The sequence below is a fragment of the Pedobacter sp. KBS0701 genome, assembly GCF_005938645.2.
GTDB lineage: Bacteria > Bacteroidota > Bacteroidia > Sphingobacteriales > Sphingobacteriaceae > Pedobacter.
In genome coordinates this window covers 3979329-4036999 of the sequence record NZ_CP042171.1, presented here as the reverse complement: position 1 = coordinate 4036999, position 57671 = coordinate 3979329, and the positions used below count along the sequence as shown (strand labels likewise).

Here is a 57671-nt window from a genome sequence, read left to right as displayed (position 1 = left end):
AATTTGCACGATTTTTCGATATTGATTTGCAAAAGGGCGATGGACGTTTAATGGTACCTTTTTTAGGTGAGGACCTTGAAGAGGCGATTGCAGGGCAGAAATTAAAATTGCAGGCCATTAAAGGCGAATACTACCTCAATTATGGTGATTCGAACTGGCCGGTAAATGCAGAAACCGCCAGGACTCTTTCCACACAAGACCTTAAGGAAATAAATAGGGATACTGCTGTCTTAACCAGGATTGTCAAAAATCAGCATTATCGATTGTGCAACTGGCAGGAAACCAACTATAACATTAACTATCGCAGGTTTTTTACCGTTAATGCCCTGATCTGCCTCAATATGCAACATCAGAAAACATTCGATCTTTACCACCGCTACATTTTTGAATTGATTGATAAAGGAGTTTTTCAGGGTTTGCGGATTGATCATGTTGATGGCCTATATGATCCTAAGGAATATTTGGAACGGCTTAGAAACGCTGTAGGCAAAGACATTTATATCGTTGTAGAAAAAATTCTCGAAAATGGTGAAGAATTACCTAAAGACTGGAAAGTGCAGGGAAGTACAGGCTACGATTTTTTAGCAATGGTAAATAATCTTTTTACAAACAAAGAAGCAGAAAAGCCCTTTAATAAACTTTATCAGGAAGTAACAGGTAAAAAACTCGATCCATCCACGCTGATTTACGAAAAGAAAAGCAACATCTTGTTTAAGCACATGCAGGGAGAACTGGATAATTTATTCGAACTCTTTTTGGAACTTAAACTGCCCGATTTTTCGATCATTAAGCAAGCTGATCTTAAAAAGGCACTTGCCGAAATGCTTATCGCTATGCCTGTATACCGATATTACAACTATCGCTTTCCACTGGCAGAGGCTGAATCACTTCATATTCAAAATTTGCTTGCACCCATTCTCCGTGATAAAAAGCTGGCTAAAGCAGGAGAGTTGTTGAACAAAATCCTCTTAGAAACCCCAAAAAAGAAAAACAGGGCCTACAACAAAAAGTTGAGTCATTTTTTTCAGCGCTGTATGCAGTTTACAGGTCCGCTAATGGCCAAAGGCGTAGAGGATACCGCCATGTTCACCTATAACCGGTTTATAGGCCATGCAGAAGTGGGTGATGCGCCAGATGCTTTTGGAATGGCAGTGCATGAGTTTCATAATGAAATGTATAAACGCCAACACGACTGGCCATTTAGCATCAATGGAAGTTCCACTCACGACACCAAAAAAGGGGAAGATGTTAGAGCAAGATTAAATGTACTTAGCGATCTTCCGGATGAGTGGTCTCAATTGGTGCAGCAACTAAAAAGAACTTTCGTATCCCTACAAAAACAGAATACGTCTTTTAAGCTATTACATGATAATGATGTTTATTTAGTCCTGCAGACCATTATCGGCGCTTTGCCCTTTCATAAAGATGATGATCATGAAATCGAAAGCCGTTTGGCGCAGTTTATTGTAAAAGCATTAAGAGAATCGAAAAAACGATCAGACTGGGCAAATCCTGATGAAGACTATGAGGATAAACTCACTGAATTTTCGCAGGCTCTTTTAACTGAAAAGCAGGAAAGTAATAGTTTAATCAGAAATTTTTTAAAACGCATCTCCGATTTTGCAGTCATCAACAGTTTAGCCCAGCTCGCCCTGAAATTCACCTCTCCGGGCATCCCGGATATTTACCAGGGAACCGAATTATGGGATTTAAGTCTTGTTGATCCAGATAACAGAAGACCGGTCAATTATGCCGATAGGACGGATCTGATCGCAGCATTTGATGCGCCTGTTAATTTTAAAAGGCTTTGGGAAGACAGGTTTTCGGGAAAAATTAAAATGTGGCTAACTAAAACTTTGCTAAAGATAAGAAAGTCTGAGTCAGAAGTTTTTGAACGTGGAGCATACATTCCTTTACAGGTTCAAGGTAAGTATAGCCAGCATATTTGTGCTTTTGCAAGGCAATATAAACAGCAATGGTTAATCACTGTGGTTCCTTTGGGGTTTGCTAAATGCTGTAAAAATCAAAATGTAGCAGCCGATAATTTTGATTGGGAAGATACCCAGGTGTTGTTGCCAAATGAGGCACCTCTTAGCTGGCAAAACCTGCTGACCGAAAAAAAGGAGTATAAAGATCCCTTAAATGAAGGTATCCTGATCAGCCAGTTGTTTAACCACATGCAGTTGGCGGTAATTAAGTTAATGCCTAAAAATAATCCGCGTTCTGCAGGTGTGCTTATGCACATTAGTGCTTTGCCGTCTCGTTTTGGTATTGGCGATTTAGGCCCTGGCGCCTATAAATTTGTAGATTTCCTTGCCAAATCACGGCAACGCTACTGGCAGGTTTTACCGCTTAATCCAACCAAAAAAGAAACTGGGTATTCGCCCTATTCCAGCAACTCTTCCATGGCCGGAAATATGATGCTGATCAGTCCTGAATGCTTATTTGAACAAGCGCTTTTAAGCGAAAGCGATCTGGATGACTGTATGTTACCAGAAACAGGGCCGGTAGATTTTGAAAAAACAGAAGTAATGAAGCAGCAGATATTAAATAAGGCTTATCAACTGTTTAAAGCTAAAGGGAATGAAAAACTGGTAGATGAATTTAACCTGTTTTGTAGAACCGAACAAGATTGGCTAGCTGATTTTTCTGTTTATACCTGCATAAAGCAATATTTTAAGGGTAAAGAATGGTTTAACTGGCCAGAAAAATTTAAATTAAAGGATGTCCAAACTATCGTTAAATTTGAAAAAGGCAATCAGGCCGAAATTGAAGAAATAAAATGGAACCAGTTTATTTTTTATCACCAGTGGTATAGGTTAAAAGAATACGCAAATGCGAAAGACATAGAACTGATTGGCGATCTCCCGTTTTACCTTGATTATGATGCTGTTGAAGTATGGGCACAGCGTGAAAATTTTTTACTTGATAAAAACGGAAACAGAATAGAGGTTGCTGCCGTTCCTCCTGATTATTTTAACGAAAAGGGCCAACTCTGGGGTATGCCGGTATACAACTGGGAAAAGATGAAAGAGGATGATTTTAAATGGTGGGAAAACCGGTTAAAGAAAAACCAACAGCTATATAACCTTCTTCGTTTAGATCATTTTAGGGCTTTTTCTAATTATTGGCAGGTTGCGGCCAGTAAAGAAGATGCCGTAGATGGTACATGGAAGCCTGGAGCTGGTGCTGCATTTTTTAAAACGATGGAAAAGAAATTGGGCAAACTCCCCTTTATTGCTGAAGATCTAGGTGAAATTTCAGCGGATGTTGAGCAGTTGAGAAAACAATTTCGGTTGCCGGGCATGAAAGTACTTCAATTTGCTTTTGGTGAAGATTTAGCAGGATCCGTGCATATCCCACATCAATTCGGCTCGTCAAATTTTATTGTTTACACAGGCACACATGATAACAATACAACCCTGGGCTGGTTTAAAAATGAAACCGATGCAAACGTTAAAAAGCGACTTTCAAAATATGTTGGCGCCGAGGTTAATGAAAAGAATATCAATACCATCCTGATCGGGCTCTGCTATGCTTCCATTGCTAAAATTGCCATTATCCCCATGCAGGATATTCTGCATTTAGATGAAACTGCCCGGATGAACATCCCGGGCAAGGCCACAGGGAATTGGGCATGGAGAGCCGATAAACAATTTATAGATGAGAAAACAATAAACGGGCTGAAAGCAGAAACCGAACTTTATGGGCGCTGAAAATTCTGAAAAGTTGATCCTATTCAGCTTGTGTAATCAATTTTAGTGCATAAAAAGCATTCTTATTAACAGCTATTTAACTTGTTGTTTACTGAATGTTTTAAAAATGAAAATTACCTAAACTATAGCTGATTTTTCATTGTTGATTCTTTAACACCACAGGTGATTTATGAAGGGTTAAACATCAATATCTTAAAATCAATACTATGAAAGCAGCAGTATTTCACAAACCTGGCGATATCCGGGTAGACAATGTTCCCGATCCGGAAATTCTGGATCCAAGGGATGTAATTCTGAAAGTTACCTCAACTGCCATTTGCGGTTCCGATCTCCATATCTTAAGCGGTGCAGTTCCACAAAAAGAACCATTGGTTATGGGGCATGAATTTATGGGGATCGTTGAAGAAGTCGGTGCTTCCATCACCAATCTTAAGCGTGGCGACCGTGTGGTGGTTCCTTTTCCAATTTCATGCGGTAAATGTTTTTTTTGTACGCATGAGGCATCCCCTGCATGCGAAAATTCGAATTTTAAAAACTATGGTCCTAATGGTGATATGATGAGCCAAAAAGGTGGCGCATTATTTGGTTACACCGATCTGTACGGTGGATATTCGGGCGGGCAGGCACAGTATGTAAGGGTACCTTATGCGGATATCAGTCCTCGGATTGTTCCGGAGCATTTAAGTGATGAGCAGGCACTTTTTCTGACCGATATTTTTCCTACAGGCTGGTCGGCTATTGACTGGGCACAACTCAAGGGAGGTGAGGTGGTGGCCATTTTTGGTTCAGGTCCGGTGGGTTTAATGGCCCAGAAAGCAGCTTGGATTAATGGAGCGAGCCGGGTAATTGCGATTGATCCCCTTGATTACAGGTTGGAAAAAGCAAAAGCAGTAAACAATGTCGACATCCTCAATCCACATAAAGTTGATGTTGTAGCAGCCATCAGGGAAATGACCGGTGGACGGGGAGCCGATGTATGTGTAGATGCTGTTGGTTTTGAACCTGAGCGTAGCTTTATGGATAAGGTTAAGGCAACGATAAATTTTGAAAAAGGATCAATCAAAGTCCTTGAAATGTGTTTTGAAGCTGTCCGCAGGATGGGAACGGTATCTATTATGGGCGTTTACGGATCTCCTTATGATAATTTTCCGCTGTTTAGGATATTCGACAAAGGTATTACCATTAAGCAGGGGCAGGCTCCGGTACTCAACTATATTGATAAACTGATCGGGCTTGTAGATGAGGGTAAAGTAGTGCTGGATGATATTATAACCCATACAATTCCGCTTGAAGATGCCGCACGTGGCTATAAAATTTTTGATGAAAAGGAAGACGATTGTGTTAAGGTTGTTTTGAAGCCTTAGCCTCTAATAAATGTTAGCCTGGTAGCATACCAGGCTAACATTTACCTTGTTTTAAAATTTGCTTTTTTATGCTGCTTTATGTTATAAGTGCTCTCCGCAGTACCTGTCAATCCGATAAAAGGCTTTTCGAAATAAAACGAAAAACCATGGATATACGATGTGCTATCAATCTTTTTTTTTCGCTACACTTTAAGCTGCTACTATATGGTTTGGTATGTTGCTGGTTGCTGTGTACATCCTGCCATAAGGAAGATACTGGGGCCTATATGATCACATCTGAAAATTTCTATGATATGACCGTGCCTGAGCATAACTATCAACAACTTCTGAATGAAGAGCTTTTCAAAATCAATGCTGATCCGCGTTTTCCTATACTTGCAAAAAAGCGTGTAGAGTTTTCAAAAAAATACATTTTGGAGTTGAATACGCTGTTAGGAATAAGCGGACCTGCCTCTTCCATTGCTATCAGTGATGAAAACCATGAAAGGCTTGTTGAATTAAAAAAGCTCACAGGAGATAGCTTTAAGAAGGAGCTGGTCAGGTTAACTGTTGAATCGGATCAGCAATTTGTCGGATTTCATGTTAATGCGATTTCTTCAGAAGGGGCTAAAGATCTTGCATTAAGGGAATGGGCCCGACAAAAACTTCCGATGCTAACCGAGAATCTTTCAGAGATTCAGACACTTCATTAGATTGGATAATTACTCATTGAATTGTAATAGGCCAGGATTCATCAAAAATTGAATTTATGACCAATAATGTAAATGAAATCGGTTAAACCATTAGGCTGTGTTGCAGGCAACATGCGTAGAATAGATTGATTTCATTTCATGAATGTATAGAATGGGGCCTATATATTGACTAAAAAATTATCTTAATGATACATTAGCTATTTGGTTTAGAGTCTGCAGTATTAAAATAATTAGCAATGGAATATTATTAACCAATACGTTCTGTAAGTTCACTTAAATTCAGGATTCATTGATTTGGATTGTTTTTTTATATGGATAGGTTCATATAATTAGAAAATTGTTTCAAACATCTAAATTCTTTGTGAAAATTGATCAAAATTTAAAAAGAATCTTTTGTTTATGTGACTTAGTATTTGATGAAAATTCTGTCAAATATAAAAATGGCACAAGATTCTTTTTAGAAAAAGATAAATGTCATTAAAATAGACCTTTTCTAAATAAATTGCCAATTTTAAATGGCATCTAAATTAATAATTATATATTTGCAGCCTTGAAACTAAGCAATGTCTAATGCTATTAATCAGTGATTTGGATATTACTTGTAACAGAGCCATAGGAATAAGGCTTTTTTAATTTTTTGAAGACAACCTAAACAACTTGAATGCTTAATTTAGTTCTCTTTGGCCCTCCAGGGGCGGGTAAAGGCACCCAATCTGAAAAGCTGATTGCAAAATATCAGTTGGTACACGTTTCAACAGGCGATCTTTTTAGAGCACACGTTAAAGGAGAAACAGAATTAGGAAAAAAAGTAAGTCAATTGTTAGCTGATGGAGAATTGGTTCCCGATGCCATTACGATTGCCATGCTTGAGGAAGAGGTGGATAAAAATCCTGATGCTAAAGGATTTGTGTTTGATGGATTTCCGCGTACCGTTCCGCAAGCAATTGAGCTTGATTTATTTTTAGAGCGTAAAGGCAGTAAAATTGCTGGTGTTATTGCTTTAGATGTTGATCAGGACGAGCTTACAAAACGTATTGCCGAACGTCATAAAACCAGTGGCCGTCCAGATGATGATGCTGAAAAACTGAAAAAACGGATTTCAGAATACTTTGATAAAACGATCCATGTATTGCCTTATTATGAAGAGCAGGGGAAGTTGAATAAAGTAAACGGGATTGGTGAAATAGAAACAGTATATCATGATCTTTGCGCCGTAATTGATCAGTATAAAGTGTAAAGTATCGGGTTCAGGAAGCAAATATAGTATCAGGGAAACGGTTTTAATTAATTCCTGATCCGTTATAAAAAACATAAAAGGAGTTATAATGTTAAAACGTTATAACTCTTTAATTTTAATGGAGTTGTCATTTCAACGTTCCAATAGTAAAACATTTCAATATTAAAATATGTCACAGGGTTCGAATTTCGTAGATTATGTAAAAATTTGTTGCCGTTCTGGTAAGGGTGGGGCAGGTTCAGCACATTTACATCGTGATATTTTAACGTCAATGGGTGGTCCTGATGGTGGTGATGGCGGTCGTGGTGGCCACATTATCGTTAAAGGCAGTATTCATATCTGGACATTATTACACCTTAAATACCGTAAACATATCATCGCAGAAGATGGTGGGGCAGGTGGAAGTTCCCATAAATTCGGTAAACAAGGTAAGGATGAAATCTTAGAAGTTCCGCTTGGCACCATTGCTAAAGATGCTGAAACGGGAGAAATCCTTTTTGAAATTACAAAAGATGGCGAAACTAAAATTTTAACGGCTGGTGGCCGTGGTGGTCTGGGTAATGCGCATTTTAAAAATTCTGTTCAACAAACACCACGTTTCGCACAACCAGGCGAGCAGGGACAGGAAGTTTGGAATATTTTAGAATTAAAAGTTTTAGCCGATGTTGGTCTCGTAGGTTTCCCAAATGCAGGAAAATCAACTTTACTTTCTGTAGTTTCGGCGGCTAAACCAGAAATTGCCGATTATCCTTTTACTACCATTGTTCCTAATCTGGGTATTGTAAGTTACCGGGGTGGAAAATCTTTTGTAATGGCAGATATCCCTGGAATTATTGAAGGTGCATCAAAGGGTAAAGGTTTAGGATACCGTTTCCTTCGTCATATCGAGCGTAATTCGGTGCTGTTATTCATGGTTCCGGCTGATACAAGTCGCTCAATTAAAGAAGAATACGAAATTCTTAAAAGTGAACTGGAGTCTTACAATCCTGAATTAATGCAAAAGCCACACGTTTTAGCCATTACCAAATCAGATATGTTAGATGAAGAACTGATGGAAGAAATGAAGCAGGATCTGCCAAATATCCCATCGATATTTATCTCATCAGTAGCCGAAAAAAATATTTTAGAACTGAAAGATATGCTTTGGAAGGCAATTGAAGGATAAAGTAATCCATTAGTTCAATGGTCAGTTGTTCATTAGTTTCTACTCTCAACTAATGACTAATGAACGTTACCAAACCAGGCGCTCAAACACTTAATTGAAATTCCCTGTTTTTGATAAAATTGGCTGGATATCAGTTTAATAAGGAAAGGCAAAATTTTCGAGAGGATAAAATGAGAAAATGTGCTAACCTCCAATACTAAGAAATTATTTAAAGGCTAAAGGTTTGCATGGATCATTAATCCATGCAAATGACTCATTAAATTTTTTGTATTTTTTATCCTTGTCCTTCCTGTACCTGACCATTTTCGTGGGCATTTTCAAGAATCTCTTTCACATCTGATTTGCGCTTTTTAGCAACTGTGTGTTTAAAATGAGGCACTTCATGTTCAACAATATCTTCTTCAATTGCTTCTACGCCAAAAACTTTCTCTTTTAACAGGTTATATTTGTCTTGAAAGCCATAACGCAGGTTTTTGGCTCCACCAACAATTTTTCCCCGGGTGCCTGCACCGCTATCTGGAGCAAATAAAATACTAATTACTGCACCAGCTGCTAAACCAGCCACCAAGGCAAGGGCTATTTTTGCACTGTTATCCGATTCGTGCTTTAAATATTTTCCGATTAACTTTCTGTATTTCATGATCATGTGGTTTTATAAATGAACAATTCGGCTGATATAATGTTTGATGTTTTTTAATTTGGAAAGCAAGTACAGTAGTTTTTTTGGAAAAGCAGTCCTGCTTCCGCTCCTATGAAACCTGTGAAACAAGCAAGCACACTATAAAACAACAAAATAAGTGCTTAAGTCGGAAGTACCCGCTGAAATCGCGTTTAGATGGCAATGTAGCTGTGGTATACCTTTGTGAATTAATGTTTACAATTTTATATCTGTATTTAGGTGATCAATGAGGTTAGTAGTGAACCGTTAAGGCTGCAGCAATCATGAAATTACGATATCGATCTTAAAAAAGACCAGACTTTTACCTAAGTTTAAAGTTAAAGCACAATATTTGGGTTACTAAACGAATTAAAATGGTAAAAGCAACAATAAATAAAGAACATTATGCATGTTCGGTAACCAATGGTTCACATGATATTATCGTAGACGAACCTTTAGAGTTAGGAGGAACACATAAAGGTTTTGCACCAAAAGGATTATTAATGGCTTCTTTGGCATCGTGTGTAGCCATTACTTTAAGAATGTATGCCGATAGGAAGGAATGGCCCATTGATAAAATTGAGGTGGAAGTAAACATTGATACCGAAAACGGTGAAACAATCTTTTTGGAAGAAATTACCTGTACTGGCGTGCTTACCGAAGAACAAAAAATCAGACTGGAAGAAATTGCAACAAAATGCCCGGTCAGTAAAATCCTTGCCGCTGGTCATGAAATCAGATCGAAAGTGCTTTAGGGTATGATGGTGCAAAACTCCTTTGCACATTCATAAAAAGCTTTAATATCTTTGTAATCCACAGTATTTACTGCGGTAAAAAATAATTTATGCCTACCGAAATAAAATGCCCCAATTGTGCCCATATTTTTCCGATGGAAGAAGCTATGGCCGAAGATTATAAGAAAGAGTTACGTGAGAAAGCGGCTGCTTATGCAAGGCAGAAAGATGAAGAATATCAACGTAAGCTACAGGTTTTCGAGTCAGAAAAACAGCAACAGCTGAAAGCTTTTGAGGCTAAACTTAACGAAGAGAAGACCAAACTTAAGGATAGCTTGGAGGAGAACCTTCGTAAAAGTATTTCGGCCGATTTTGAAACCAAACTGCAAATGCTGGAAGGTAATGCGAAAGATAATGCTGAAAAATTAAAGCTGGCCCGTGAAAAAGAACTCGAATTTTTACGTCGCGAGGAAAGCCTTAAAGTAAAGGAAGAAGAAATGGAACTTGCTTTTCAACGTAAAATGCAGGAACAGCGTAACGAGTTGGTAGAACAGATTCGTAAACAAGAGGCAGAAAAGAATAGTATTAAAGATACTGAACATCAATTGCGTTTAAAGGAATTGGAAAAACAGCTCGACGATCAGAAAAAACTGGCTGAAGAGATGAAACGCAAAGCCGAGCAGGGTAGTATGCAATTACAGGGCGAAGTACAGGAATTGATCCTGGAAGAACTGCTCCGTGTTAATTACCCTTTCGATTTAATTGAAGAAGTTGGCAAAGGTGTACGTGGGGCAGATTGCGTACAGGTGGTGCGTAATCAATTTGGACAGGAATGCGGTAAAATTATTTACGAAAGCAAACGTACCAAAGACTTTGGTGGCGACTGGATCGAAAAACTGAAGAAAGATATGCGCAGTATGGGCATTGATGTAGCGGTGATTGTAAGTCAGTGTTACCCAAAAGGCATGGATTGTTTCGGACAGCGTGATGGAGTTTGGATCTGTTCTTTCGAAGAAGTAAATGCCGTAGCTTATGTGTTGCGGGAAGGTATTTTGCGTTTGGCAGGCGCAGTAAAATCGCAGGAAAACCGTGGCGAAAAAATGCACATGTTATACGATTACCTAATGGGGGCAGAGTTTTCTGAACAATGGAAAGCCATCAGAGAGGGTTTTATGAGTATGAAACTATCCATACAGCGTGAGCGCGATGCGATGGAACGTTTATGGAAAGCACGTGAAAAACAATTGGAGAAAGTATTGTTAAATGCGACCCATATCCGTGGTTCTATAGAGGGAATTGCAGGTAGCGATAGTGTGCAGCTGAGTTTAACAGATGAAGATGATGATACCTTGCTTTTAGAGTAAAGCACAGCATCGTCTCCTGTCCCGATTTTTATATCGTAACGTCATCCTGAACTTGTTTCAGGATCTATTTGAATAGATCGGGGTTGGCCCATCAACAGGTGTGAATTGCCAACTGATTTGGGCGTTACCCAATCCCGTGGAAAACGGGATTGGTTTAGGCTTTTCAGGGCTACACTACGCTTCGGTACCAATGAAAACCTGTGAAACAAGCAAGCATACCGTAATTAAATAAAAACAGATGCTTAATCGGTGCTGAACCCTTACAATCCTTAACGCGGAGGTACTGCGTGACCACCTCGCCGATTTTAAACGATGTAGCGCTCAATGAGGCCATTAAAAAAGTATTAACTTCTGCCGCGGTTCGTGGAGCCATGAATCGAAATATAGTAAAGAGGAAATACTTTTTGTAACAGGTTATACCGGATTAGTATCTACCTTAGATACAAATTGTATTTAATTACATGCTTTTTTGTATCAGAAACCAAAACCTGCAAGTTCTGATGTGATATAAATAATAACAATAAATAAATAATAACATGAACAAGAAATCTAACCAATCTTTTAACCGCTTTAAAATCCTTACTTTAATATGCACTTTGCTATTTTTTGGGGATGTCTTCGGGAACGTTCCCGGAAAGAGTTTGAAGTCGCCGGATGGCAACCTGGTGACCAGTTTTGCTTTGGCTGAAGGAGGAGTACCCACCTATACTTTAAAATACAAAGGAAAAGACGTTATTAAAACCAGTAAACTGGGTCTCGAGCTTAACGACGGTAAATCTTTAATGAACGGTTTTACCATAAGCGATACCGAAACGAGCACTTTTAATGAAACCTGGAAACCCGTTTGGGGCGAGGTAAAAGAAATTGTAAATCATTACAATGAACTGGCGGTAACTTTAACCCAAAAGGAGAGCAACCGTTTTATTATTTTACGTTTCCGCCTGTTTAATGACGGTTTGGGTTTTAGATATGAATTTCCGGAGCAAAAAAACTTAGATTATTTCGTAATTAAGGAAGAGAAAACCCAGTTCGCTTTAGCCGGCGATCATAAAGCATTCTGGCTTCCTGGTGATTATGATACACAGGAATATAGTACCGTAACCTCAAACTTATCAGAAGTTCGCGGTAAAATGAAAGCTGCGGTAACACCAAACGCTTCGCAAACTACTTTCTCGCCAACAGGATTACAGACGCCGTTAATGATGAAGAGTAAAGATGGTTTGTATATCAATATCCATGAAGCAGCACTGATCAACTATTCTTTAATGTCGTTAAATCTTGATGATAAAAACATGGTTTTAGAATCCTGGTTAACACCTGATGCAATTGGCGATAAAGGTTATATGCAGGCGCCTTGTTTATCACCCTGGAGAACCATTATAGTAAGTGATAAAGCAGGTGATATTTTGACTTCAAAATTAACCTATAACTTAAACGAACCAACAAAATTTAAAGATGTATCGTGGATTAAGCCAACAAAATATGTTGGGGTTTGGTGGGAAATGATTACTGGTAAAAGTACCTGGGCATATAACGATTTAACCAGTGTGCAATTAGGAGTAACCGATTACGCCAAAACGAAGCCTAATGGTAAACACGCTGCAAATACTGCACATGTAAAGGAATATATCGATTTCGCTGCCAAAAATGGTTTAGATGCTGTTTTGGTTGAAGGCTGGAACGTAGGCTGGGAAGACTGGTTTGGCAAAACAAAAGATTATGTATTTGATTTTGTAACCCCTTATCCCGATTTTGATGTAAAAGAACTGCACCGTTACGCCGCCAGTAAAGGCATTAAAATGATTATGCACCACGAAACTTCCTCGTCGGTACGTAATTATGAGCGTCATTTAGATACTGCTTACAAATTTATGAAAGCCAATGGTTACGATGCTGTGAAAAGCGGTTATGTAGGCAACATGATCCCAAGAGGTGAGCACCATTATGGGCAGTGGTTAAACAATCATTACCTGTATGCCATCCAAAAAGCTGCTGAATATAAAATTATGGTGAATGCGCACGAGGCTGTTCGGCCTACTGGCTTAGCGCGCACTTACCCGAACTTAATTGGAAACGAATCAGCAAGGGGAACTGAATATGAAGCTTTTGGCGGCAACAATGCCGATCATACTACGATTTTGCCCTTTACACGTTTAATCGGCGGACCAATGGATTATACACCAGGTATTTTCGAAACCAAGGTAAGTGTTTACAATCCAGAAAATACTTCATTTGTACACAGTACATTAGCCCGCCAGCTTGCGCTTTATGTGACCATGTATAGCCCGTTGCAAATGGCTGCTGATTTACCAGAGACTTATAATAAATACATGGATGCTTTTCAGTTTATTAAAGATGTGGCTGTAGATTGGGATGATACCAAAGTTTTGGAGGCGGAGCCAGGCGATTATATCACTTTTGCGCGTAAAGCAAAAGGTAAGAACAACTGGTTTGTTGGCCGTACCAATGATGAGGTGGCCAGAACATCTAAAATCGATTTTAGCTTTTTGGATCCTGGTAAAAAATATACCGCAACCATTTATGCTGATGCAAAGGATGCCCATTATGAAAAAAATCCTAAAGCGTATACTATCCGCAAAATGGAAGTAACCAACAAAACTAAATTAACGCAGTACTGTGCGCCTGGCGGAGGATATGCGATTAGCATTATAGCGAAATAATTGGATTAGGTGGTGTCAGTTGTTGCCAACTGACACTCTTCTCTTCTAGTCGCAGTGTCTCGCTACGACTTTTTTGTTTTTATGTGGCTGATTTTCCTACAGATTTCACAGATTAGCGCAGAAAAAACAATCAATTTGTGGTAATCATTTTATGTCCGCGCGACTCTTTTTTTGTATTTGGCAGTTTAGTGTGCTGAGTCTCCTTAACAGATCATAACAGCTAACTACATACAGGAAAATACCTTATTTTATAATATCTTAGCGAAACCGTTAAACCAAGCAGTATCACCATGCCCAGAACTAAAAATCATATTGAACTTCAATTTTTAAGCGAACCCTCTGATGTTAACTATGGGGGTAAGGTGCATGGTGGGATGATGATGAAGTGGATTGATCAGGCTGCTTTTGCCTGCGCCTTGCAGTGGAGCCAAACCTATTGTGTAACGGTTTATGTGGGCGGAATCAGGTTTTTCCACCCGGTTCATATTGGGCATTTGGTTAAAATGGAAGCACGCATTATTTACACGGGTAAAACCAGTATGCATATTGCCGTTGATGCTTTTTCTAAACCCGTAGGTCAAACCGATTTTGTGAAGAATACACACTGTATTATTGTGTTTGTTGCCGTTGATGACAATGGACAGCCGAAAGCAATTCCGGCTTTTAAACCCAAAACCGAAAAAGAAATCGCCATGCATGGTTATGCCATTAAATTAATGGAATTGCGTAAAAGCATTGATAAGGAAATGGAACCGTATATTGTTTAGCGCCAGGCGGGTTGCGTTCAGCGATGCCGTTTTCCACTATCCATTTTTTATCTTATTTCTTCCATTTTGCCTCTGCCACACTTTGCGTCCTTTGCGGTTAAAAAGAGCATGAATCTATTCTACAACTGGTAAACTGAAACAAAACTTGCTGCCCTCACCGATGGCACTTATTACCCATATTTTTCCGTTTTCGGCTTCGATAAAATCTTTAGAAATGGCAAGGCCCAATCCAGAACCCGATTTATTCTGACCATCGGTTGGTACCTGGAAATACCTGTCGAATAATTTTTTCTGGTATTTTTCGTCAATGCCTTTTCCAAAATCGCGGACAGAGAATTCAATAAAATTGTCTTTTTGGAAAACATCAATGATTACCTTCGATTTTTCTGAACTGTACCGCAATGCATTAGATAAAAAGTTAACCATTACCCAGGCCGTTTTCTGAATATCGGCAGTTACATTTGGTAAGTTGTGGTCGCAGTTAAGCACCAGCTGGATCGATTTCTGTTCAGCCTGGAATTTAACAGCATCAACCGCATAACTCACAATTTCTTCAGGTTTAGTGATGGCTAAAGTGAGTTTTAAATTGCCGGTTTCTACCTGCGATAGATCAAGCAGTTCGCTGGTAATTTTTAACAATCTGTCGCTATCCTCTTTAATGTGGTTAAGTAACTCGTGCTGCTCTTCATTCATCATACCCACACGCTCATCGTTAAGCAATTTCAGGCTCATTTTGATCGACGAAAGCGGTGTTTTTAACTCGTGCGAAACGGTTGCAATAAAATTTGTTTTGGCTTCATCAAGCTCTTTAAACTGCGTAATATTTTTTAACGTGTAAACGCTTCCGGCAGATTTAGAGGAGGCAATTAATGTGCTATCATCCTGTTCTTCATAATTCGGGATGATGATTTCGCGATTTTCCAACAGGAAATATGATTCTTTATCATCAGTATAAATTTTTAAGGTGTTATCATTGGTTTCAGGTTTAATAATCCTTTTGAGCAACTCATTTTTTTGTGTCAGTTCGGCTACATTCTGACCAATAACCTTGTCTTCATCCAGACTCATCAGTTTCACCGCCAGATGATTTAGAAAGAGCACTTCTCCTTTCTCATTTAAGCCGATAATGGCATCCTGCATTTGTGCAATAATGGCTTCAATGCGCGACTTTTCGGATTTGATTTTAGATAAGTTGCTATTTTCCCATTCATTTAATTTAATCACCATGCCATTAAAGGAGTTTGCCAGTTCTGTAAACTCATCCTCGTTTTCGAAATGTAAATGCTGTTTATAATTTTTACGACTGATCTGCTTAATCGCCGCACTAAACTCGGCAAGGGGGTTGGCTACAAAACCCGGAAAATTAACAATAAATGTAAAAAGGATGATAAAACTCAGCGTCGCGGCAATCATAATATAAACGTTTGCTCTTGATGAGGTTTCGTTAGCCAACTCGTTTTTATCATAAATGGCCTTCATGTTTACCTGTTCTATATTTTGCAGTGCCACACGCAAATTTTTAATACTACTTTCTGTAGTGGTCGACAGTTGTGGACCGTTCAGCGCATTAAAAGCTGTTTCCAATTTCCTGAAGGCTGCTTTTTCGCCAGGTTCGGTAATATTTAATCCCTCATTTTTGAGGTTTTCAGTAAATATAGTCAGCTGTGTGCGGCTTAATGGAAAAGGATGCTGGTCGATTACATTGCGCATGGCAGCAACATATTTCAAAGATTTATAGTTGTCTTTAAGAATTACCTTCGATTTATCAGAAAGCTCGTTTAAGAAAAAGAGCGCAATCAATCCGAAGGATAAAACGATTATAAAGAGAAACCCGAATCCGAGGCGGAGCTTGGTTTTAATTTTCATGGTGTTTTGGTTTAACCGCAAAGAGCGGAAAGTTTTTCGCGAAGAAACGCAAAGTAATTTCTCTCTTTTCGTGGTAAAAATAGCTTATAATTAAATCTGTTTCCTGATGAACTAAATTACATAACTGCTGGTTAAATAAATAGCATCTGTTTAGCCTGTAGTCAATAGCTATGCCAGTAGATATGGGGATTGCTTAAGTTGTTGTTTTTTAGGTTGATAAGCTGTTTTGTGATTATATTAAGCAAAAAAACCTTTTCATTTTGGAAGGGTTTTTATCATTATGAACTATTACTTCGGAGGCTTTAATACACAGTTTTATGTTGCTAAACCTGATTGCAATGGAAAGCCTGTAAGCGAGGTACGAGTGCGGACTTGGAATGAAAAGCAGGACTGATACTCCTATGAAATGCAGGCTGAGCTTTTCAAAATAAGAATAAATTTCTGTCTTTTTTTGGAAAGCAGGTTAAGTGGCATTTAGGTTAATGTACTCCCGCTGTCCGCTTTACTGCGTGCCGCTTCCATCGGGTTTAGGTGGCGCGGGCAGTAATAATATTTGGGTTGCAGGGCGCTGAAAATAAATCTGATCTTACCCGAAAAGTTTTTAAGTCATGGTAATTCCTTTGTTCCTAAACCTGATTGACGTGGAAAGCCCACAGCGCTGCGAGGACTTGTAACAGAAAGCAGGACTGACGTTCCTATGAAATGCAGGCTGGGCTTTACAAAAGTAGATTAGACTATTATTTTTTGGAAAGCAGCTTAAGTAGCCTTTAGGTTGGTGTAGTTCCCGCTGTCCGCTTTGCTGCGTGCCGCTTCCATCGGGTTTAGGTGGCGCGTGCGGTAATAATATTTGGGGTTGCTAAGTGCGGAAATAATGCGCCTTTAATTTATTTTTTGAGTCTTACAGCACTGTTCTTTGTTTCTAAACCTGATCGTCGCGAACACGGAGTGCAACGGAATAAAGCGAAGAGAGAAATATTCCTATGAAATACAGATTTGGCTTTCCAAAAAAAAACAGTAAACATGAATTTTGTTTTTAGGAAAGCAAATTTAGAAGCATTTAGAATGATGATTAGAATTTAATAAACTTTTCTATCTGCTCGTTGATAAACTTTATCGTATCAGGATGATTGAAATTGCCTTCAGCATCTAATTCGGACTTAATATTTGGAATATGCAGGCGTAAGGGTAAAATATTGAGATGGATGTAATGACAAACGCCTGTAAAATGATCTACACCACGGATATTGCCATATTTACCAGATGAAATGCCCACTAATGCCGCTTTTTTATCGTAAAAACTATCCGGGAAATTACAGGCATCGATTAACACTTTTAGCACACCAGGATAACTGCCGTTATACTCAGGCATAATGAATAAAAACTTTTCGGTTTGGTAAATCATATTCTGGATTTTCTGAAAAGCTTCCGAACGTTTGCCATACATATCCGTATTCAAAACATCTACAGGCAGGTGCTCCAGACTGAACAAACTGGCATCAGTTCCATTTTCTTTTAGTTGCCTTTGGTAATATTTAGCAACTTTTAGCGTATTGCTATTGGGCCTGTTGGTTGCAGCTATAATTGTGATCATGGATAATTGTTAATAAGATGTGTAAAACCCAAAGACGCTTCTTGCTAAAATTGCCATATAGTTTGTATCTTAGCTGATTGTGAAAAAGGCCGTAAACAACGCAAAAATAGAACTTTTTTGCCAATTTAAACGCATAAATAACACAGCCCAAATAAACGTTAAGTAAATTTCGGATACATAGATGAGCAAAATTATTGCATTAGCAAATCAAAAAGGTGGTGTTGGTAAAACAACTTCATCTATAAACCTGGCTGCGAGTTTGGCCGTACTAGAATACAAAACTTTACTGGTTGATGCTGATCCTCAGGCAAATTCGACTTCAGGTATCGGTTTCGATCCCCGGAATATTAAAGACAGTATTTATGAGTGTATCATTAATGATATCGATCCTTTACAGGCCATTCAAAAAACAGATACACCGAACTTAGATTTACTACCTGCCCACATCGATCTGGTTGGTGCGGAAATCGAGATGATTAACCTGAATAACCGTGAGTATAAAATGAAAGCGGTTTTGGAGAAAATCAAAGATCAATACGATTTCATTATCATCGATTGTTCGCCATCCTTAGGTTTAATTACCATCAATGCCTTAACAGCGGCCGATTCAGTTATTATTCCTGTGCAGTGCGAGTATTTCGCGCTGGAAGGTTTGGGTAAGTTATTAAATACCATTAAAATTGTTCAGAACCGTTTAAACCCTGATCTGGAGATTGAAGGTATTTTATTAACCATGTACGATGTACGTTTGCGTTTATCTAACCAGGTGGTAGAGGAGGTGAAAACGCATTTCCATGAATTGGTTTTTGATACCATTATTCAGCGCAATACACGCTTAAGTGAAGCACCTAGTTATGGCGTTTCGGTCATTATGCACGACGCGAATTGCAAAGGTGCCATTAATTACCTAAACCTTGCACGCGAAATTGTGAAGAAAAACGGCCTTTTAAAGGAAGAAGAAAACATTGGAACAGCAACTTTATAAATTATAGATGACATCTTTTCAGCGAAAAACAGGTTTAGGAAGAGGGTTAAGTGCGCTTTTAGATGATAGCGAATCTACTCATCCACCCAAACAGCAGGTAAATGCTGTTAGCGAAACCGAGCAGATTGGCAATATCAGTCACGTAAGTTTAACTGAAGTTGAAACCAATCCATACCAGCCACGTACCGAATTTGACCAGGTAGCTTTAAACGAGCTTGCCGATTCGATAAAAGTACAAGGTTTAATACAACCGATTACGGTTAGAAAACTGGCTGCAAATAAATACCAGCTCATTTCGGGTGAGCGTAGGTTCAGGGCTTCGAAATTAGCTGGTTTAACACAGATTCCTGCTTACATCCGCAGTGCCAATGATCAACAGATGTTGGAAATGGCCCTGATCGAAAATATACAGCGCGAAAATTTAAATGCCATTGAAGTAGCATTGAGTTTCCAGCGGATGATTGATGAGGTGGGTTTAAAACAGGAACAATTAGGCGAGCGTGTTGGTAAAAACCGTACCACTGTAACCAATTACCTGCGTTTGCTAAAACTTCCTCCTGCTATTCAGGCTTCCATCCGCGATCAGAAAATTAGCATGGGGCATGCAAGAGCCTTAATTAATGTTGATGGTGTTGACAAACAATTGTTTATTCATCAGGAAATTTTAGAAAAAGGCTTATCCGTACGTAAAGTGGAAGAGCTCGTACGTAATTTGCAGCATATACCTTTAAAAGGTAGTGAAAAATCGAAAGAAAAAGCTGTTTCCTTTCAATATCAAAAATTACAGGATGATCTGGCTTCTAAATTTGCTACCCGTGTAAAGTTAAAAGTGAGTCAGAACGGTAAAGGGGCGATAGAAATTCCTTTTATGAGCGATGACGACTTGAACCGGATTCTAGAGTTATTAGACTGGTAATGCAAAAGACTAAGCTTTTTATACTGGTTGCTGCATTTACATTTTTTCTTGTAAACTTAGCCTCGGCGCAGGTTAAGGATACCTTATTAAAACCTGCTGATACCTCGAAAATTAAATTATCCAAATCACTAGATACTGCGGCTAGAAAACCGATGACGAGAAAGGATTCGATGAAAGCCAAATATGTTAATCCGGGTAAGGTTGCCGGTAGAAAAGCTGTTTTCAGATCGATGATTATACCCGGTTGGGGGCAATTGTATAATATGCAACTGTTAAACGATGGTTATGGGACAAGAGCAGGAAAAAGCCAGTTTTTTCAAAAGCTGTATACCGGGGGCAAAATTGCGGCTATTTACGGTGGGATAACCGTGCTTACCATGTCGTACATAGAAAGTAGCAAACAATATAATTTATCATTAACGGAATTACAATATCGCGATTCGCATAACGGTCAGCCTGATCCTAACGGTCCTTTTGGTAGCCGTTATTCAACAACAGGTATCACCCAGCGTAAAGATACTTATAGAAGGAATAAACAAATTGTCTTGTTCTCTTACGGTTTGGTTTATTTTGCCAATATAGTAGATGCTTACGTTGCTGCCCGTTTGCATTTCTTCAATATTGATGATAACCTTTCTTTTAAGGTAATGCCATCCATGATTAATGCCAATTCGATGTATGGTTTTAATGCAACTCCTGCGTTAAAATTATCATTAACATTTTAATGCCGAAACCATCGTGAAAATCAATAAAGCAGACTAAATTTGAAATTGTGATGATTTGCCAATTAACGGTTAGGGATAGGGTAAGAAATAAGGATATAAACAGAAAATAAACATAAAGATGAAAATTGCGCTTTTAGGATATGGTAAAATGGGGCAGATTATCGAAAAATTTGCGGTGGAACGTGGCCACGAAATTGTTTTGAAAATAACGATCGATAATCAGGAAGATTTAACCAGGCAAAATTTAAAATCAGCTGATGTGGCTATCGATTTTAGTACGCCTGATTCGGTTTTAAAAAATATTGATGCCTGTTTTGATGCCAATGTGCCAATAGTAGTGGGTACAACAGGTTGGTATGGCAAACTCCAGGAAGTAAAAAACGATTGCAGCAACAGTAACAATACATTGCTTTATGGGTCTAACTTTAGCATTGGTGTAAATTTATTCTTTAAGCTTAATCAAACTTTAGCGAAGCTGATGAATAACTATCCGGCTTACGAAGTTCAGGTTGAAGAAATACACCATACACAAAAACTGGATGCACCAAGTGGTACAGCCATTACGCTTGCAGAAGGGATTGTGGATAACCTGGATAGAAAACAAGAGTGGCTAAACGAAGTGGTAGGAACTGATGTTGAATTGTTTCCGAAAGCAGAACAATTGTTGATAGAATCGCACAGGATAGAAAATATTCCGGGTACACACACTGTAATTTACAGTAGCGAAGTGGATGAAATAGAAATTAAACACACTGCCCATAATAGAGCTGGTTTTGCTTTAGGTGCAGTTGTAGCGGCAGAATGGTTGAAAGATAAAAAAGGATTTTTCAGCATTACTGATATTTTTGAATAAAGTCTAAAGCCTAAAGCTGAAAGACCAAAGCACAATATAATCTGTGAAATCACTCAATCAGTGAAATCACACTAAAGGATTACAGATAACAGGTAGTCGATTAAAATAAATCGCGAAACCAAAAATAAGATATATGAATTATAAATTCTGGCAACGAAAAAAAGATGCCCCAAAGAAGAAGAAAACTAAAACCCGCGAATGGGTTGATGCAATTGTTTTTGCAGTAGTGGCTGCAACCATCATCCGTGTATTTTTTATCGAGGCCTATACCATTCCGTCTGGTTCGATGGAGAGATCGTTACTTATCGGCGATTTCCTTTTTGTGAGTAAAGTTAATTACGGTGCGCGTATCCCGATGACCCCGGTTGCTTTTCCTTTCGCTCACCATACAATGCCTTTAACCACGTCCACCAAAGCTTATTGGGATGGTGTGCAGTGGAAATATCACCGTTTACCAGGTTTATCTAAAATTAAAAGAAACGATGTAGTGGTATTTAACTTTCCTGAAGGAGATACGGTTGCAGTAGAAAACCAGGCAGAAAGTTATTACGCTTTGGTACGTGGTATGGGCCGCCAACAGGTGAGGAGCACCTATACCATAATAGATCGTCCGGTAGATAAACGCGAGAACTTTATTAAAAGATGTATTGGTATTCCGGGTGACTTGATTTCGATGAGCAATGGTGTTGCCAGTGTAAATGGCAAAAATGAGCCTTTAAAAAATACAGGTATGATGCCATACCGCATCGAGTTTAAAACCATGGACTTTAATTATGCAGCACTTGATGAATTTAATTTAAATTTAGGCGGTGCACCGGCAGTGGCTACCAATACCTACATCTTAGATGCTTCGCCGGAAATTGCAGAAAAACTGAAAACTTTTGATTTTGTAAAGTCAGTGACGTTAAGTCCCGATCCAGCCGGAGCCGTTCCGGGTGGTGTTTTTCCAAACGATCCAAACAGAGTTTGGAACAGGGATAATTTCGGACCGATTAAAATCCCTTCAAAAGGATGGACCGTAAACATAGACAGCAATACAATGCCGCTGTATTACAGGGCGATCAGAACTTACGAAGGAAACAAAGTAGAACAAAAGGCCGGGGTTTGGTACATTAATGATAAACCAGCTACTTCTTATACCTTTAAAATGGACTACTATTGGATGATGGGCGATAACCGCCACAATTCGGCTGATTCACGCTATTGGGGTTTTGTGCCAGAAGATCATATTGTAGGTAAAGCTTTATTTGTTTGGATGAGCTGGGATAGTACTGCTTCTTTCTTGCACAAAATAAGATGGAGCAGATTGTTTATGGGAATTCATTAATTGAGACAATATTTTTTAGAAAAAGCTTGCTTTATGCAGGCTTTTTTTTTGTCAAAACTACCTTTTTAAAAAAATTAAAAAGAATAATGTGGTTTTGTGTTTTTTTATTAAGTTTGTTATAACTAATCAAACACCAATAATTTATGAATCCCATTATCCAATGTAACCATCTGGTATTATAGCAATACTTATCAAGCGGAAATCACTTTAAATGACCTTATTGCGTTTTAAATCGATTTAGTACCATAAGAATCGAAAATTATTTATGCTACCTAATCTTATTATATAATCTTAAATCGTTCAAAATTCAAAAACCAACAAACCCAAACAATTTTACTTAACTAATCTTTTAAACATGAAGAAAATGTACTTTAAATGTTTGAGTGTGCTTTTGCTTACGTTTCTTGCAATTGCAGCTCATGCACAAACTATTACGGGAACCGTAAAGGATTCAACCGGGCCGCTGCCAGGAGCGAATGTTTCTGTAAAAGGCACTCAAAAAGCCACACAAACTGATGGAAATGGTAAATTTAGCATCAGCGCATCCAGTAACGAAACACTTATTTTCTCTGCCGTAGGTTTCTTGCGTCAAGAAGTACCGGTTGGCAGCAATAAAAATTTCAATATTTCTTTAAAAGAAGATTCGAAATCTCTGGAAGAAGTTACCGTAACCACAGGCTTTGGTGTCAAACAACAAACCAGAAAGCTGAGTTACTCTATTCAAGAAGTAAAAGGCGAGGATTTAGTTAGGGCTAACGAACAGAACATTGTAAATGCATTGCAAGGTAAAGTGGCCGGTGTAATGATCAATCAAGGTTCAGGAGGACCACAGTCGTCATCAAGAATCAGAATCAGGGGTAACTCCTCTTTAAGTCCAAATACCCAGCCATTGGTTGTTATTGATGGGGTGCTTATTCAGCCTGGCGTTACAGGAGCAGATTCTTATGGTAACTCGCCACAGGATTTTGGTAATATTATGAAAAACCTTAATGCAGATGATTATGAAAGTATCACTGTTTTGAAAGGTGCTGCAGCAAGCTCCCTTTATGGTTCCAGGGCACAAAACGGAGTATTGTTAATTACATCTAAGAAAGGTAAAGGTGGGCAAGGTTTAGGAATTTCCTTTTCGCACACCCAAACGATTGAAGAAGCATACAAAACAATGGATGTACAGAATGAATTTGGCGCAGGTATCAATCCTACATTTGCAAAAGATCCCTCAGGCACCCCAATAGTAGATGCAGCCAATTATTTTTGGAGTTTTGGTCCTCGGTTCGATGGCAGCACTGTAAAAGATATTGATGGAAGAATGATCACCTGGAATGCACAACCAAACAATTTATTAGATGCGTACAAGTTGGGGAATTATAGTAACTCAAACTTGGCGTTTCAAGGTGGAAATGAGAATGGAACATTTAGGTTATCTTATTCGAAATTATACAGTACTGGTATTCTTCCAAATAATAAATTTGATCGTGATGCATTAGATTTCAGGGGATCGCAAAAAATCGGGAAGATATTCGAAATTAACGCAGGTGTTAATTACACAATTAGTAATAGCTTAAATCCAATTAGTCAAAGTAATTCAGATAATCCGCTATTCGCATTAGTATATGGAAATCCAAGAAGCTACGATACAAAATATTGGAAAGATAAATATATCGACCCAGTTAACGGTGGGATATTATCGAATGCTGATAATCCATACGGTATGGCATATTTGTGGTGGAACATCAATCAGAAAAAAGTTAACCAGCGTGAAAACGTTTTTAGAGGTAACATAGATGTAAAAGCGAATATCGCACCTTGGTTAAATGCATTGGTAAGAGGAAATTTAAATCAGGTGAATACGAATGGAGAGACCAAAAATATTGGTGATGGTGTTGGTTTTACTGGTGGCGAATATGCTTTGATGCAATCAAGTCAAAGAAGTAGCAGATTACAATTTCTATTAAACGGGAATACAAAATTTGGCCAAGACTTTGATTTTAATATGAGTCTTGGTGCTGAAACAGCTAAAGATTTTGGAAATAATTATACCCGTACAAGAACAGACGGAGGTTTACGGGACCCTGGTAAATTCTTTGTGTCTAATTCAGTAAATACGCCAATTACCGATACCAGGCTTGATGGAAGTCAGAGAACAGATGCTTTATATGGCTTTGGTGATTTAACGTATAAAAATATGCTGACATTAAATTTTAGTGTTAGAAATGATTGGTCTTCTACATTAACTTATCCAAATGGAACCGGCGATTATAGTTATAATTATCCTTCTGTTGGATTAGCATATGTATTTTCAGAATCATTAAAAAATAAACCAGCCTTTGATTTTCTTTCTTATGGTAAATTAAGAGCCAATTTTGGTTACACAGGTATGGGTACTTCACCTTATGTTACCAGCGCTGGTAGATATAAGGTTATAGATTTATTTACAAACGAAAAAGGACAACAAGTGCCGAGATACGGTTATGAAGATTACGTGTTAGGCAATGATAACCTTAAAAATGAATTAACTAAAGAATTTGAATTAGGTACAGAATTGAGATTTTTTAAAGATCGCTTAGGTATTGATTTCTCTTTTTACAAAAAGAATACAACAAATCAGATTCTTTCTTTAGAATTACCAGCCGAATCTGGCGTTCGGAAGAGGTTGTTTAATGCTGGTAATATTCAAAATCAAGGTATTGAGATTTTGTTAACAGGAACACCAATCAAGACTAAAAACTTAGAGTGGAATTCAACAATTAACTTTGCAAGAAACAGAAATAAGATTATTTCATTAGCACCAGGTGTAGAATCTTATACATTAAGTAATGCTTTTGGTGCTGATATGGCATCAGTTGCAATTGCTGGACAAGAATATGGTAGTATTTACACTGGTTATGGGTATGCAACATATCAGGCAACTGATGCTAATGGTAATAAGATTGATGATCCTAATAATGGACAAAAACTTTTAAAAGCTAATGGTAGCTATTACAGAAGTAGTGATGTTGGACAAGGGAATAAAAATTTAGGGAGTATGATGGAGAAATTTAATGCAAGCTCCATCAATAATATCCGTTATAAGAACTTTAACTTAGGTTTCCAGATTGATGCTAAAGTTGGTGGATTACTAGCTTCAGCTACACATCAGTACGGTTCAAATTTTGGCGCTTTTGAAAGTACCTTGTTTGGTCGTTCGGCTGAGTTTGGCGGTTTGCCAAGAAAAGACGCCTCTGGAAATGTTATAGCCAATGATGGTATCATCCCTGAAGGTGTATTTGCTAAAGGAACTGTCATCAATAATGTTAATGTAACAGGTTTAACTTTTCAACAAGCCGTTGATAAAGGGTTAATACAGCCGGTTAGTGCCCGTATATATTATGCACGATTAACGCAATGGTCTACCGGTATAAGAGAGTATTCTACATTCGAAAATAGCTGGGTAGCTTTAAGAGAGGTATCTCTAGGTTATACGTTGCCTAAAAAATTCACTGATAAAATTAATTTTAAGCAGGTTAACGTAGGTGTTACCGCAAGAAATTTAATGTATATCTATAATAGTTTGCCCGATCATTTAAATCCAGAAGGTTTATTTAGTAATAGTGCTGGTTCTTTTGCCGAATATGGAGGGATGCCTTACATTCGCACATTTGCTTTTTCGGTAAGAGCGGCGCTATAATTATTAACATTTAAAGCAATTAAAAATGAAAACGACAAATAAGATAACCCTTCTGCTAACCGCATTAATTGGGATTTCAATATCATCATGTAAAAAAGATCAGTTTGTAGAACTGAATACAAACCCCGCTCTATTAGAAGTAATCACGCCCGAACAGCAATTTATGAATTCTACCGTAAATATGCATGGCGATAGATTTGAATACTATTATGATAATTTTAGAGCAATTATGCCCTGGATGCAAATGCTAACCCCATTGGCTGGTAACAGTACTACCTTTATCGCTGATGCTGCAAACTTTAGAAACGTAAGATACGGTAATTTTTATCCTAAAGTTGGTGGCAACTTAACTGATATGGAGCAGTTAATTAAAAAGATGTCTGCTGAAGAACAAGCAAAAAGAGTATATCAATTAGAAATAGGCCGTATTGTTAAAGCCTATTATGCCTTTTATGTTTCTGATGTAAGTGGAAGTATAGCCTATACAGATGCATTTATGTTTAGATATGGAGGTACAGTTACGCCTAAGTATACTACGCAAGAAGCATTGTTTGATTTATTGGATACACAATTAAAAAATTCGGTAACCATATTATCAGCTACTCAACCAGTACCTCAAACTTCTTTGGGAACAAATGATTTATTCTATCAAGGGGTTGTAGCCAATTGGATTAAAGTTGCAAACTCTACGCGTTTGCGTATGGCTATGCGATTAATGAAAAGAGATCCTGCCAAAATGAGAACTAAAATTTTGGATATACTTTCAGCACCGGGTGGCTTAATTAATAGCGCTAGCGACAGTTGGGTTTTTAGGGCAGGAGCTAACTTTGCAGATGGTGGAGATTGGTCACCTCAAAATTTACGCGCACCAAAACAAACGGTAGATTTCATGTACACCAATGCTGATCCTAGAATTCGTTTCTTCTATCAGGAAAATTCCTTTACTCAAACTAATTTTAACCTTGCTAAGGCACAAAATAAAGTTCCATCTACTGCTGTTTTTGATGCCAGAAGATTTTATGGTGTGCCTTCTAGCCCTGACGCTTCATCCAGTGCTTCATTTGCAAATTTCTTTAATAATATTAGTATCTCAGTAGTTAATTCTACAGGTCAAACGGTAAATCAAACCATGGATTCTTTATCGTTTATTCAACCAAGATTATGGGCAGCTGGAGAAAATGGTTCAAAGGGGATTAATGCATTTCCTTTAATTACGTACGCTGATGTTTGTTTCATGAGAGCGGAATTAGCAGCAAGAAATATAACGACAGAATCTGCTGAAGACTGGTACAATAAAGGGGTAGCTGCATCGATATCTTTTTATGATGATATGGCCAATAAAGCTCAGATTGTTGATAGATTGAATGCATTAAGTTACGTGGCTTTAACTGCTACTGAGATTCCTGATTATATGGCTAAAGCTGATATTAAATATGATCCGGCAAGAGGACTAGACCAGATTATTAGTCAGGCGTATATAAATTTCTTTAAACAGCCAAACGAAGCTTGGTCTTTGTATAAAAGAACTGGAATGCCTAATTCTACAACCGTGTTAAAATTAGAAAAAATAATGGCTAGTGGAACAGAACAAGTTATACCAAGAAGAGCGAGTTTGCCATTCCCGGCACCAACAAATTTAAACTATCAAAATATTGTTGATGCTTACAAAATAATGCAGGCAGATCCAGATTTTGGAGTCGGATCTACAGATATTACCGGCAGAGTTTGGTGGGATAAAAAATAAAAATATCTTTATGTAAATTAATGGAACTCCTAATGTAATTTAGGAGTTCTTTTGTATTATGAAATTAGCTAAAGTCATTACATTAATTTTTCTTTTTCCGTTTACAAATGTACTTGGCCAAGGTATTTTGCCCAACAGATTACTTTGGACACAAATTAGTGCCAGTAATCTAATTAATGTTAAAAGTAAAGCGACAGTTGCACTGAAAAAAAATACTGCATTTGTATTTATTTCACCAGAGTGCCCGCTTTGTAAAAACTATATACTTGTTTTAAATGATTTGTGTAAAAAGTATCCCCAGGTAAATATTGTTGGTATTGTACCAGGGAAAAGTTACACGCTACAGGACATAAAGCAATTTGCTGAAAAGTACAATGCCGGTTTTGACATCTACTTGGATAAGAATAAAATCTTTACAAAAATCTTAAAAGCTAAAGTTACACCAGAAACAGTTGTGATAGATAAAAATGGCAATGTAAGGTATAGAGGCTTAATAGATAATTGGCAGGCCAAATTAGGGGTAAAAAGGAAGGTCATCACCGATCATTATTTGGATGATGCACTTCATGGAATAAATACGGCAACCTATAAATATTTAGAGACGATACCATTAGGCTGTCTCATAAATGATCTTTAATATGCTTAATAAACTCTTTACAATAATTATACTTTGTTGTGCTTTTGGAAGTTCTTATGGACAGAAAATTACCTACTATGAACATATCGCTCCAATAATCCGAACTAAATGTGCACCTTGCCATCGTCCGGGTGAGGCAGGACCTTTTTCGTTGCTAACCTATGCTGATGTTGCCAAAAGGGTTTCATTTATCAGAGATGTAGTTGAATCGGGATTTATGCCGCCATGGAAACCCGATAACCATTACCGCATGTTTGCAAATGATCGTTCGTTAACCAATCAGGAAAAGAAAACAATTATCAGCTGGATAGACAATAAAGTTCCCGAAGGAATGGAAAAAAACAAAGAGCCAGTTAATACGCAATTTATTTCGGGTACGCAGTATAACAGAAAACCTGATATTACGCTGAAAGTTAATAAAGCATTTGAGGTGAAGGGAGATAATGAGGAGCGGTTTATTGTTTTTAAAATTCCTTTCGAAATGGCTTCAGCTAAAAATGTAGCAGCTATAGAATTTATTTCAACCAACAAAAAAAATATCCATCATGCAAATTTTGCCATACATCCGGTTCCTGATGATATAGATATTAAACAAGGTGCTGATTTTGTAAATTTAACTGACGAATCAAGAATAAATTACGATCAATACCTGCCCTTTAAAAAAGAAATGACTTACTATGGTGGTTGGATACCTGGTACTTCATTCGAATCATATCCTGCCGATTTAGGATGGGTAATGCCAAAACGTGGTGTTGTTTTGCTTACCATACATTACGCACCCATTGGCAAAACCGAAGAGGATATTTCGGGTATAAATTTCTTCTTTAAAGATACACCAGTTAAACGTGTCGTAAATGTAGTTAGTTTAGGTTCTGGGGGAGTAGGCGAGAGCTCTATCGATCCCTATTTTATGATCCAAGCTGATTCTGTAAAAAAATTCAATCTTAAAATTTTAACTCCTCAGGATCAATCTTTGTTGTATGTATGGCCACATATGCATTTGTTGGGTAAGAGCTTTAAATCTTATGCTGTTACGGCTGCAGGTGATACTATTAAACTGATATCCATTCCCGCCTGGGATTTTAGATGGCAAGAGATTTATAGATTTAATAAGTTAATTAAAGTTCCTAAAGGATCAGTACTGACCATAGAAGGTACATACGATAATACAAAGGATAATCCAAATAATCCAAATAATCCTCCAAAAATGGTATTTTCTGCCAACGACATGAAATCTACGGACGAAATGCTCACCATGTTGCTGATATTTCTAAAATATGAAGAGGGTGATGAAAATAAAAGCCTTGATATTTTGGAAAGCCAAAAAAATAATTAGAAGGAAGCTGCAACTGACAATAGCTTCATTGCTTAAAATAGCCTGTATAAATAAAATATCTTTTTTCTCAATTGATATAAGCATAATGCATTTTCTTATTAAAGCTGAGGAGTTTGTTAATAGAAATTTATAGGATGCATTCTGTGGTATTTCTAATTAGCTATCAATTTTTTGCATTGTTTTTATTTTAATCGTATTAAAAATTACAATTTTCTACCCATCAAATTGATTTATTTGCAAAGTATAGTAGTAAATAAGTCAATTTTTACTAATCTTTTTAATTTTTTTAAAAAGATTGATTTTCTTTTCTTTTTTTTGTAAATTTATTTAAACCAATCAAAAATGTCAGCAACTACTAAGAAAGCACAACGATTAAGGGCCGACATCATTAAGCTGCTTTATTATAAAAAAAAATCATCTCTCACCGATTTAAGTAAACGTATTAAAAAGAGCCTGCCTCTAATCACGTCTACTGTAAATGCTTTAATAGAAGATGGTTTAATTATTGAGCAAGGACTCGCTCCATCTACCGGAGGCCGTCGCCCTTTAAATTTTTTATTAAACCCCGATTATAAGAGGTACATCATAGCCGTAGCCATGGATCAGTTAACCAGTCAGTTAACCATATATGATTTATCTAATCATCAGGTTTTGCCCACACAGGTGATTGATTTAGATATGACCGAGCGTAAAAGTGCAGATACTTTAATTGAATTCATTGATCGCTGTATCAAGAAATCAACAATCGATAAAGAAAATTTATTGGGAATTGGTATTGGTATGCCGGGTTTTGTGAATGCAGATAAGGGAATAAACTATTCCTTTATGCAAATTGAAAACGATATAAGCCTGCAAGATTATCTCGCTAAAAAATTAAGTTTACCAGTTTATATAGATAACGATTCGAGCTTAATCGCCTTAGCTGAATTAAACTTTGGTGAAGCAAGAAATTTAAAAGATGTACTTGTAGTAAATATTGGCTGGGGTACAGGTTTGGGTATGATTATTAATGGCAAATTATACAGGGGTAGTAGTGGTTATGCGGGCGAATTTAGCCATATCCCTTTATCTAATTCAAATGCCTTATGCTCTTGTGGTAAGCGAGGTTGCCTTGAAGTTGAAACGTCACTTTTGGTGATGGTTCAAAAAGCAGAAGCGGCGGTAAAAAATGGAGAAGAAACGAGTTTGAAAGCCCTTTTTAATGACAAAAGTAAAAGCCATGTAGATCATTTTTTGAATGCAGTTGTAAAACAAGATCCTGTAGCCATTTCTATATTGGCTGATGCCGCATTTCAGATTGGTAAAGGATTAGCCACTTTAATCCATATTATGAATCCTGAACGGATTGTATTAAGTGGTCGTGGTGCAAAAGCAGGAAAAATGCTGCTCCCTCCCATACAACAGGCTATTAACGAATTTTGTATACCGAGAGTAGCTGAACAGACGGAAATTAAGTTATCTACATTAACCGACGAGGCCGAACTATTGGCAGCAGCTAGCTTGATGGTAGAAAATAGTTTATTTGAATAGTTTAACTTAATAATAAAGCAAATTAAATTTTAACTAATAGGAGAAATATATGAAGAAATAAAGAAAAGTTATTAAACCAAATAGTGAACCACCTTAACTAATCTAAACCTAAATAAATTATGAAAAAAATGTACTTAAAGTGCTTAAGTGTGTTGTTATTGAGTTTTTTAACAATTACCGCATTTGCACAAAAAACCATTACCGGTACGGTGGTGGAAGCATCTGGCCCACTGCCGGGCGTCAGTGTCTCCATTAAGGGCACAGCTAAAGTTACCCAGACAGATGCAGGCGGTAAATTCTCTATTTCTGCAGCAGATGGAAATATCCTTGTTTTCAGGTCTATTGGCTACACTTCAAAAGAAATTACAGTAGGAACATCTTCCGTTGTAAATGTTAAACTAGAGTCTTCTGCTAATAGTTTGGAGGAAGTTCAGGTTACTACAGCATTTGGAATTAAAAAGGAAAAAAGAGCGCTTGGCTACTCTACGCAGGAAGTATCCGGAAAAGATTTAACAATTGGCCAGGCGCCCACTATAGCACAGGGTTTAATGGGTAAAGTGGCTGGTTTACAGATTTCACAATCAGGAGGTGGGGTAGAAGGAGGTTCATCAAGGATTGTTGTCCGTGGAAATACCTCGTTAACAGGTGATAACAGGGCGCTTATTATTGTAGATGGTGTCGCCATAAATAATGATCCAGCCAATGTAAACGGCAATAACACTTCATCTGTTGCCGGTAATACAGGAGCCGATGTTTCCTCAAATAACGATTGGGGTACAGGTATGAACTTTATTAACCAGGATGATATAGAAAGCATTACGGTATTAAAAGGACCAGCTGCTGCGGCCTTATATGGTGCAAGGGGAGGTAATGGTGTTATTTTAATTACACGCAAAAAAGGGAGTAACCGCCCAGGACTTGGTATCGATTATAATTATTCTTACCGACATACAGATCCTTACGAAATACAAAATTTTCAAAATGAATATGGGCAAGGCGGTGTAGCTTCCATGTTAACTGCAGATAACAGTAAAATGTTCCCAATTAATGGTGCCGGACAAAGATATCAAATTGGTAATGGGAATACAGCACAGGGTGAATATTTAAGTAATTCTTTTGGTACGGTTCCTTATCCAAATGGAAAAGCAACAGATGCCTATTTCAGTTATCCCGGTAGTCAATCTTGGGGGCCCAGATTTGATAATCTACCCATATTGAATTATGATGGGGTTTTAAGGCCTTATTCGGCTCAGCCAGATAATTGGAAAGCATTTTTTCCTGATGGTTCTGTGGTAAGCCATAATGTAGCCATTTCTGGTGGCAATGACAATGCTACTGGGCGTATTTCCTATACCCGAAATGATACTAAAGCCAATATTTTAAATAGTAATATCCAATCGAACGTTTTTAACTTAGGCTCTACACTTAAGGTTTCTAAAAAAGTAAGTGCAGAAGTAACCGCAAGTTATGTAAACTTTACCCGTTTAAATGCCCCTACTGTTGGTTCGGGCTATTTAGGTGGAGTAATTTATTCCATGCCAAGAGATTATAATCCTTACGTAGATTTTGACAATACTTATGGTCCAAATAATTCGCGTAAAGATGTACTTACCCCAGGTAATTTCCCTGCGGGTTCACCAGCTTATCCTTACAGCGGAAGTTATTTAGCTAACCAGTATTGGAATATTAATAACAATAACACGCTTTTTAATCGTAATGGACTTACCGGGGGGATGAAGGTAATGGCTGATTTAACAGACTTCTTAAATGTAACCGCACAAGGAGGAGTAGATAATTCGAACGATGTAACTACTGTAAAAAATTATCCTACTGATGTTTTAGGGCAGGCAAACGGTGCTTATAAGTTGGCACAAGCCAAGAATCTGTCTACCAACCTACAAGCTTTCGCTCGTTTGCATAAAGACAATCTTTTTGGCAAAGAAATTAATGCAAGCTTAACCGCTGGAGTAGAAAGCTATTATCGTAATGATTATATTTCGAGTAACCGCACTGATGGAAGTTTAGTAAAACCATTTGTTTTTGCTTTAAATAATGGTTCAAACCCGGTTCCACAGCCAGAGGAAACAAAATACACCAAAAAGATAAATTCTGCATACAGTTTTTTAAACCTTTCTTACAAGAATTATTTGTTTTTAGAAGCTACAGCCCGTAACGACTGGTCGAGTACATTGGCAAATGGCTCAAACTCCTACTTTTACCCTGCAACTAATTTGAGTTATGTATTTACGGATGGAATTAAGGGGTTGCAGAATAGTTTGCCATGGTTAAGTTTCGGAAAGTTGAAACTCTCTTATGCAGAAACAGGATCAGATACCGACCCATACTCTATTTTTAATCTTTTGGATGTAACCACAAATAATGGGCAGCAGGCACAAAGTTTACCGGGCACATTAAAATTTGAAGGTGTAAAGCCACAAAAAAGCAGATCGTTCGAAGCTGGTATCAATTTAGGTCTATTTAAAAACAGATTAAATATAGATTTAACAGGTTACACCATGAAAAGCTTTAACCAGATTTTGGATAATCCATTGGCCTTATCATCGGGCTTTAACAATGTGAAAATTAATACAGGATCGTTGGGTAATACCGGTTTTGAGTTTATTATTAGTGGTTCTCCAATAAAAACGAAAGATTTTAGCTGGGATGTATCTATAAGTGGAGCGCATGCTAAAACTAAAGTATTGGAATTACAGGATGGCGTTGAAACCTTAACACTTGGAAACTTTTTTGGTGGCAGTGGTATTACCCAAAGGGTAAAAGTTGGTGATTATTACGGAACACTTTATGGAAAAGATTTTACCTATCTTAATGGCCAAAAAGTTGTAAAACGGGCTACTGGCACGGACGATTTGCCTTTGCAGTATACCGTTGATGGAAAAACTTATTACGCGGGTACGCAATGGGTATTAACGCAGGATGAAGTGCCAATTGGTAATTCTCAACCAATGTTAACCGGTGGTATTACAAACACCTTTAAGTATAAGGCTTTTTCATTATATGTATTGGCTGATGCTAAAATTGGAGGCGATACCTTTTTTGGTTCCTATGCTGCAGGTATGGGTAGTGGAAACTTAGTAGAGACCTTAAAAGAGCGTAATGGGGGAGGTTTACCTTTAGTGTATCCAGATGGAACCACGGCGAATACCGGAGTTAATTTTGGTGGAGTTTTTACAAATGGTACGCCTAACACGGATGTGGTAAACTATCAATGGTATTATCAAGGCACTTTCTCAGCCTGGAATCACCTTGGTGTACCACGTTCTGCATCGGTATTCAAAAATTCCTGGATGAAATTAAGGGAAGTAGCTTTAACTTATCAAGTGCCAGCTAAGTTTATCCAAAAAACCAAGGTTATCCAAAACTTATCACTTTCATTGGTTGGAAGAGACCTGTTTTACATCTTTACCACTATCCCTAAAGGTTTAAATCCTGAAGGTGTAAACAGCATTGGTAATATGCAGGGTATAGAATATGGATCTCTGCCAAAAACAAGATCATTTGGTTTTACTATCAGATCTTCATTTTAATCATTTAAAGCATTAATCACATGAAAATTCAACATAAAGTAATCCATAGTATACTTGGCCTCTCGCTTGTCATTGGTGTGGCATCGTGTAAAAAAGGTTTCGAAGAATTAAATAAGCCCTATAAAGATGCAACTGTTTCTACGGCAACACCTGCAGGCTTTTTTAATAATTTGGCAAAACGCGCAACAGAAGAAGATTATACGATCTATGCCGGTCTGTTTATGCCTATTACCAATCAGCAGGGTGTTCAGAATAAAAACTTGCCATACATTAATTATATCACTACTTTTTGGCGTAATTACTACCAGGATCTGGCCGATTATAAACAACTTTTAAAGCTTGTTAGTGCTGCCCCCAACCCAGGTATTTATAATGATGTAAAGTATATGGCAACTATCCTGATGAGCCAAAAAACTTTATCGATGTTAGATCGCTATGGAGATATACCATATAGCCAGGCTGCTGTTGCTACCGAAGGCTCAGCAAACTATAAGCCAAAGTATGATAAAGAAGAAAGTATTTATAATAGTGTACTAGATGATCTAAAAGCTGCTGTTGAAGGTGTTGGTGGACAGAACCAAAGCTCAATAGGGACCTATGAATCTTTTTTGGCCAACGATTTTGTTGCTTGGAAAAAATTTGGAAACGCTTTAAGATTGCGTTACGCTGTTCGTTTAAGTAAAACCAATCTGCAAACCAAGGCGAAGGCCATCATTGCAGAAATTCTGGGTAATCCATCTACCTACCCATTACCTAACGATCAAGATCTTACAGCTTTATACAAAAGTAATTTCGGCAGTTTTCCTTTAGTGGTTATCCCAAATTCTCCAGATTATGGTGATCGCTATTGGTATGCATTCCGCGAACTCTCTGTTTCAAACATTAGGATGAGTTCAAATGTATTCGCTAAAATGTCATCAACCAATGCTGATGATGGTTCCGGATTTTTTGATCCGCGTTATAAAGTCTGGTTTATGCCAAATAATGCCGGTAAGTGGGTGCCTCAACCACAAAATGGATCTGTACAAGATGGCGGTACACCTTATCCTAATGAATCAACCAATAGTCCAAAAGCACCGGGTACCGATCCTGGTAATAAATTTGCTGCATTTAATTATTATCTCGTGCGTGATTTTCAGAGTTTCCCTTATGTAATTATTTCAGAAGCAGATGTACATTTCTTAAAGGCCGAAATTTATAACCAAGGTATAGGCGTTGGTGCTGATCAGGCTTTGGCCGAAACAGAATATAATGAAGGGATGAAAGCCTCTGTTAACTTTTGGTATACTACAGTTAATAGCAATACCACCGCAATATGGCCTGCTGCTGCTAAACCTGGTCCAATTACCCAGGCACAGATAGATATTTTTACCAGTAATCCTGCTGTTAAGTTTACAACTGGTGATGTAGCCGGAAATTATCAGAAAATAATTACTCAGTCGTGGTTGGCAAGCATGTTTAATGCAGTAGAAACTTGGTGTACAGTCAGACGTACCGGGGTGACACCTAAAGATGGCACTTATACCCCTGTTACTTATAATAGGTTGCCTTATCCTGACGATGAGAAAACCAACAACCTTTCTAATTTGAATGCGATTGGTGGTAATGTAGACGCTAATGTTCAAGTTGCTAAAAAGGTGTATTGGATGCCATAATCCTAAATCAAATTTATTCATTTCCCGGCCAGCATTTGGTCGGGATTTTATACCCTGATAATGAAGATAAAAATTTACTTTCTTTTCTGTTTAATACTGTTTGTACATCGTTCTTCTGCCCAGCAGAACGACATTATGCCTCAATCAGAGATTTACGAATGGCCAAAAGATGACGCTGTTAAACAAAAACTCGATACTTGGCAGGATAAAAAATTTGGAATGATCATTCACTGGGGCTTATATGCGGTACCCGGAATTATCGAATCCTGGTCCATCTGCTCTGAAGACTGGATCGAGAGGGATAGTACCATCAAATACGAAGATTATAAAAAATGGTATTGGGGGCAGAGCGAAAAGTTTAACCCTACAAAGTTCAACCCCGAACAATGGGCAAAAGCAGGTAAAGATGCAGGCATGAAATACCTGGTGTTTACCACGAAACACCACGATGGTTTTGCGATGTTTGATACCAAACAATCTGATTTCAGCATTGCAAAAGGTCCGTTTGCCAACAACCCTAGAAAAGATGTTGCTAAATATGTATTCGATGCATTCCGCAAAGAAAACTTTATGATCGGTGCTTATTTTTCTAAACCTGATTGGCATTCGCAATACTATTGGTGGGACAAATATGCCACTGCAGATAGAAATAACAATTACGACATCAGAATGAATCCGTGGCGTTGGAATAAGTTTAAAAGCTATACCCAGAACCAGATTGGCGAGCTAATGAAAAATTACGGAAGCATTGATATTTTATGGCTAGATGGGGGGTGGGTAAGGCCTTTGGCGTCGGTTAATGAAGAAGTCCGCTCATGGGGTGCTCCAATTCCGGAGTGGAGCCAGGATATTGATATGCCTAAAATTGCAGCTGATGCCAGAAAAGCACAACCTGGTTTAATTGTGGTGGATAGAACGGTACATGGCCAGTATGAAAACTACCAGACTCCTGAGCAGAAAATCCCTGAAAAGCAATTGGATTACCCATGGGAAAGCTGCATGACTTTAGGCGGAGCCTGGGGTTTCGTACCCAACGATCAATATAAATCAGCAGGTGAAGTGGTGCATAAACTGGTAGAAATTGTTGCCAAAGGCGGGAGTTTGCTTTTAGGTGTTGGTCCAAAAGCAGATGGAATGCTGCCTGACGATGTGATTAAAAAATTAGAAGAAATTGGGCAGTGGACTTCAAAAAATGGTACAGCTATTTACGGAACACGGATTACCAAAAACTACCATGATGGGCAAAATTGGTTTACCCAAAGTAAAGATGGTAAAACCATTTATGGAATCAGTTTGCTGGATGGTAACGCGCCTAAAGAAATTTCCTGGCAGGGAAGCATCCCCAAAAAAGGGACTTCTATTATCCTGTTAAGTAATAAGCAAAAAGTAAAATGGAAGCTGATAGATGGCAAAGTACATTTTGATTTTCCAAAAACCGAGGAGAAAATTGCCTTGACTTTTTCTTTTACACCCGAAACCAATTAGTAATGCTAAAACAGAGAAGATATCTATGCTTATTGCCCGCATTGTTTTTATGCAGCAGCCTTTTTGCTCAGGTTAAAAAAGAACAAACCTTGCCTTATAAAAATCCAAAATTAAGTATCGGTTTAAGGGTAAAAGACCTGATTTCGAGAATGACTCCGGAAGAAAAATTCTGGCAGTTGTTCATGATTCCGGGTGATGTAACCGAACAAAATAAAAACCAGTTTAAGCATGGGATTTTTGGTTTGCAGGTAAGTGCTGCTGCACAGGGAAGTGGCAATGCACAACAGATGTTAACCTACAATACCTCTGAAGACGGACTTTCTCTGGCTAAAAAGGTTAATAAGATTCAAAAATACTTCATTGAAGAAACCCGTTTGGGCATTCCAATCATTCCATTTGATGAAGCTTTACATGGTTTGGTTAGGCAAGGGGCAACGGCCTTTCCACAATCAATTGGTTTAGCGGCAAGTTTTGACACTGCTTTGGTAGCCAAAATCGGTACAGCTATTGCCAGTGAAGCAAAGGCACGTGGTTTAAGAGATCTTCTGGCGCCGGTAATTAATATGGCTACTGACGTAAGATGGGGCAGGGTAGAAGAAACCTATGGAGAAGATCCTTATCTAACAACCGTTCTGGGCCATGCTTTCATGAATGCTATAGAAAGACAGAATATTATTGTTACGCCAAAGCATTTTATTGCCAATGTGGGCGATGGTGGGCGCGATAGTTATCCTATAGAAGCGGACAGACATTTTCTGGAAGAAATCCACTTCCCTGCATTTAAAGATGGCGTTAAAAATGTAGGCATCCGTTCATTAATGACTTCCTACAACAGTGTTTTTGGTACTCCGGCAACCTCCAATAAATGGCTGCTTACCTCTAAACTAAAAACAGAATGGGGCTTTAAGGGCTTCGTGATTTCTGATGCAGGCGCAGTTGGAGGAGCCAATGTATTACATTTTACGGCTAAAGATTATAAAGATGCAACGGCACAATCAATTAATGCTGGCCTCGATGTCATCTTCCAGGTAGATTATAACCATTATAAACTTTTTCTCCCAGCATTTTTGGATGGCAGTATTCCCAAATCGAGAATAGATGATGCATTGACCAGGGTTTTAAGGGCGAAATTTGAGTTAGGTTTGTTTGAGCATCCTTATGTAGATGAAAGTATTGCTGAAAAGATGTTAAGCGATCAAAGTAATCATCATCTGGCAAAAGAGGCTGCTTTAAAATCTTTTGTGCTGCTAAAAAATGAAAACAATACGCTTCCGTTAAAAAGTGCAAAGCATATTTTACTTCTCGGGGAAGATGCTGTTGAAGCCAGGTTAGGCGGCTACAGCGGTACTGGAAACAATAAGCTAAATATGTGGGATGGACTAAAAAATGCAGTATCAAATGACATTAAGGTCAATTACTTAAAAGGCAGTAGTCGTGAGCCGCAAGTTTATATTCCAATTGACAGCCAATTTCTTTCTGCCGATCAAAAAGCAGGATTAAAAGGAAGCTATTACAAAGGGCTTCACTTCTCCGGAAAACCTGTTAAAGAAGTAAATGATCAGGTTGTTAATTTCAGCTGGACATTATACCCACCAGATGAGCAGCTCCAACTGGACGATTATTCTGTAAGGTGGGATGGTAAAATTAAAGTACCGCAGAATGAAGATGTTAATATCGGATTGGAAGGTAACGATGGTTACCGATTATACCTTGACAACCAATTACTGATCGATAACTGGGACAAAAAGTCATTCAATACCAGGACAATTCCCTTTCATTTTGAAAAAAATAAGGAGTATGCAATTAGGGTTGAATTTTTTGAACCCAAAGGTAATGGTAAGATCAAACTGATCTGGGACTATAATATCAGGAAATCAAGCGAAATAGCTGATGCAGTGGCTGCGGCAAAGAATAATGATGCCATTGTATTTGTTGCAGGTATAAAAGAAGGAGAATTTTTGGATCGGGCAATGTTAAAGCTGCCCGGCAACCAGGAGTTGTTACTGGAAGAACTCGTAAAAACCGGGAAGCCTATTGTTGTGGTATTAACCGGCGGAAGTGCCATTAATATGCAACCCTGGTTAAATAAAGTAAGCGCGGTTTTAAACGTGTGGTACCCTGGTGAAGCAGGGGGAGCTGCCGTTGCCGATGTATTGCTCGGAAAAGCAAATCCATCAGGTAAACTTCCAATTACTTATCCGATTGATGAATCGCAGCTACCCTTGGTTTACAACCACAAACCTACCGGAAGAGGCGATGATTATAACAACTTAAGCGGCGAGCCACTTTTTCCATTTGGATATGGATTAAGTTATACCAACTTTTCTTACCAAAATTTGAAGTTTAGCCGTAAAAGCATCGCTAAAAATGAAACAGTTATGGTAAATTTCGAACTTAAAAATACTGGCAATTACGATGGTGAAGAAGTGGTGCAGCTGTATATGAGACCTTTGTTAAGCAAATTGGCCCAACCTGTCCTTGCACTGAGGGCTTTCCAGCGGATACATTTAAAGGTTGGTGAAACAAAGCTCATTTCATTTAAACTGAATAAGGAGGTGTTGCAAACACTTGATATCAATAATGTATGGGAAGTAATGCCCGGAGAATATAGAATCATGATAGGATCATCAAGCAAGGCCCTTTATTTAAAAGATAACTTAACCGTTAAGCCCTAAAAATATCTCCTATGGTTGGGTATAAACCATATCAAGTAATTTTGCCGCAGATCCTGGTTAAATCTGCGGCTTTTCAAAGGTTAATCTAGTCCATAGTTCTTTAATGCAATGGATACAAAACCATTTTGTACAGACATGTTAAGATTAGAAAAAGTAATTGTTTTATCGCTGGCATTAATAACACCATTAACTGTAGAGCCGTTAGCACTTGCTGTGGCAGACACCGGTATATATCCTGAACTTATTTTTACCACCAGCGTCGAACTTGGATTATAACTGTTAATGTTATAAACATAGGTTGAAGTAGTATTTACTGGTGGAGTAGAAATTGTTGCTGCAATATGAGTTCCATTTAATATTAATCCATAATAAGTTGGTGTATTACTCATGGTCGTAACCCTGAAGGAGTAAGTATATGTAGGATAACCATATAAATAGTTTAAGGCAACGATATCATTTGTATTAAAAGAACGATCTACACCGCTATTGCAGGCAAGCATAAGTGAATTGGGCTCGGCAGAAGCAGGAGTTCCAGGTATTTGAATTGCCCCCGGAAAGTTTTGAATATCAGCACTATTATAGCTATTACCTTCATCCCAGCTTACTGGACAGCTATAACCCCGGTCGTAATAGTCAGTATGTCTTAGACCTATACAGTGACCTATTTCATGCTGAATTACAGAGGTGATATAGCCTACATCTGGATTTGTACCGAATGCAGCAGGATTTGTATTTAATCCAATTTGATTAAAAGGATTTCCTGAAAAAGGAAAACCACCATAGCCTAATAGGGTGCCATTAGGAGTTGGACCTTGATTAAAGCCAGTGATATCAATATTCCCGTTGCTGCTAACCAATTGAAAATTGATTTTCAGGTTTAACGAGTTGTACCTTCCAACAGCATTACTTGCTGCTGTTGAATAAACAGCAGGTAAATTTGAAACAGAAATTGTTATTGTACGGGGTAAGTTTTGAACAAGATTATTGGTTTGGTACTGTTCTGATTTAGCAATGATTAAGTTTGAAGAGTTTGTGGCCTTACCTAGAGAAGATTTTGGCAGAAAAATATCTCCTTCCACAATATATCCATCTTTCATAATTGTTATGCCATTGGTATTAAATCCCATTTCTTTAATAGTAGCTAATACAGATTCAGGTATTTCACTGTGTTGTTGGGTTTCTGTATTTTGTTTTTTAGCACATGAATAAATCATGAAAATAAATAAAACTGCAAAGAGCGAATAAAGATTTTTTTTGATCATAGTTTGAATTTAGCTTGTAGATTTATAATTAGATTATTTGAAATCTAATATACATGAATGTACTAATATATGATATTAAATATAAAATTATATAGGTAGAATAAGTATTATTTAATAGATGATATATGTGTTTAATATAGGATAGGACAATCTTATCAGAAATTAATTAAATGATTTGATCATGTATCTGCTGTCTGTAAAGTTAAGCTTAGGTCTCTACTGATGACCAATAAGATTGAGTTTTCGAAAATCAATAATCACGAAGCCGAGGCTAAGATTTTTTTCTATTGCTTAATCCGTAGAGCCTTTGGGAGCGCTAAGAACAGATTATCGTATTCGTCCTCCTGAATTATTTCAGGATCTTGAAACAAGGGAAACTTATGAATAATCGTAATGCAAACGCTTTAAGATTCCCGCCTGCGCGAGAATGACGGCCGGACTGATAGATTCTTTCTAATGGTAGCGGACTTGAAGGATATTTAGAATTTCTCACCCAACTTTGCGATCTTCGCGCTTTGCTTCTCAGCACCCTTTGCGGTTAAATAAAAACGAATTACTTCAGTTCTGCTATTCCCAGTTTCACAGCAAGTTCATTCAGGTCTTTTACCACAACATCGATTAATGGAATACCACTGATTTTCCTTTCCTGCTCAAATTCGTGTTCAGGTTCGCCGGGAATGATTACCTTTTTATCAGGATCTATTGTTTTTGCGCTTTTAAAGCGTTCTACCCAATTATCTAAATGATTTTTGAAGTCTGCAGCGGGTCTGAAGCCGTCTACACGCATAGCGCCTAAAAAGTGGCCAAGTCCTTCGCCAACCGGATTGGACGATGGCTCTAAGAAAGCTACAAATGGAGGTACCCATGGTCCGTAATTGGCGCCAGATAATACTGCCGATAAAATATCAACCGTTGCGCTCAAACCATAACCCTTATGGCTGCCATGGTCTTTATCACTCCCTAAAGGAAGAAGCGAGCCACCGTTTTTTAGTTCATTAGGATCGGCAGAGTTTTCGCCATTTTTATCCTGAACCCAGCCATCGGGAATACTTTTATTTGCCCTTTGCGCAATTTCTAACTTTCCATTAGCAGCAGCTGCGGTGGCCATATCCACAATTACGGGTGGGTATTTTCCCGCTGGAAAGGCGTAACACATTGGGTTAGTGCCTAATAATCTTTCATTTGCATAGGTTGGTGCAACCAGCGGACTCGCATTGGTCATACTGATGCCGATCATATCCTTTTCAACCGCCATCAAAGCATGATAACCGGCAATTCCAAAATGATTGGAATTTTTAACTGAAACCCATCCGCTACCATATTTTTCTGCTTTTTCGATTGCAATCTTCATTGCGAAAGGTGCAACTACTAAACCTAAACCTGCATCGCCATCTACAGTGGCAGTAGTAGGTGTTTCATGTACGATTTTGATGTCGGGCTTAGCATTGATTCTTTTCTTTTCCCAAAGACGTACATAGCCACTTAAACGGGCAACGCCATGCGAGTCGATCCCCCGTAAATCTGATCGGATTAATACATCGGTTGCTAAACCGGCATGCTCATCAGAACAGCCCATTTTTTTAAAAACGTTGTAGGTGAAGGTTCTAAGGTTGGTTTCAGTAAAGGTGATGAAGTTCATTTTGTTAGTATCAAGTAGTAAGTATCGAGATTGGCGCTTTGAGGTATCGGCTTCCGACTCCGGACTTCGGACTAATATTACGGCAATAAAACAGTAAAATCGCCACCCAGTGGTTCGAAGTTTTCTATGCAGGATGAAAGAAAATCTTCTCCATAATTTACATACATGGGCGCAATATTCAAGATTCTTTCTTGCAATGTTCCATTGGGGAAAAGTCTTTTCTTTACATTATCAATCTGTAGCAATGCCGTTTCATGCTTTCTTTTCTCTGCCCTGAATAGTTTCTTTTCCAGGTTAGCTAACAAATGGTTGGTTCTTTGCTTCGCCGTATCGGCAGAAACAGAAAGTGTTTTATCAATTTTATAGGCATTGAGCTTAATCTGATCGAAAATACTGTTGATGGCTCTTGTTTCATCAGCTAAACTCAATTCTGCGGTTGTATTCCGTTTGACCCAAATGTTTTTTAATTCTTCAACCGGCAGGAAAATGTCTTCTAAAGAAAAGCCTAAATGGTATAAATTCTGAGCACTGCGTTGATCTATCAATAAAGCTGAATTACGCAATAGTAAAACCGGAAAATCGACCTTGTAGAAATCGAAATTTGCTTTCAGTTGCATCCAGTAAGCTACCTCGGCGCCACCACCTATATAAGCGATATTAGGTAAAATAACCTCCTGGTACATGGGGCGCATCACTACATTCGGACTAAAACGTTCAGGATGCGATTCGATTTCAGCTTTTAGTGTTTCTTCTGTAAAACTGATATCTGTGTGGTTTACGATATATTTTCCTTTTTCAAAGATCAAACGCTCACGCAAATTATCAATTAAATAAAAGAAATTAATGTCGCGCCCGTTTACCTGGGTTTTATAGCCTAAATCCTCCAGGTTTTTTGAGCTGTTTTCTATGTTTTTAGCACTGTTATGCTGAATAATATCTTCAGTAATGATATTAGCAAATTGTTTTTTTAATAATTCATCATCTGCATTCACGATCACCAGTCCATATTTCTCGAATAAGTTGTTGACCAAAAACCTGGTGGCATCGGCCAAATTATCGTGTTGCAAATAGGCCTGTTCGACCAATTTGGCAATCCGTTTTCCGTTTTTAGAAATACCCAGGTAGCCTTTGTAGGCCGTTACTGCAGCAGCAACGGTTTTGGTGCTTAATCTTCCGGTGGCACCGTTGGTTTGCTGTATCCAGCTGATGTTTTTCTCATCAACACTTACATGGTTAATTTCATCGAAATCATGATCCTCAGTAGCCATCCAATAAACCGGAACAAAATTCTTTTCAGGATGTGCCATTTTTAGCTCAATGGCTAAATTAATAGTGGTTACAATTTTATAGATGAAATAAAGTGGTCCGGTAAACAAGTTTAACTGGTGACCGGTAGTTACAGTGAAAGTATTGTCGAGGGCTAAAAGTTCGATATTTTTCGTAACCGATTTATTAGGCTGTAAATGCCGGTATTGATCTTGCAAAACCTGCACTAAGGTAGTCCGGTCTCCGGGGAAATTTCTATGCTTAATTGCGCTGGCTAAACCGGCCATGTCGGGGCGGTAACTGTAAAAAGCTTTAAGCTGTTCTTCATCGTTAATATAATCTAAAACCAGTTTTGAAAATGATCCGGTTTCCTGATAAGAGATATATTTTGCCTGCATGATTTGCGAAAGTAATGCAATTTAAGGATAATCTTAAAGTCGCGCCACTATTTTACAATTGTTAAATAATTTTTTGCCACGGAAGCGTGGAAATCACATATGCTCATCCTCCTGACTTAGTTTTATAAAAACATATAAATTTTGATGACTGGTTTTTTGTGGGTTCGTCATTTCGACCGGAGTGGAGAAATATTTTAAATTTCAATTTTTATCGTAAATGATTCAAAGATCTCTCCATTCCATTGCACTCCAGTAGACACGAAGACTTTTCTGTTGGAATCTGTGTTTAGTATCGGAGCCGAAGGATTTTTAAACGGAACATAATTAGAGGTTGCTTTCAATGGCGCCGACTTTTTCACGGTACAGATCAATCGGGCTATCTAAAAGTACAGCAATTACAGTTAATTCAGGATCTAATTTGTCTTTAGGCACTGGAATGTAAACAATACCCGGTATTTTGCTCCAATACAGTTTGTTATAAATTTCGTGCGGAAGCATGGTGCCTTCACCTACAATCCTGATCCTGCTGATGTTATTTTTTAAACCTTTAATGGCAATTGGCCCGGTTGGCGTGCCTTCTACAAATAAATAAAGCGTTTGTTTATCTGCAGAAAGTGCGGTATTGCCCTGATAGTGACCTGCCAGAATTCCACCCGTTGTTTTGTATAGTGCTTCCGCATTTTTAATTACCCAGTTGTTCACTGTTTGATCCAAAGGTTTAATGTTCGCGTTGAAATTCATTCCATCGGCTGCTAAATTGGTGTCATTAAAAATATTGATGCCCTTATCTAAGGTTTTAGCTAACTTTTTCAGCTTGTAAGATGCAGAATTCAATTTCTTATTTGCCGTAAATAAATCTTTTAATGAAATAGCTTCATTTTTGGCTTCAATAAGGCTGACAGGCTCGTTAAAACTCACTTTTATTACAGTAACGTCTTGATCAAAATCAGTTAACGGAATATTAAATATATAGTCTGAGGCACTAATGTTGGCAAATTTTACCTCACCACCACCAACTAGCTGCATTTTTTTACTTTTGATTTTATACCCGATAGCAAAATGCCTTCATCTGTTTTATAATCGAGGTAAAGGAATAGGGTTTTTCTATCTTTCGAAACTGCAGTTTTTCCATTGAAATGTTTTTCAGAGATACCTGCTTGCGTTTCGTAAATGGCCTCACTGTGTTTTTTGGTCCAGCAGCCTAAATCCTTTAAAATTTTAACCTGCTCTGGCGCAATAGTTCCATCCGCTTTTGGTCCAATATCAAGCAATAAGTTACCGCCCATACTGATACAATCAACCAATGTACGGATAATCATGTTGGATGATTTATAGTGATTGTCATAAGGCTGATAGCCCCACGAATCGTTCATGGTGTAACAAAGTTCCCATTCAGGCGAGCTTGGTTTTACCACCGGAACACCTTGTTCGGGTGTATCATAATCTCCATGGCCATTTAACCGGGAGTTGATGATGATATTCTGATTTACCCTGCGTAAGTCCGATAATATATTTTTGGCCTGCCATTCTTCTCCACTATGCTCCCAATCGCCATCAAACCATACCAGGTCAGGATTATATTTGGTCGAAAGTTCATTCAACTGCCCTTGGAAATAGTTTTGAAATTTTTTAAAGCGCGCGGGATTCTGTTTATAATCGTAACGTTTCCTGTCGCGGGTAAAACCATCATAATCCGGATAACTCCAATCAGGTAATGAGAAATACAAGCCTGTTTTTAATCCTGTTTTTTTAAGTTCAGTTACAAATGGGGTGATTAAATCTTTTTTTGCTGCGCTGCTTATTACTGTTGTGGTTGCATTCGGAATTTTACTATCCCAAAGGGCCACACCATCATGGTGTTTGGTGGTAATTACCGCATATTTAGCACCGCTTTCTTTGATTAAGTTTACCCATTCTTCTGGTTTGTATTTTGCAGCGGTAAAACCATCAAGCTGTTTCATGTAAGCATCATGATTGATGTAGTTGTTAAAAAATGACCAAGATTCGGAAATACCGTTAACCGAATAAATACCCCAATGGATGAAAATGCCCAGTTTGGCATCGGCAAACCATTGCATTTTTTGATCAGAAACCTTTTGTTGGGCAGAAAGCCTGCTGTTTATGAATAGTGCAAATAAAATGATGAAAAACTTTAAATAACGCATGATCTTATTAGTATATATAAACGTTAAATATAATATTTCGAAAGCGATTTGGTTAGGAAAATATGCGCGTTTGTATCATTTAAGTATGTCAGATAGAAATATCTGACACCGCTGTTGTACTCATTGATGCTGTGAAATTTGTAAATTATACTTAGATTTCGTGTCAAATGTCAATATCCTGCATTACTAGAATAAAACAGACTCACACCTTGGAAAAAGTAACTTTATTTTATCTGGAAAAACCTGACATCAAAATATCGATGGAATTGTATTTTAATGATAATGACCAATTGTACTTTGATGGATACGATATTGGAAAATCGGTAAAAGAGATATGGGGAGATTCTGATTATGAGTATTGCTATTCCATTGAATTGAAAGAAGTAGCTAAATTTTACCAAATATTCAATTTAGAGCAGGGTGACAGATCTGGTTTACTACAAGCTTTGAAGCTTCAATTTAGTGGAAATAAAGCTTATTCATTATTTGGTGAATTCATGGATGCTGAGAATATTAAGTATGATCGTTTTTCTTGGGCCTGACGGTAGTTGAAAATTTTAAATTGCATAAAAAAACCGGCCTCGAATAAACAAGACCGGTTTGTAAAATATTGTTTTTTTAATTTACCATTTTTTTCTGCGCTCGCCGCTTCCACCTTCACGGTTTCCGCCTTCTCTGCGTGGGCCTCCGGTGTTACCACCTTTGTCATCACGGCTACGACCAGAGAAATCCCTGAAACCGCCACCGCTGTTTCCGCCTTCGCGTCTTCCGCTGCCACCGCCAGATCTTCTCTCACCTCCGCCACGGTAACCACCGCCACCGCCGCTTCTGCGTTCTCCGCCGAAACCACCGCTACGTCTTTCACCGCCACCGCGTCTTTCGCCAGCACCTTCACCACGACCACCGTCTCCGCTTTTCTCAATACGAACCTGACGTCCATTGAATTCAACGGATTTAAAGCCTTCGAAAACTTTGTCAGCTACAGCGTCTTCTACTTCAAAGAAAGAGAAAACACCTTTTAAATCGATTTTACCAACGCTTTTACCGCCAATTTTACCGTTGTTACAGATAAATGATAACATATCGCCGCGGGTAAACTCATCTACAGAACCTAAGTTGATGAACAAACGGGTGTAACCTTCGCTACCACGTCCGCGTCTTTCACCACGCTCACCTCTTTCACCACGATCATCACCAACAGCAGCATTTAAATCAGGAGCTTTAGAGTAGTAATCCAGGAAACGGTTAAATTCTAATGAAGCAAAACGTTTAATTACATCTTCCTTAGATAAATCTTTGAATTCATCCATGATACGAGGAATGTACTGATCAATTTGCTCTACATTAACTTCTACGTTATGTACTTTATGTACCAAAGAGAATAATTGTTTTTCACAAACGTCAAATCCTGTAGGAAGCTCAGCTTTGGTGAATTGTTTACCAATAATGCGCTCTAACTGACGGATTTTTCCTAATTCTTTAGAGTTGATGATACAGATAGAGATACCGGTTTTACCTGCACGGCCAGTACGACCAGAACGGTGGGTATAACTTTCGATTTCGTCAGGTAAAGAATAGTTGATTACGTGTGTTACATTGTTTACATCGATACCACGGGCAGCAACATCAGTAGCAATTAACAATTGCATGTTGCGCTCACGGAAACGTTGCATTACTTTATCACGTTGTTGTTGCGATAAATCGCCGTGTAAAGCATCAGCATTGTAACCATCTTTAATTAAATGCTCGGCAACATCTTGTGTATCCAATTTGGTTTTACAAAATACTACAGCAAAAATTTCAGGGTTAAAATCTACAATACGTTTTAAGGCAGCGTACTTATCACGTGCACGAACAATATAATATTCATGTTCGATGTTTACGTTACCTGTATTTTTTGTGCCCATAGTTAATTCTACAGGGTTATCCATATAGTTTTTAGCTATACGGCGAACTTCTGCAGGCATGGTAGCCGAGAATAACCAGGTTTTTTTGTCATCAGGAGTAGTTGATAAAATGTCGTTAATGTCGTCCTGGAAACCCATGTTCAACATCTCGTCAGCTTCATCAAGCACAACATATTTAACGTTTGAAAAATCAATTGCCTTACGGCCAATGATATCCAGCATACGGCCGGGCGTGGCCACTACGATCTGAATTCCCTGACGGATTTCGCGTAGTTGTTGCATAATGTTCGCGCCACCGTAAACGGCAACAACGTGGGCATTAGCAATGTTTTTAGAAAAGTTTTTAAGGTCGTTAGCGATTTGCAAGCATAACTCACGGGTAGGGCATAAAATCAATGCCTGTGGTTTGTTAACTTTAAAATCGATTAGTTCTAACAGCGGCAAACCAAATGCGGCTGTTTTTCCTGTTCCTGTTTGGGCCAAACCAACAAAATCATTAGTGCCTTCTAACAGTACAGGAATACTTTGCTCCTGAATAGGTGTTGGAGTTTCAAATCCAAGATCCTTTACGGCATTAACGACGTCATCACTTATCCCCAATAATTGAAATGGGTTTGTCATTCGTCTTTTTATTTTTAATTGAGCCGCAAAGGTAAGGTTAATAATCCGTATTTCACAGATAATCAAGTAAATAGTTTTTTAAGGCTAAATATTTGAAAATAAGGAAGTAAGGGGTGATGTGAAATGGATGATGGAAAATGAGGAATGAAGCAGGTTTAGATTGAGGACGTGATTGTGATAAGGATGTGTGTTTTTTACCTGGAAAGCAGTTGAAGTGGGCTTAGGTTGCATCAGTCCCGTTTTCCGTTTCAATCTTTCAAACCTTTCAAGTTTTAAAAGGATTATCACTCCAACCGGGTTTAGGTGGCGGGCTTAATGCAATTATTTACGTGTATTTTTAAATAACCACTTCGGTAACTCATAGGTTAATAGTTCTGGAGCAAATATATCGTTGTGGGCAAGATTGTCGAATTCCCAAAACCTGGTTTTGTTTTGATAGCTTACCTCTTTAAAGAATTGCTTGTCGCTGTTGAAGGGGTTTTCACTGTCTATATTGCCATGGATCAGCCAGATTGGAATGTTTGCGAGTCGATTTACCTGGTTAAATTGAGGTATGCCCGAAATACTGATTCCTGCGGCGAATACATCTGGTTTTAATGCTAAAGCATTGATCACTGAAGAAGCCCCCATTGAAAAGCCAATGAGGTAAATTCTTTTCTCATCAATGTTTAAAGTGCTTTTTAAACTATCAATCAGTTGTAATGCCGTTGTTAGGCAAGGCTGTGGTACTGAAGTTAATGCATTTCTGTTTCGATCTAAAACATAATTCGACGAACGTGAAGGAAACTGGGGTGCTAAAATAAAAGCAGGGTATTTCGCCTGTATTTCATCGGTTGCAAATAGTTTTGCCAAAATACCTAACTGACTGGTATTATCGGTTCCAACCGCATTCGATCCATGAAACACGATCACTAATGGAAGTTTGCTTTTAGCGTGATTAGGTTTTAATAATCGGTATACAATTGCGGTATCGGCTGTGCCTTTGAATGATGCTTTCGTAAAACCATCGGTATTTAAGCCTTTGATCTCTGCTATTCTCTGTTTAAGGTAAATAGAATCAACACTTTTATCGATTTTGGTTTTTCCGAAAGTGTTGATACGCTTACTGCAGGATAAGATTCCGCAAAGCAAAAATACAGCAAAAATATAAGGGACATTGTTTAATTTCATCCGGGTAGAGCGGTAATTTTCTGCTGAAATTAAAGAATTATCGCAACCTTTCAGCCGAACGGATTAATCTTTCGTCTTTATTGATACCGAAAATACCCAACACAACAAATAAAATAGCCAATGCGGGCAAATAAGCACCGAAGCCAAAACTTGCACCCTCAATACCGCCGGGTAACTTTTGAGCATAAATACTGCACCAAAAAGCAAAACCACCGATTAATATGATCGAAACGATGGCAAAGCGTTTTTGGAAACTTCTCTTTTTATAATTGAAAATATTGATAAAACAAATAAGTGCAACAGCAATATTGGTAATGAGTAAGGGTAGATGAAATGCCACTGTGAATCCACTTCCAGATTTTCCGATTAATGTTTGATGTAGTCCCGTTGTATATATTGCAACTTCTGTTTCATTGCCTACTTTAGTTGCGATAGGTAAAAACAACATTAAAATTAAGGTTAAAGCCGCTAAAAAAAACCAGATCGATTGTATTCTTTGTATCATGAATGTAAAATGTATAGCAACAAATCTAGCCTTTTTTGAGAAAAGAAAGAAAGATTAAAGTTCCGAATAGGAACAGGGATTCATAAGACGCATTAATTGATGTCTATGATGGAAGTTTGCTCCAAACTCCCACCTTAGCGCTTTGCCCTTTGCCTGCTAAACTGTACTTTTGCATCACTTTGAGTAAAAAAAGGTATTTCATCCAATTGGCTTATGATGGCAGCTTGTACCACGGCTGGCAAATTCAACCTAATGCAATCACCGTTCAGGAATTGTTAGATAAGGCGATGTCTGTTTTTTTTAGGCAACCAATCGAAACATTGGGCTGTGGAAGAACGGATGCTGGCGTGCATGCCACAGATTTTTATGCCCATTTTGATGTTGAAAATGTAGAAGAGCTTAAGGTCTTGAATGCCATTACAGGAATCAATGCCATGTTACCTTATCAAATTGCAGCAAAACAGATTATACCCGTACATGATGATGCCCATGCCCGCTTTGATGCAACTGCCCGTGCTTATAAATATTACATTCACTTCGAAAAAAATCCTTTCAAGCTTAACAGATCATGGTTGGTTAAAGATAAATTGGATGTAGAAGTGATGAACGATGCAGCGGCATTATTATTAAATTATACCGATTTTTCGTGTTTTAGTAAGTCGAACACACAAACTTTTACCAATAACTGTAAAATAACCAAAGCCGTTTTCGAACAAACGGAAGATGGACTGGTTTTTACCATTCAGGCCGACCGTTTTTTACGCAACATGGTGAGAGCCATTATGGGTACTTTGGTACAGATCGGTAAAAAAGAAATAAATTTAACGGATTTTAAAGCAATTATAGAAAGTAAAAACCGCAGCAATGCTGGTCAATCGGTACCTGCTTGTGGCTTGTACTTAGTGAAGATAGAATATCCTTATATAAGGTAGAAGGGATTAAGGTGGAAGGTACAGCGACCACCATAGAAAAAGTGAAATTACAACAAAAAAGATAGTATAATTTAAATTTTAAGACGGTGTAAGGTCTTATACCCTAAACCTTACACCCTAACCCCTAAAAATGGCAGTTACAGGCGACGTATACAACACCGGATTACTGAAACGTATTTTTCAATACGTAAAGCCTTACCGTACCGTGTTTGTGTGGTCGGTTATTTTAACCATTATGCTCGCGGCTATTTCTCCGGTACGTCCGTTTTTAATTAAGTATACGCTTGATCATTATATTTTAACAGGCAATTATTCTGGCCTGGTGAATATGACAATGCTCATGATCTTTATGTTGATTTTACAGACTTTGATCCAATATAATCATACGCTTTTAACCAATACATTAGGTCAATCGGTTATCCGCGATCTGCGGATCAATGTTTTTAACCATATTACGAAACTCCGCCTAAAATTTTTCGATAAAACACCCATTGGCCAGTTAATCACCAGGACAGTTTCAGATTTAGAAACCATTGCGGATATCTTTTCGGAAGGTTTAATCTCCATGATCGGAGATAGTTTGCAGGTGGTGGTAATTGTGTGTGTAATGTTATACACCGATTGGCAATTGAGTTTAATGGTACTTTTACCTATTCCCCTGTTAATCATGGCTACCCGGAAATTTCAGAAAGCCATTAAAGTGGCCTTTCAGGAAATCAGGAATGAAGTATCCAACCTGAATACCTTTTTACAGGAACACATTACAGGCGTATCTATTGTGCAGTATTTTGCGAGGGAGAAACAGGAATACAGGAAATTTTATGCCATTAACAAGCGCTATCGTAATGCCAATATCCGTTCTAACTGGTATTATTCTATCTTTTTTCCTGTGGTGGAATTAATCTCCGCTATGTCATTGGGTTTATTGGTTTGGTATGGTGCAAAAAGTATTCTTTCTAAACCTCTGGATGTAACGCCCGGAACCATTACACAGTTTATCATGTACCTGGGCATGGTGTTTACGCCGATCCGTCAGCTGGCCGATAAATTCAATACTTTGCAGATGGGAATGGTTGGTGCCGAACGTGTTTTTAAAGTTTTAGATACTGATGAAACTACGCCAAATGAAGGAACACAGAAACCAGCAAAGCTGGATGGGAACATCAAATTTGAGAAGGTTTGGTTTGCCTATAATGATGAAAACTATGTGTTGAAAGATTTATCGTTTGAAGTAAAATCAGGCGAAACCGTAGCATTAGTAGGGGCAACCGGAGCGGGTAAATCTTCTACCATCAATATCCTGAACCGCTTTTATGAAGTCGAAAAAGGAGATATTATCGTTGATGGCATCCGTATTGAAGATTTTGACCTGGATTACCTGAGAAGTAATATCGCAACCGTACTCCAGGATGTTTTCCTGTTTTCGGATACGATTTTGAACAACATCACACTCAATAATCCCGAAATTACGCTCAATGAAGTAGTAAATGCAGCCAAAAAGGTAGGTGCGCACGATTTTATAGAACGTTTGCCAGGTGGTTACCAATATAACGTAATGGAAAGAGGAGCAACGCTTTCGGCAGGGCAGGCCCAACTGATCTCTTTTATCCGTGCATTGGTCCACAATCCGGCTATTTTAGTATTGGATGAAGCCACTTCTTCAGTTGACACCGAAACGGAATTATTGATTCAGAAGGCTATTGATAACTTAATGGAGGGGCGTACTTCGATCGTAATCGCCCACCGCCTGTCAACTATTCAGAAAGCCGATCAGATTATTGTGCTGGATAAGGGAGAAATCAAAGAAAAAGGCACACACCAACAGTTATTAAAGTTAAACGGCTATTATAAAAAGCTTTACGATCTGCAATTCTCCTCAAAAGGGATTGCTAAAAGTTCTTAAAAATGATTATGTTTGGTTTCCCAACAAACCTAATCATTGAAAATTCTGAGAAATAGTGATGACGATTATGTGCTTTTTGACTTATTAAAGCAAGGAGATGAAGTTGCGTTTGGCAAGATTTATAATCTGTATTGGGCAGAACTCTATAACGCCGCCTACAAGCGTTTACCCGAAAAAGAGAAATGCCAGGATATTATCCAAAATATTTTTACCGATCTCTGGAATAGAAAAACAGAACTGGATCTAGAAAAACCATTGGCTTATTTACATACCGCAGTCCGGTTTCAGGTACTAAAACATATTTCCAGAAGCCCAAAAAATAATTTTTTTGCCGAATCTTTCGAAAATGAATTAATTTCCCCCCTACAGACTGATGGTAAGTTGTTGGAAAGGGAAGTGGCGGAATTAATAGCGTTTTTTATAAAAGCGTTGCCCGAAAAGCGCCGAAAAATATTTTTAATGCACTATTTTGACGGTTTATCGACCGCACAAATTTCTATCGAACTCAATATTTCTCAAAAAACGGTTCAAAATCAATTAACCACAGCTACCCACGCTTTGCGTTTCAGGTTAACCCATCTGTTTTTAGTAGTTTCTGTCGTTATTACTGCAATTTCCAAATAAGTTTTAGCCCTGTTTTAATTTTGTTTAAAATATTTTAAAATTCTTTTGGGATATTTTATGCTTTCTGGTACATCTATATAAAAGTCAGAAAAAATGATCCCTTTTAACAATAAAAAAGAACTGCAGAAAATCATTCAACGTTATGTTTCGGGAACAGCAACTGCTGATGAAATTCTTTTTGTAGAAAAATACTATCAATACTTAGATAAGAACCCGAACGTTCTGGATCAAACTGATGCTGATGAATTAGCCAAAATGGGTGAAGCTAATTTAATGGCCATCAAATCTAAAATTAATGGCATACAAAAGCCTAAAATAAATCCACTTTATAAATACATTTCCGCAGCAGCCATATTGCTCTTAATTTCTGGAATCACTTTTGTTTTTCTGCATAAAACTGCACCATTGCCTAAAAATGAACTTGCAGGAAATAAAGTTTTAGATATTTTGCCAGGTACCGATAAAGCGATTTTAACCCTTGCCGATGGATCAAAGGTTATTTTGGATGAGCACACCGCTGCAAATATTAGCGATACCAATGGTTTAAGAATCTCGAGGACAAAAAATGGGCAGTTGGTATATACCATTCTTGATCAAAAAGATTTAAAAAACGCATCAGCATTTAATACTATTCAAACGCCAAAAGGTGGGCAATATCAGGTTATTCTGCCCGATGGTACAAGAGTTTGGTTAAATGCTGCTTCATCTCTAAAATATCCTGAAGTATTTGTAGGTAGCCAACGTACCGTAGAACTCACCGGCGAAGCATATTTCGAAGTGGCTAAAAATAAAGCAAAACCTTTCCATGTTAAAAACCATAATCAGGATGTAGAAGTATTGGGTACGCATTTCAATATCAATAGCTACATGGACGATAACACTATTAAAACCACTTTGCTCGAAGGAAGTGTTCGGGTAAGCAATGGTAAATCGACCAGGATTTTAAAACCAGGAGAGCAGTCTGTTGCTGATATTTCGGGCAATGGCAGCATCAGGTTGGCTGCCAATGTAGATACGGATGATGAAACCGCCTGGAAAAATGGTTTGTTCCAATTCAATAATGCCAATCTGAAAAGTATTTTAAGTCAGTTAGAAAGGTGGTACGATATCAATATAGATTATAGCTCAGTTCCTGATAAAAAATTTAACGGTATGGTTCCGCGTAAGGCAAAACTATCTGAAGTATTAAAGATGTTGGAGAAAACCGGAAGTATCAGGTTCGAGATTGTAGATGGAAGAAATTTAAAAGTATTACCGGAAAAATAAAACCGCTCGCAAGCTAATCAATCAATTTACACCTAAACCAAACTGAATGTATGAACTTTTACACTCAAGGTAATCAATCCGATGCCCCAAAGGCTGTGGGCTGTATTACAAACTATTTAAACCAACCATTTATTAGGACTATGAAACTTTTTATTATTCTAATGACGGTTTTATGCGTGCAGGTAAGTGCTTTGGCATTTTCCCAAAACATTAGCATAAACCAAAGGAACGTGCCGCTTGTACGCGTTTTAAAAGAAATTAAACGACAAAGCGGGTATTTCTTCCTGTATGATGCCGATTTAATCGAAAAACAATCGAAACCGGTAACCATCGATCTTAAAAATGCAGAGATCAAAGAGGTACTCAATCAGGTTTTAAAAACTCAGCCATTTAGCTGGGAGATTAAAGAAAATACCATTTTAATTATGCCCATTGCAAAAAGCAACAACACTAAAGCAATTGATGTTAGTGGCAAAATTGTTGATGAAAAAGACAATCCTATGCCAGGTGCTTCAGTAAAAGTTAAGGGCCAACCGGCTGTTTCAGTTACCGATAATAATGGAAATTTTGTCATCAGAAATGTTGATGAAAATGCCGTTCTGGTTATTTCTTATATTGGTTATACGGATAGGGAAGTAGCAGCCAAAAGCCAGTTGGGAACTCTTAAATTAAGTTTGTCGGCTGGTACATTAAATGATGTTGTAGTAACAGGTTATACCAGTTATAAAAAAACGCAATCTGCAGCAGCAAGTTCTCTGGTTACTTCCGATAAAATTAATCAGGTTCCGGGTTTAACTTTAGATCAGATCTTGCAGGGGCGTGTGCCGGGCATGAGCGTTATCTCAACTTCAGGCCAGCCAGGTACAAGTGCATCTGTTGTAATTAGAGGAATCGGTACCATTAATGGTGTTAGGGGGCCACTGATTATATTGGATGGCGTACCTATCGAGGCAGGCTATTTCCAAACCATTAACCCTGATGATATAGAATCAGCAACAGTGCTAAAAGATGCATCAGCTACCGCTTTATATGGTTCGAGGGGGGCTAACGGGGTAATTGTTTATACCACTAAAAAAGGCAAGGCAGGTAGTGTTT

40 protein-coding genes (2 of these 40 cut by a window edge) are annotated in these 57671 nt (G+C 38.0%); 29 read left to right on the top strand and 11 right to left on the bottom strand.

Annotated features, from left to right (window positions below):
• From treY to obgE, 5 genes are all read left to right on the top strand, one after another.
• Positions 1 to 3716, top strand: the 3' portion of a protein-coding gene (treY, locus tag FFJ24_RS16220; protein ID WP_138818199.1) for a malto-oligosyltrehalose synthase. 337 nt of this gene lie to the left of the window's left edge; the window shows 3716 of its 4053 coding nt (coding positions 338-4053); its start codon lies off the left edge, out of view; it ends in the stop codon at positions 3714 to 3716.
• Between the two features lie 206 nt (positions 3717 to 3922).
• The gene (locus tag FFJ24_RS16215; protein WP_138818198.1) at positions 3923 to 5080 is read left to right on the top strand and encodes a zinc-dependent alcohol dehydrogenase; all 1158 of its coding nucleotides are present in this window, start codon (positions 3923 to 3925) and stop codon (positions 5078 to 5080) included.
• Between the two features lie 266 nt (positions 5081 to 5346).
• A complete protein-coding gene (locus tag FFJ24_RS16210) occupies positions 5347 to 5772 on the top strand; it encodes a DUF4142 domain-containing protein (protein ID WP_168202492.1) in 426 nt (141 codons plus the stop codon).
• Between the two features lie 661 nt (positions 5773 to 6433).
• Entirely contained in the window at positions 6434 to 7009 is a 576-nt protein-coding gene (locus FFJ24_RS16205; RefSeq protein WP_138818196.1) for an adenylate kinase, read from the top strand.
• 169 nt (positions 7010 to 7178) lie between these two features.
• Entirely contained in the window at positions 7179 to 8174 is a 996-nt protein-coding gene (gene obgE / locus FFJ24_RS16200; RefSeq protein WP_029277724.1) for a GTPase ObgE, read from the top strand.
• Between the two features lie 274 nt (positions 8175 to 8448).
• Here obgE and FFJ24_RS16195 read toward each other — a convergent pair whose 3' ends face one another.
• Entirely contained in the window at positions 8449 to 8814 is a 366-nt protein-coding gene (locus FFJ24_RS16195) for a YtxH domain-containing protein (protein WP_138818195.1), read from the bottom strand.
• 392 nt (positions 8815 to 9206) lie between these two features.
• Between FFJ24_RS16195 and FFJ24_RS16190 the strand changes: the two genes are divergently transcribed.
• The 4 genes from FFJ24_RS16190 (at position 9207) to FFJ24_RS16175 (ending at position 14378) form a co-directional block, all read left to right on the top strand.
• Positions 9207 to 9587, top strand: coding sequence for an OsmC family protein (locus tag FFJ24_RS16190; protein ID WP_138818194.1), 381 nt, complete (start codon positions 9207 to 9209; stop codon positions 9585 to 9587).
• An 89-nt stretch (positions 9588 to 9676) separates the two neighbouring features.
• Complete coding sequence (locus FFJ24_RS16185) at positions 9677 to 10930, top strand: DUF2130 domain-containing protein (RefSeq protein ID WP_138818193.1); 1254 nt, start codon at positions 9677 to 9679, stop codon at positions 10928 to 10930.
• Between the two features lie 536 nt (positions 10931 to 11466).
• Complete coding sequence (locus FFJ24_RS16180) at positions 11467 to 13611, top strand: glycoside hydrolase family 97 protein (protein ID WP_246862630.1); 2145 nt, start codon at positions 11467 to 11469, stop codon at positions 13609 to 13611.
• A 290-nt stretch (positions 13612 to 13901) separates the two neighbouring features.
• Positions 13902 to 14378, top strand: a complete 477-nt coding sequence (locus FFJ24_RS16175; protein ID WP_138818192.1) for an acyl-CoA thioesterase — start codon at positions 13902 to 13904, stop codon at positions 14376 to 14378.
• A 114-nt stretch (positions 14379 to 14492) separates the two neighbouring features.
• Here FFJ24_RS16175 and FFJ24_RS16170 read toward each other — a convergent pair whose 3' ends face one another.
• Positions 14493 to 16244, bottom strand: a complete 1752-nt coding sequence (locus tag FFJ24_RS16170; RefSeq protein ID WP_138818191.1) for an ATP-binding protein — start codon at positions 16242 to 16244, stop codon at positions 14493 to 14495.
• A 1069-nt stretch (positions 16245 to 17313) separates the two neighbouring features.
• Positions 17314 to 17835, bottom strand: coding sequence for an NADPH-dependent FMN reductase (locus tag FFJ24_RS16165; RefSeq protein WP_138818190.1), 522 nt, complete (start codon positions 17833 to 17835; stop codon positions 17314 to 17316).
• Positions 17836 to 18016: 181 nt separating this feature from the next.
• Between FFJ24_RS16165 and FFJ24_RS16160 the strand changes: the two genes are divergently transcribed.
• From FFJ24_RS16160 to FFJ24_RS16095, 14 genes are all read left to right on the top strand, one after another.
• Positions 18017 to 18820, top strand: a complete 804-nt coding sequence (locus FFJ24_RS16160) for a ParA family protein (RefSeq protein ID WP_029280114.1) — start codon at positions 18017 to 18019, stop codon at positions 18818 to 18820.
• A gap of 7 nt (positions 18821 to 18827) precedes the next feature.
• Positions 18828 to 19736 carry a ParB/RepB/Spo0J family partition protein gene (locus tag FFJ24_RS16155; protein ID WP_138818189.1) on the top strand — a complete coding sequence of 303 codons (909 nt, stop codon included), beginning with the start codon at positions 18828 to 18830 and terminating at the stop codon, positions 19734 to 19736.
• Positions 19736 to 20461 carry a DUF5683 domain-containing protein gene (locus FFJ24_RS16150; protein WP_138818188.1) on the top strand — a complete coding sequence of 242 codons (726 nt, stop codon included), beginning with the start codon at positions 19736 to 19738 and terminating at the stop codon, positions 20459 to 20461. The genes FFJ24_RS16155 and FFJ24_RS16150 overlap by 1 nt, the downstream gene beginning before the upstream one ends.
• A gap of 118 nt (positions 20462 to 20579) precedes the next feature.
• Positions 20580 to 21314, top strand: a complete 735-nt coding sequence (dapB, locus tag FFJ24_RS16145) for a 4-hydroxy-tetrahydrodipicolinate reductase (protein ID WP_138818187.1) — start codon at positions 20580 to 20582, stop codon at positions 21312 to 21314.
• 133 nt (positions 21315 to 21447) lie between these two features.
• On the top strand, positions 21448 to 22641 hold the full coding sequence (gene lepB / locus FFJ24_RS16140; protein ID WP_138818186.1) for a signal peptidase I: 1194 nt from the start codon (positions 21448 to 21450) through the stop codon (positions 22639 to 22641).
• A 355-nt stretch (positions 22642 to 22996) separates the two neighbouring features.
• On the top strand, positions 22997 to 26308 hold the full coding sequence (locus FFJ24_RS16135) for a SusC/RagA family TonB-linked outer membrane protein (protein WP_210419381.1): 3312 nt from the start codon (positions 22997 to 22999) through the stop codon (positions 26306 to 26308).
• A gap of 25 nt (positions 26309 to 26333) precedes the next feature.
• The gene (locus FFJ24_RS16130) at positions 26334 to 28052 is read left to right on the top strand and encodes a SusD/RagB family nutrient-binding outer membrane lipoprotein (protein WP_138818185.1); all 1719 of its coding nucleotides are present in this window, start codon (positions 26334 to 26336) and stop codon (positions 28050 to 28052) included.
• A 58-nt stretch (positions 28053 to 28110) separates the two neighbouring features.
• On the top strand, positions 28111 to 28689 hold the full coding sequence (locus tag FFJ24_RS16125) for a redoxin domain-containing protein (RefSeq protein WP_138818184.1): 579 nt from the start codon (positions 28111 to 28113) through the stop codon (positions 28687 to 28689).
• A gap of 1 nt (position 28690) precedes the next feature.
• Complete coding sequence (locus tag FFJ24_RS16120; RefSeq protein WP_138818183.1) at positions 28691 to 30025, top strand: cytochrome c; 1335 nt, start codon at positions 28691 to 28693, stop codon at positions 30023 to 30025.
• Between the two features lie 342 nt (positions 30026 to 30367).
• A complete protein-coding gene (locus tag FFJ24_RS16115; protein ID WP_138818182.1) occupies positions 30368 to 31555 on the top strand; it encodes an ROK family protein in 1188 nt (395 codons plus the stop codon).
• A 119-nt stretch (positions 31556 to 31674) separates the two neighbouring features.
• Positions 31675 to 35103, top strand: coding sequence for a SusC/RagA family TonB-linked outer membrane protein (locus tag FFJ24_RS16110; RefSeq protein WP_138818181.1), 3429 nt, complete (start codon positions 31675 to 31677; stop codon positions 35101 to 35103).
• A 20-nt stretch (positions 35104 to 35123) separates the two neighbouring features.
• A complete protein-coding gene (locus FFJ24_RS16105; RefSeq protein ID WP_138818180.1) occupies positions 35124 to 36758 on the top strand; it encodes a SusD/RagB family nutrient-binding outer membrane lipoprotein in 1635 nt (544 codons plus the stop codon).
• Between the two features lie 60 nt (positions 36759 to 36818).
• Positions 36819 to 38243 carry an alpha-L-fucosidase gene (locus FFJ24_RS16100; RefSeq protein ID WP_138818179.1) on the top strand — a complete coding sequence of 475 codons (1425 nt, stop codon included), beginning with the start codon at positions 36819 to 36821 and terminating at the stop codon, positions 38241 to 38243.
• A 2-nt stretch (positions 38244 to 38245) separates the two neighbouring features.
• Positions 38246 to 40918, top strand: coding sequence for a glycoside hydrolase family 3 N-terminal domain-containing protein (locus FFJ24_RS16095; RefSeq protein ID WP_138818178.1), 2673 nt, complete (start codon positions 38246 to 38248; stop codon positions 40916 to 40918).
• Positions 40919 to 40998: 80 nt separating this feature from the next.
• On the opposite strand, the gene FFJ24_RS16090 is transcribed toward FFJ24_RS16095, so the two are convergent.
• The 5 genes from FFJ24_RS16090 to FFJ24_RS26510 all read right to left on the bottom strand — a co-directional run bounded on the left by FFJ24_RS16090 (position 40999) and on the right by FFJ24_RS26510 (position 47648).
• On the bottom strand, positions 40999 to 42180 hold the full coding sequence (locus FFJ24_RS16090; RefSeq protein WP_138818177.1) for a M57 family metalloprotease: 1182 nt from the start codon (positions 42178 to 42180) through the stop codon (positions 40999 to 41001).
• A 553-nt stretch (positions 42181 to 42733) separates the two neighbouring features.
• Entirely contained in the window at positions 42734 to 43819 is a 1086-nt protein-coding gene (locus tag FFJ24_RS16085; RefSeq protein WP_138818176.1) for an Ldh family oxidoreductase, read from the bottom strand.
• A 77-nt stretch (positions 43820 to 43896) separates the two neighbouring features.
• The gene (bshC, locus tag FFJ24_RS16080; RefSeq protein WP_138818175.1) at positions 43897 to 45483 is read right to left on the bottom strand and encodes a bacillithiol biosynthesis cysteine-adding enzyme BshC; all 1587 of its coding nucleotides are present in this window, start codon (positions 45481 to 45483) and stop codon (positions 43897 to 43899) included.
• Positions 45484 to 45807: 324 nt separating this feature from the next.
• Entirely contained in the window at positions 45808 to 46509 is a 702-nt protein-coding gene (locus FFJ24_RS26515; protein WP_138818174.1) for a hypothetical protein, read from the bottom strand.
• On the bottom strand, positions 46500 to 47648 hold the full coding sequence (locus FFJ24_RS26510; RefSeq protein WP_138818173.1) for an alpha-L-fucosidase: 1149 nt from the start codon (positions 47646 to 47648) through the stop codon (positions 46500 to 46502). Before FFJ24_RS26510 ends, FFJ24_RS26515 begins: the two co-directional genes overlap by 10 nt.
• A gap of 209 nt (positions 47649 to 47857) precedes the next feature.
• Here FFJ24_RS26510 and FFJ24_RS16065 point away from each other — a divergent pair, with 209 nt between their 5' ends.
• Complete coding sequence (locus FFJ24_RS16065; RefSeq protein WP_138818172.1) at positions 47858 to 48190, top strand: hypothetical protein; 333 nt, start codon at positions 47858 to 47860, stop codon at positions 48188 to 48190.
• An 81-nt stretch (positions 48191 to 48271) separates the two neighbouring features.
• Here the strand turns inward: FFJ24_RS16065 and FFJ24_RS16060 are convergent, their stop codons facing one another.
• The 3 genes from FFJ24_RS16060 to FFJ24_RS16050 form a co-directional block, all read right to left on the bottom strand.
• On the bottom strand, positions 48272 to 50176 hold the full coding sequence (locus FFJ24_RS16060; protein ID WP_138818171.1) for a DEAD/DEAH box helicase: 1905 nt from the start codon (positions 50174 to 50176) through the stop codon (positions 48272 to 48274).
• A gap of 321 nt (positions 50177 to 50497) precedes the next feature.
• Entirely contained in the window at positions 50498 to 51346 is an 849-nt protein-coding gene (locus FFJ24_RS16055; RefSeq protein WP_138818170.1) for an alpha/beta hydrolase-fold protein, read from the bottom strand.
• Between the two features lie 37 nt (positions 51347 to 51383).
• On the bottom strand, positions 51384 to 51851 hold the full coding sequence (locus FFJ24_RS16050; RefSeq protein WP_138818169.1) for a DUF4293 domain-containing protein: 468 nt from the start codon (positions 51849 to 51851) through the stop codon (positions 51384 to 51386).
• 179 nt (positions 51852 to 52030) lie between these two features.
• Here FFJ24_RS16050 and truA point away from each other — a divergent pair, with 179 nt between their 5' ends.
• The 5 genes from truA to FFJ24_RS16025 form a co-directional block, all read left to right on the top strand.
• Positions 52031 to 52783, top strand: coding sequence for a tRNA pseudouridine(38-40) synthase TruA (gene truA / locus FFJ24_RS16045; protein WP_138818168.1), 753 nt, complete (start codon positions 52031 to 52033; stop codon positions 52781 to 52783).
• 130 nt (positions 52784 to 52913) lie between these two features.
• Positions 52914 to 54686 carry an ABC transporter ATP-binding protein gene (locus FFJ24_RS16040; protein WP_138818167.1) on the top strand — a complete coding sequence of 591 codons (1773 nt, stop codon included), beginning with the start codon at positions 52914 to 52916 and terminating at the stop codon, positions 54684 to 54686.
• Positions 54687 to 54722: 36 nt separating this feature from the next.
• Positions 54723 to 55310 (top strand): RNA polymerase sigma factor, encoded by a 588-nt coding sequence (locus FFJ24_RS16035; protein WP_138818166.1) that lies wholly within the window; start codon positions 54723 to 54725, stop codon positions 55308 to 55310.
• A 93-nt stretch (positions 55311 to 55403) separates the two neighbouring features.
• Entirely contained in the window at positions 55404 to 56576 is a 1173-nt protein-coding gene (locus tag FFJ24_RS16030) for a FecR family protein (RefSeq protein WP_138818165.1), read from the top strand.
• A gap of 140 nt (positions 56577 to 56716) precedes the next feature.
• On the top strand, positions 56717 to 57671 hold the 5' portion of the coding sequence (locus FFJ24_RS16025) for a SusC/RagA family TonB-linked outer membrane protein (protein WP_138818164.1). The gene runs 2354 nt beyond the window's last position; only the first 955 of its 3309 coding nucleotides appear in the window; the start codon lies at positions 56717 to 56719; its stop codon lies beyond the right edge, outside the window.

Excerpts from the sequence above, each read along its gene's own strand:
- FFJ24_RS16105 (WP_138818180.1), top strand. The coding sequence starts at position 35,124 with ATGAAAATTCAACATAAAGTAATCCATAGTATACTTGGCCTCTCGCTT.
- FFJ24_RS16155 (WP_138818189.1), top strand. The coding sequence starts at position 18,828 with ATGACATCTTTTCAGCGAAAAACAGGTTTAGGAAGAGGGTTAAGTGCG.
- FFJ24_RS26510 (WP_138818173.1), bottom strand. The coding sequence starts at position 47,648 with ATGCGTTATTTAAAGTTTTTCATCATTTTATTTGCACTATTCATAAAC.
- FFJ24_RS16205 (WP_138818196.1), top strand. The coding sequence starts at position 6,434 with ATGCTTAATTTAGTTCTCTTTGGCCCTCCAGGGGCGGGTAAAGGCACC.
- FFJ24_RS16215 (WP_138818198.1), top strand. The coding sequence starts at position 3,923 with ATGAAAGCAGCAGTATTTCACAAACCTGGCGATATCCGGGTAGACAAT.
- FFJ24_RS16170 (WP_138818191.1), bottom strand. The coding sequence starts at position 16,244 with ATGAAAATTAAAACCAAGCTCCGCCTCGGATTCGGGTTTCTCTTTATA.
- FFJ24_RS16210 (WP_168202492.1), top strand. The coding sequence starts at position 5,347 with ATGATCACATCTGAAAATTTCTATGATATGACCGTGCCTGAGCATAAC.
- FFJ24_RS16100 (WP_138818179.1), top strand. The coding sequence starts at position 36,819 with ATGAAGATAAAAATTTACTTTCTTTTCTGTTTAATACTGTTTGTACAT.
- FFJ24_RS16175 (WP_138818192.1), top strand. The coding sequence starts at position 13,902 with ATGCCCAGAACTAAAAATCATATTGAACTTCAATTTTTAAGCGAACCC.
- FFJ24_RS16110 (WP_138818181.1), top strand. The coding sequence starts at position 31,675 with ATGAAAAAAATGTACTTAAAGTGCTTAAGTGTGTTGTTATTGAGTTTT.
- FFJ24_RS16085 (WP_138818176.1), bottom strand. The coding sequence starts at position 43,819 with ATGAACTTCATCACCTTTACTGAAACCAACCTTAGAACCTTCACCTAC.
- FFJ24_RS16095 (WP_138818178.1), top strand. The coding sequence starts at position 38,246 with ATGCTAAAACAGAGAAGATATCTATGCTTATTGCCCGCATTGTTTTTA.
- obgE (WP_029277724.1), top strand. The coding sequence starts at position 7,179 with ATGTCACAGGGTTCGAATTTCGTAGATTATGTAAAAATTTGTTGCCGT.
- FFJ24_RS16055 (WP_138818170.1), bottom strand. The coding sequence starts at position 51,346 with ATGAAATTAAACAATGTCCCTTATATTTTTGCTGTATTTTTGCTTTGC.
- FFJ24_RS16195 (WP_138818195.1), bottom strand. The coding sequence starts at position 8,814 with ATGAAATACAGAAAGTTAATCGGAAAATATTTAAAGCACGAATCGGAT.
- FFJ24_RS16040 (WP_138818167.1), top strand. The coding sequence starts at position 52,914 with ATGGCAGTTACAGGCGACGTATACAACACCGGATTACTGAAACGTATT.
- bshC (WP_138818175.1), bottom strand. The coding sequence starts at position 45,483 with ATGCAGGCAAAATATATCTCTTATCAGGAAACCGGATCATTTTCAAAA.
- FFJ24_RS16160 (WP_029280114.1), top strand. The coding sequence starts at position 18,017 with ATGAGCAAAATTATTGCATTAGCAAATCAAAAAGGTGGTGTTGGTAAA.
- dapB (WP_138818187.1), top strand. The coding sequence starts at position 20,580 with ATGAAAATTGCGCTTTTAGGATATGGTAAAATGGGGCAGATTATCGAA.
- FFJ24_RS16185 (WP_138818193.1), top strand. The coding sequence starts at position 9,677 with ATGCCTACCGAAATAAAATGCCCCAATTGTGCCCATATTTTTCCGATG.
- FFJ24_RS16150 (WP_138818188.1), top strand. The coding sequence starts at position 19,736 with ATGCAAAAGACTAAGCTTTTTATACTGGTTGCTGCATTTACATTTTTT.
- FFJ24_RS16130 (WP_138818185.1), top strand. The coding sequence starts at position 26,334 with ATGAAAACGACAAATAAGATAACCCTTCTGCTAACCGCATTAATTGGG.
- FFJ24_RS16030 (WP_138818165.1), top strand. The coding sequence starts at position 55,404 with ATGATCCCTTTTAACAATAAAAAAGAACTGCAGAAAATCATTCAACGT.
- FFJ24_RS16125 (WP_138818184.1), top strand. The coding sequence starts at position 28,111 with ATGAAATTAGCTAAAGTCATTACATTAATTTTTCTTTTTCCGTTTACA.
- FFJ24_RS16050 (WP_138818169.1), bottom strand. The coding sequence starts at position 51,851 with ATGATACAAAGAATACAATCGATCTGGTTTTTTTTAGCGGCTTTAACC.
- FFJ24_RS16180 (WP_246862630.1), top strand. The coding sequence starts at position 11,467 with ATGAACAAGAAATCTAACCAATCTTTTAACCGCTTTAAAATCCTTACT.
- FFJ24_RS16120 (WP_138818183.1), top strand. The coding sequence starts at position 28,691 with ATGCTTAATAAACTCTTTACAATAATTATACTTTGTTGTGCTTTTGGA.
- FFJ24_RS16190 (WP_138818194.1), top strand. The coding sequence starts at position 9,207 with ATGGTAAAAGCAACAATAAATAAAGAACATTATGCATGTTCGGTAACC.
- FFJ24_RS26515 (WP_138818174.1), bottom strand. The coding sequence starts at position 46,509 with ATGCAGCTAGTTGGTGGTGGTGAGGTAAAATTTGCCAACATTAGTGCC.
- lepB (WP_138818186.1), top strand. The coding sequence starts at position 21,448 with ATGAATTATAAATTCTGGCAACGAAAAAAAGATGCCCCAAAGAAGAAG.
- FFJ24_RS16090 (WP_138818177.1), bottom strand. The coding sequence starts at position 42,180 with ATGATCAAAAAAAATCTTTATTCGCTCTTTGCAGTTTTATTTATTTTC.
- FFJ24_RS16115 (WP_138818182.1), top strand. The coding sequence starts at position 30,368 with ATGTCAGCAACTACTAAGAAAGCACAACGATTAAGGGCCGACATCATT.
- FFJ24_RS16135 (WP_210419381.1), top strand. The coding sequence starts at position 22,997 with ATGAAGAAAATGTACTTTAAATGTTTGAGTGTGCTTTTGCTTACGTTT.
- FFJ24_RS16165 (WP_138818190.1), bottom strand. The coding sequence starts at position 17,835 with ATGATCACAATTATAGCTGCAACCAACAGGCCCAATAGCAATACGCTA.
- FFJ24_RS16060 (WP_138818171.1), bottom strand. The coding sequence starts at position 50,176 with ATGACAAACCCATTTCAATTATTGGGGATAAGTGATGACGTCGTTAAT.